The sequence below is a fragment of the Streptomyces ficellus genome (genome assembly GCF_030406405.1).
Taxonomy (GTDB): Bacteria; Actinomycetota; Actinomycetes; order Streptomycetales; family Streptomycetaceae; genus Streptomyces; species Streptomyces ficellus_B.
Window position 1 is genome coordinate 56,652 of the sequence record NZ_JAUEPL010000017.1, and the last position, 51,373, is coordinate 108,024.

General features: G+C 71.1%; 48 protein-coding genes and 1 pseudogene (1 of these 49 running past the window's edge). 13 read left to right on the top strand and 36 right to left on the bottom strand.

Annotated elements, in window-relative coordinates:
* The 5 genes from araD to QWM81_RS13850 form a co-directional block, all read right to left on the bottom strand.
* Positions 1-127, bottom strand: partial view of an L-arabinonate dehydratase gene (gene araD / locus QWM81_RS13830; RefSeq protein WP_290112171.1) — the 5' end (the start) only. Its footprint begins 1,589 nt before the window's first position; only the first 127 of its 1,716 coding nucleotides appear in the window; it begins with the start codon at positions 125-127; the stop codon falls past the left edge of the window.
* Positions 124-1,047: a dihydrodipicolinate synthase family protein gene (locus QWM81_RS13835; protein WP_290112173.1), complete on the bottom strand. Its 924-nt coding sequence runs from the start codon at positions 1,045-1,047 to the stop codon at positions 124-126. The genes araD and QWM81_RS13835 overlap by 4 nt, the downstream gene beginning before the upstream one ends.
* Complete coding sequence (locus QWM81_RS13840) at positions 1,044-1,712, bottom strand: GntR family transcriptional regulator (protein ID WP_435372364.1); 669 nt, start codon at positions 1,710-1,712, stop codon at positions 1,044-1,046. Before QWM81_RS13840 ends, QWM81_RS13835 begins: the two co-directional genes overlap by 4 nt.
* A 161-nt stretch (positions 1,713-1,873) precedes the next feature.
* On the bottom strand, positions 1,874-3,052 hold the full coding sequence (locus QWM81_RS13845; protein WP_290112175.1) for a hypothetical protein: 1,179 nt from the start codon (positions 3,050-3,052) through the stop codon (positions 1,874-1,876).
* The gene (locus tag QWM81_RS13850; protein WP_290112176.1) at positions 3,049-3,978 is read right to left on the bottom strand and encodes a 5-dehydro-4-deoxyglucarate dehydratase; all 930 of its coding nucleotides are present in this window, start codon (positions 3,976-3,978) and stop codon (positions 3,049-3,051) included. The genes QWM81_RS13845 and QWM81_RS13850 overlap by 4 nt, the downstream gene beginning before the upstream one ends.
* 246 nt (positions 3,979-4,224) lie before the next feature.
* Here QWM81_RS13850 and QWM81_RS13855 point away from each other — a divergent pair, with 246 nt between their 5' ends.
* Together QWM81_RS13855 and QWM81_RS13860 are read left to right on the top strand one after the other, a co-directional pair.
* Complete coding sequence (locus tag QWM81_RS13855; RefSeq protein WP_290112177.1) at positions 4,225-5,034, top strand: NAD-dependent epimerase/dehydratase family protein; 810 nt, start codon at positions 4,225-4,227, stop codon at positions 5,032-5,034.
* A 71-nt stretch (positions 5,035-5,105) separates the two neighbouring features.
* Positions 5,106-6,308 (top strand): TerD family protein, encoded by a 1,203-nt coding sequence (locus QWM81_RS13860; protein WP_290112178.1) that lies wholly within the window; start codon positions 5,106-5,108, stop codon positions 6,306-6,308.
* 159 nt (positions 6,309-6,467) lie between these two features.
* On the opposite strand, the gene QWM81_RS13865 is transcribed toward QWM81_RS13860, so the two are convergent.
* The gene (locus QWM81_RS13865) at positions 6,468-8,027 is read right to left on the bottom strand and encodes a hypothetical protein (protein WP_290112179.1); all 1,560 of its coding nucleotides are present in this window, start codon (positions 8,025-8,027) and stop codon (positions 6,468-6,470) included.
* A 218-nt stretch (positions 8,028-8,245) separates the two neighbouring features.
* On the opposite strand from QWM81_RS13865, the gene QWM81_RS13870 reads away from it, so the two are divergent.
* A complete protein-coding gene (locus QWM81_RS13870; protein WP_290112180.1) occupies positions 8,246-10,084 on the top strand; it encodes a DUF8508 domain-containing protein in 1,839 nt (612 codons plus the stop codon).
* Positions 10,085-10,299: 215 nt separating this feature from the next.
* Here the strand turns inward: QWM81_RS13870 and QWM81_RS13875 are convergent, their stop codons facing one another.
* The 3 genes from QWM81_RS13875 to QWM81_RS13885 are packed head-to-tail and all read right to left on the bottom strand — an operon-like array spanning position 10,300 to position 11,244.
* A complete protein-coding gene (locus QWM81_RS13875) occupies positions 10,300-10,596 on the bottom strand; it encodes a DUF4235 domain-containing protein (RefSeq protein WP_290112181.1) in 297 nt (98 codons plus the stop codon).
* A 4-nt stretch (positions 10,597-10,600) separates the two neighbouring features.
* On the bottom strand, positions 10,601-10,858 hold the full coding sequence (locus QWM81_RS13880; RefSeq protein WP_290112182.1) for a DUF3618 domain-containing protein: 258 nt from the start codon (positions 10,856-10,858) through the stop codon (positions 10,601-10,603).
* Entirely contained in the window at positions 10,855-11,244 is a 390-nt protein-coding gene (locus QWM81_RS13885; RefSeq protein WP_290112183.1) for a phage holin family protein, read from the bottom strand. The genes QWM81_RS13880 and QWM81_RS13885 overlap by 4 nt, the downstream gene beginning before the upstream one ends.
* A 162-nt stretch (positions 11,245-11,406) precedes the next feature.
* Between QWM81_RS13885 and QWM81_RS13890 the strand changes: the two are divergent.
* A pseudogene (locus tag QWM81_RS13890) lies at positions 11,407-11,583 on the top strand (4-hydroxy-tetrahydrodipicolinate synthase); the annotation flags it as partial.
* Here the strand turns inward: QWM81_RS13890 and QWM81_RS13895 are convergent.
* Entirely contained in the window at positions 11,559-11,765 is a 207-nt protein-coding gene (locus QWM81_RS13895) for a hypothetical protein (protein ID WP_290112184.1), read from the bottom strand. The pseudogene QWM81_RS13890 and the gene QWM81_RS13895 sit on opposite strands and share 25 nt — an antisense overlap.
* Before the next feature lie 91 nt (positions 11,766-11,856).
* Positions 11,857-12,840, bottom strand: a complete 984-nt coding sequence (gene dapD / locus QWM81_RS13900; protein ID WP_290112185.1) for a 2,3,4,5-tetrahydropyridine-2,6-dicarboxylate N-succinyltransferase — start codon at positions 12,838-12,840, stop codon at positions 11,857-11,859.
* A gap of 189 nt (positions 12,841-13,029) precedes the next feature.
* On the opposite strand from dapD, the gene QWM81_RS13905 reads away from it, so the two are divergent.
* Positions 13,030-14,175, top strand: coding sequence for a DUF7847 domain-containing protein (locus QWM81_RS13905; RefSeq protein ID WP_290112186.1), 1,146 nt, complete (start codon positions 13,030-13,032; stop codon positions 14,173-14,175).
* Between the two features lie 87 nt (positions 14,176-14,262).
* On the opposite strand, the gene QWM81_RS13910 is transcribed toward QWM81_RS13905, so the two are convergent.
* The 8 genes from QWM81_RS13910 to QWM81_RS13945 all read right to left on the bottom strand — a co-directional run bounded on the left by QWM81_RS13910 (position 14,263) and on the right by QWM81_RS13945 (position 20,912).
* A complete protein-coding gene (locus tag QWM81_RS13910; protein ID WP_290112187.1) occupies positions 14,263-14,601 on the bottom strand; it encodes a metal-sulfur cluster assembly factor in 339 nt (112 codons plus the stop codon).
* Positions 14,598-15,062, bottom strand: coding sequence for a Fe-S cluster assembly sulfur transfer protein SufU (gene sufU, locus QWM81_RS13915; protein WP_290112188.1), 465 nt, complete (start codon positions 15,060-15,062; stop codon positions 14,598-14,600). The genes QWM81_RS13910 and sufU overlap by 4 nt, the downstream gene beginning before the upstream one ends.
* A 14-nt stretch (positions 15,063-15,076) precedes the next feature.
* Positions 15,077-16,333, bottom strand: coding sequence for a cysteine desulfurase (locus tag QWM81_RS13920; protein ID WP_290112189.1), 1,257 nt, complete (start codon positions 16,331-16,333; stop codon positions 15,077-15,079).
* On the bottom strand, positions 16,330-17,121 hold the full coding sequence (sufC, locus tag QWM81_RS13925) for a Fe-S cluster assembly ATPase SufC (protein ID WP_290112190.1): 792 nt from the start codon (positions 17,119-17,121) through the stop codon (positions 16,330-16,332). The genes QWM81_RS13920 and sufC overlap by 4 nt, the downstream gene beginning before the upstream one ends.
* 7 nt (positions 17,122-17,128) lie before the next feature.
* A complete protein-coding gene (locus QWM81_RS13930) occupies positions 17,129-17,446 on the bottom strand; it encodes a bifunctional 3-phenylpropionate/cinnamic acid dioxygenase ferredoxin subunit (RefSeq protein WP_290112191.1) in 318 nt (105 codons plus the stop codon).
* The gene (gene sufD / locus QWM81_RS13935) at positions 17,446-18,627 is read right to left on the bottom strand and encodes a Fe-S cluster assembly protein SufD (RefSeq protein WP_290112192.1); all 1,182 of its coding nucleotides are present in this window, start codon (positions 18,625-18,627) and stop codon (positions 17,446-17,448) included. The genes QWM81_RS13930 and sufD overlap by 1 nt, the downstream gene beginning before the upstream one ends.
* Before the next feature lie 138 nt (positions 18,628-18,765).
* The gene (gene sufB / locus QWM81_RS13940; RefSeq protein ID WP_064073101.1) at positions 18,766-20,181 is read right to left on the bottom strand and encodes a Fe-S cluster assembly protein SufB; all 1,416 of its coding nucleotides are present in this window, start codon (positions 20,179-20,181) and stop codon (positions 18,766-18,768) included.
* Positions 20,178-20,912, bottom strand: coding sequence for a helix-turn-helix transcriptional regulator (locus tag QWM81_RS13945; RefSeq protein WP_290112193.1), 735 nt, complete (start codon positions 20,910-20,912; stop codon positions 20,178-20,180). Before QWM81_RS13945 ends, sufB begins: the two co-directional genes overlap by 4 nt.
* Positions 20,913-21,207: 295 nt before the next feature.
* Here QWM81_RS13945 and QWM81_RS13950 point away from each other — a divergent pair, with 295 nt between their 5' ends.
* The 3 genes from QWM81_RS13950 to QWM81_RS13960 all read left to right on the top strand — a co-directional run bounded on the left by QWM81_RS13950 (position 21,208) and on the right by QWM81_RS13960 (position 24,015).
* Positions 21,208-22,134: an ABC transporter ATP-binding protein gene (locus QWM81_RS13950; protein WP_290112194.1), complete on the top strand. Its 927-nt coding sequence runs from the start codon at positions 21,208-21,210 to the stop codon at positions 22,132-22,134.
* 88 nt (positions 22,135-22,222) lie between these two features.
* Positions 22,223-22,990, top strand: coding sequence for an ABC transporter permease (locus QWM81_RS13955; RefSeq protein ID WP_290112195.1), 768 nt, complete (start codon positions 22,223-22,225; stop codon positions 22,988-22,990).
* 23 nt (positions 22,991-23,013) lie between these two features.
* Positions 23,014-24,015, top strand: a complete 1,002-nt coding sequence (locus tag QWM81_RS13960) for a COX15/CtaA family protein (RefSeq protein WP_290112196.1) — start codon at positions 23,014-23,016, stop codon at positions 24,013-24,015.
* On the opposite strand, the gene QWM81_RS13965 is transcribed toward QWM81_RS13960, so the two are convergent.
* The 3 genes from QWM81_RS13965 to QWM81_RS13975 form a co-directional block, all read right to left on the bottom strand.
* A complete protein-coding gene (locus QWM81_RS13965; protein WP_290112197.1) occupies positions 24,012-25,091 on the bottom strand; it encodes an amidohydrolase family protein in 1,080 nt (359 codons plus the stop codon). The genes QWM81_RS13960 and QWM81_RS13965 overlap by 4 nt on opposite strands.
* Positions 25,092-25,172: 81 nt before the next feature.
* Positions 25,173-25,529, bottom strand: coding sequence for a hypothetical protein (locus QWM81_RS13970; RefSeq protein WP_290112198.1), 357 nt, complete (start codon positions 25,527-25,529; stop codon positions 25,173-25,175).
* A gap of 57 nt (positions 25,530-25,586) precedes the next feature.
* Entirely contained in the window at positions 25,587-26,528 is a 942-nt protein-coding gene (locus QWM81_RS13975; RefSeq protein WP_290112199.1) for a heme o synthase, read from the bottom strand.
* Positions 26,529-26,890: 362 nt separating this feature from the next.
* Here QWM81_RS13975 and tkt point away from each other — a divergent pair, with 362 nt between their 5' ends.
* Genes tkt through pgl form a run of 5 tightly spaced genes read left to right on the top strand, consistent with a single transcriptional unit; the run spans position 26,891 to position 33,610 of the window.
* Positions 26,891-28,978, top strand: a complete 2,088-nt coding sequence (gene tkt, locus QWM81_RS13980; protein ID WP_290112200.1) for a transketolase — start codon at positions 26,891-26,893, stop codon at positions 28,976-28,978.
* A 35-nt stretch (positions 28,979-29,013) separates the two neighbouring features.
* Entirely contained in the window at positions 29,014-30,156 is a 1,143-nt protein-coding gene (gene tal / locus QWM81_RS13985; protein WP_290112201.1) for a transaldolase, read from the top strand.
* 3 nt (positions 30,157-30,159) lie between these two features.
* Positions 30,160-31,692: a glucose-6-phosphate dehydrogenase gene (gene zwf / locus QWM81_RS13990; protein ID WP_290112202.1), complete on the top strand. Its 1,533-nt coding sequence runs from the start codon at positions 30,160-30,162 to the stop codon at positions 31,690-31,692.
* The gene (opcA, locus tag QWM81_RS13995; protein WP_290112203.1) at positions 31,689-32,831 is read left to right on the top strand and encodes a glucose-6-phosphate dehydrogenase assembly protein OpcA; all 1,143 of its coding nucleotides are present in this window, start codon (positions 31,689-31,691) and stop codon (positions 32,829-32,831) included. The genes zwf and opcA overlap by 4 nt, the downstream gene beginning before the upstream one ends.
* A complete protein-coding gene (pgl, locus tag QWM81_RS14000) occupies positions 32,828-33,610 on the top strand; it encodes a 6-phosphogluconolactonase (protein ID WP_290112204.1) in 783 nt (260 codons plus the stop codon). Before opcA ends, pgl begins: the two co-directional genes overlap by 4 nt.
* A gap of 33 nt (positions 33,611-33,643) precedes the next feature.
* Here pgl and QWM81_RS14005 read toward each other — a convergent pair whose 3' ends face one another.
* The 14 genes from QWM81_RS14005 to uvrC all read right to left on the bottom strand — a co-directional run bounded on the left by QWM81_RS14005 (position 33,644) and on the right by uvrC (position 51,158).
* Complete coding sequence (locus QWM81_RS14005) at positions 33,644-35,251, bottom strand: PH domain-containing protein (RefSeq protein ID WP_290112205.1); 1,608 nt, start codon at positions 35,249-35,251, stop codon at positions 33,644-33,646.
* The gene (locus QWM81_RS14010) at positions 35,248-35,748 is read right to left on the bottom strand and encodes a PH domain-containing protein (RefSeq protein ID WP_290112207.1); all 501 of its coding nucleotides are present in this window, start codon (positions 35,746-35,748) and stop codon (positions 35,248-35,250) included. The genes QWM81_RS14005 and QWM81_RS14010 overlap by 4 nt, the downstream gene beginning before the upstream one ends.
* Positions 35,749-35,752: 4 nt before the next feature.
* Complete coding sequence (pgi, locus tag QWM81_RS14015; protein WP_290112230.1) at positions 35,753-37,405, bottom strand: glucose-6-phosphate isomerase; 1,653 nt, start codon at positions 37,403-37,405, stop codon at positions 35,753-35,755.
* 58 nt (positions 37,406-37,463) lie between these two features.
* A complete protein-coding gene (locus QWM81_RS14020; protein WP_290112209.1) occupies positions 37,464-38,678 on the bottom strand; it encodes an MFS transporter in 1,215 nt (404 codons plus the stop codon).
* 181 nt (positions 38,679-38,859) lie between these two features.
* On the bottom strand, positions 38,860-39,195 hold the full coding sequence (locus QWM81_RS14025; protein ID WP_003957010.1) for an RNA polymerase-binding protein RbpA: 336 nt from the start codon (positions 39,193-39,195) through the stop codon (positions 38,860-38,862).
* Between the two features lie 120 nt (positions 39,196-39,315).
* Positions 39,316-39,546 carry a preprotein translocase subunit SecG gene (secG, locus tag QWM81_RS14030; protein ID WP_290112232.1) on the bottom strand — a complete coding sequence of 77 codons (231 nt, stop codon included), beginning with the start codon at positions 39,544-39,546 and terminating at the stop codon, positions 39,316-39,318.
* Between the two features lie 208 nt (positions 39,547-39,754).
* Positions 39,755-40,543 (bottom strand): triose-phosphate isomerase, encoded by a 789-nt coding sequence (tpiA, locus tag QWM81_RS14035; protein WP_290112211.1) that lies wholly within the window; start codon positions 40,541-40,543, stop codon positions 39,755-39,757.
* A 6-nt stretch (positions 40,544-40,549) separates the two neighbouring features.
* Positions 40,550-41,761, bottom strand: a complete 1,212-nt coding sequence (locus QWM81_RS14040; protein WP_290112213.1) for a phosphoglycerate kinase — start codon at positions 41,759-41,761, stop codon at positions 40,550-40,552.
* Positions 41,762-41,873: 112 nt separating this feature from the next.
* Positions 41,874-42,878 carry a type I glyceraldehyde-3-phosphate dehydrogenase gene (gap, locus tag QWM81_RS14045; protein WP_290112214.1) on the bottom strand — a complete coding sequence of 335 codons (1,005 nt, stop codon included), beginning with the start codon at positions 42,876-42,878 and terminating at the stop codon, positions 41,874-41,876.
* Between the two features lie 183 nt (positions 42,879-43,061).
* On the bottom strand, positions 43,062-46,022 hold the full coding sequence (locus QWM81_RS14050) for a M14 family metallopeptidase (protein ID WP_290112216.1): 2,961 nt from the start codon (positions 46,020-46,022) through the stop codon (positions 43,062-43,064).
* A 168-nt stretch (positions 46,023-46,190) separates the two neighbouring features.
* Positions 46,191-47,180 (bottom strand): DNA-binding protein WhiA, encoded by a 990-nt coding sequence (gene whiA, locus QWM81_RS14055; protein ID WP_290112217.1) that lies wholly within the window; start codon positions 47,178-47,180, stop codon positions 46,191-46,193.
* Positions 47,171-48,193: a gluconeogenesis factor YvcK family protein gene (locus QWM81_RS14060; protein ID WP_290112219.1), complete on the bottom strand. Its 1,023-nt coding sequence runs from the start codon at positions 48,191-48,193 to the stop codon at positions 47,171-47,173. Before QWM81_RS14060 ends, whiA begins: the two co-directional genes overlap by 10 nt.
* Positions 48,190-49,143: an RNase adapter RapZ gene (gene rapZ / locus QWM81_RS14065; RefSeq protein WP_290112221.1), complete on the bottom strand. Its 954-nt coding sequence runs from the start codon at positions 49,141-49,143 to the stop codon at positions 48,190-48,192. The genes QWM81_RS14060 and rapZ overlap by 4 nt, the downstream gene beginning before the upstream one ends.
* Positions 49,140-51,158 (bottom strand): excinuclease ABC subunit UvrC, encoded by a 2,019-nt coding sequence (gene uvrC / locus QWM81_RS14070; protein ID WP_290112223.1) that lies wholly within the window; start codon positions 51,156-51,158, stop codon positions 49,140-49,142. Before uvrC ends, rapZ begins: the two co-directional genes overlap by 4 nt.
* Positions 51,159-51,373: the final 215 nt, after the last annotated feature.

The window sequence follows — 51,373 nt, forward strand, 5'->3', positions numbered from 1 at the left end:
CGATGACCGGCTTGCCGAGGTGCTCCTCGGGCAGGTAGCCGAGCTGCCGGGTACGGGCCCGGTGGCTGAACGAGCGGAGCCCGTCCGTCCCGTACCACTGGTGGCTGCGGAGCTGTTCGGGGTTCATATGCTCCAGCCCCCGACCATCTCGGCGATCTCCGCGCGGCTCGCTTCGGGCAGCGGGCGGCTCGGCGGGCGCACGTCACGGCGGCACAGGCCGAGGGCCTGGAGGGCCTCCTTGACGACGGTGACGTTGTTGGCGGACTGGTCGGCGGCGCGCAGGTCCTCGAAGGGGCGGATCTGTTCCCAGACCTTGGCGGCGGCCGGGTAGTCGGCGGTGCGCAGCGCCTCCAGCATGGCGAGCGAGACGGCCGGTGCGACGTTGACCAGACCGGAGGTGAAGCCGGTCGCGCCCATGGCCCAGTAGGAGGGCGCGTACAGCTCGGCGAGTCCGGCGACCCACACGAACCGGTCGATGCCGGCGTCCCGGGCGACGGCGCCGAAGCGGGCGGCGTCGGGCACGGCGTACTTCACGCCGATGACGTTGGGGCACAGCTCGCCGAGCCGGGCGATGGTGGCGCCGTCGAGGAGCGGGTTGCGGATGTAGGGCACGACGCCCAGCTCGGGGACGGCGTCGGCGATCTCGCGGTGGTAGTCGATCCAGCCGTCGCGCGAGACGTACGGGTGCACGGGCTGGTGGACCATGACCATGCCGGCGCCCGCCTCGCGCGCGTGGCGGGCGGCGGCCGTCGCGGTGGGCACGTCGTGCCCGACGCCGACGAGGACGGCGGCGCGCTCGCCGGCCTCCTCGATGGTCAGCTCGGTGACCAGGCGGCGCTCCTCGGGGGTGAGGGTGTAGAACTCGCCGGTGTTGCCGTTGGGGGTGAGCGCCCGCACGCCGCCGTCGAGCAGCCTGCGCAGCAGCGCGCGGTAGGTGTCGCGCTCGACGCCGCCCCCGGCGTCGAAGGGCGTCACGGGGATCGCGACGACGTCCGCCAGTGCCGCCCTCGACGACGCGTGGTCCATGCGGCTGTCCCTTTCCCTCATGAGTGGTCCTCGCCGTCGGGGAAGGCCCGCTGGACGAAGGAGGCGATGTGGTCGTGCAGGGCGCTCGCGGCGCCCTCGGCGTCCCCGGCCAGCGCCAGGCCGAGGATCTGCCGGTGCTCGTCGGCCTCGCGCTGCCAGGAGGGGTCGGTGCTCCAGGCGACGGTCGACACGAGCGCGGCCTGCTCGCGCACCTCGTCGAGCATCCTGGCCAGCAGCGGGTTGCCGCACGGCAGGTACAGGGCGCGGTGGAACTCCCGGTTGGCGAGGGAGCGTTCGGCCTGGTCGGCGGCGCTGTCGGCGTCGATGAGCGCCTGCCCGGCGGCCTCCAGGGACGCGCGGCGGGTGATGGTGCGGCGCAGCGCCTCGGGTTCGAGGAGCAGCCGTACGTCGTACACCTCGCGGGCCATGGCCGCGTCGACGGTGCGGACGGTGACGCCCTTGTACTGGCTCATGACGACGAGTCCGGTTCCGGCGAGGGTCTTCAGGGCTTCCCGTACGGGCGTCTTGGACACTCCGTACTGCGCGGCCAGTTCGGCCTCCACCAGCGCTTTGCCGGGGGCGAACTGCCCGGTGAGGATGGCGTGTTTGATCGCTTCCAGCACGTACTGCGTGCGGGAGGGGATCGGGGTGGGGGCGGCGAAGGCCATACGGGCGACTGCTCTCATATCTCACGTATCGCGTCTCATATATGACGTACGAAGTACGACGCGATGAAGTTAGGGCGGTGGCATGGATTCGTCAACGCTTCTGACAAAAAAGGCCCGACCGGATCGGCCGGGCCTCCACAGGGGCGGGGACACGGGATGTTGGGGCGCGCGGCGCCGCGTCAGCGCAGGGCCCGCAGGGCCTTGGTGACCGCCGCGAGGTCCGGGGTGGAGGCCAGGCCCGCGTGGTACAGGCGCAGTTCGGTGGCGCCCAGCTCGCGGGCGCGGGCCGCGTCGGCGGCGAGGGTGGCCGGGGAGCCGCCCATGCCGGTCACCACCGTGAAGTTGGCCGCGAGAACGGTGTCCACGCGCGCGTGCGCGGCGAACGGCGGCAGCACCGTCTCCGCGCCGCCGCCCGTGCAGGGCAGGACGACGCCGTCCGCGACGGACAGGATGTGCGCGGGGTCCACGCCGGGGTTGGCGCCCGTGCGGTACGGGGCGGGGTCGGCGTGCAGCAGGATCCGGAAGCCCGCGGGGGCGGCCGCCCGTACCGCCGCGATGGCCGCCTCCTGGAGGGTGCGGGCGGCCCGGGTGCGCCAGGCGAGGGTGGCCGCGGCGGCACCGGCGCCCAGGAGCTTCTCGACGGCGGGCCACCCGGCTTCTGGTGATCCGCCCGACGCCCACACGGGCTCCAGGGCGCGGCGCACGGTGGCGCCCAGCTCGTCGGGGTCCAGGCCCTCCCCGGCGTACCCGTCACGGCAAGTGGCGCAGAAGCACAGGGACATCAGGTACTGCGCGGCGTCCCCGAGGGCGACGCCGCCGGTCTTGTCGTGGGCGTGCAGGTGCGCCATGCCGTACCAGCCGCACGACTCCAGCTCCGTGCCGCGCGCCGCGGGACGCACCGCCGCCTCGGCGGCCAGATCGGTGAGGTAGTCCCGTACGGCGCTCTGCGCGACGCACGGCGCCCACGGGTAGCGGTCGCCGTACGCGTTGACCACCGACGTGCCGGGGTGCTCGGCACCCAGGCGGGAGCTGTGCGCGAGGACGACCCAGCTGTGTACGTCGAGTCCGGCGGCCTCCAGTGCCTCGGTGGCCTCCCCGTACGCGTCGCCGGGCGCCCACCGGCCCGCCGCGTACGGCCGCGGTTCACGGCCCGCCCAGCGGGCGGGGTCGGGCGGGTAGAGGACGGCCGCGTACTCGGCGGTGACCACGCGGTGGCGCGGGTGACGCGGCGTCAGGGCGCGGGTGGAGTGGTACGCGGCGGCGAGGGTGACCTGCCGCACGCCGAGGTCCGCGATCCGGGCGGGGGCGTCCGGGTCTCCGATGACGTCCCAGGGGTAGACGAAGGTGGCGGTCTTCACGCGCCGCTCCCCACCAGGGCCCGGCCGCGTTCGATGATCTCGGCGAGTTCATCGATGTGGGCGGGCGCGGGTTCGCTGAGCGGCGGGCGGACCTCGCCGACGTCCAGTCCGCCCAGCCGCACGGCCGCCTTGACGAGCGAGACCGCGTATCCCCGGCCCTTGGCGCGCAGTTCGACCAGCGGCCGGTAGAAGCCGTCGATGAGCCGGTTCACGGTCGCCTCGTCGCCGCCGTTCAGCGCCCGGTGGAAGGCGAGGGCGAGGTCGGGGGCGAAGCAGAAGACGGCGGAGGAGTAGAGCGTGACGCCGATGCCCCGGTAGGCGAGGCCGGTCAGTTCGGCGGTGGGCAGTCCGTTGAAGTACAGCAGGTCGAGCCCTTCGGCGCGTACGGCGCTGACGATGCGCTGCATCAGGTCCAGGTCGCCGTACCCGTCCTTGAGCCCGATCACTCCCTCGACGCGGGCGAGCCGCGCGACGGTCCCGGGGGCGAAGACGGCGTTGTCGCGCTGGTAGACGATCACCTCCAGGCCGGTCGCCCCGGCGAGGGCGGTGTAGTGGCGCAGCAGGCCCTCCTGGTCGGCGACGACGAGGTAGGGCGGCATGGCGAGCAGCCCGTCGGCGCCCGCCTCCTCGGCGAGCTTCGCGTACTGGATCGCGAGGGCCGTGCCGTATCCGGCGCCCGCGATCACCGGCACCCGCCCGGCGGTCTCCTCGACGGCGGCGGCGACGCAGGCGCGGAACTCCTCGGGGGTGAGGGCGTGGAACTCACCCGTGCCACAGCAGGCGAAGACCGCCCCGGCACCGGCCTCCACCCCGGCGCGCACATGCGCGCGGAACACCGTGAGGTCGAGCGCGCCGTCCGGTCCGTACGCGGTGACGGGGAAGAAGAGCAGGCCGTCGAGTCGGCCGGCGAGCGGGGCTGGGGTCACGGGCGCTCCCTGGACAGGCAACGTGCACGAATCTGACTATCGTCTACATTTCTGAACGCCGCCACGCTAGGGCAGCCCCCTTGCGCCGGTCAAGGCGACACTTGACGGAAAACCTCAACGCGGGCGCGGAGTTGACCCGCGCCCCGCGACACTTGACGGTGTTCCGGGCGCCTCTTTAGCGTGTCCAGGCTTGTGAATGCTGCTCACGCAGGTGACCGGCCGCGCTTCTACCGAGGAGACCCGCCCATGCCCGCTCCCCGCACCGTCCTGCTCACCGGCGCCGCCGGCGGCCTCGGCACCCTGATGCGGGGACTGCTGCCCGCGTACGGATACGAGCTCCGCCTCTTCGACCTGACTCCCATCGAGGGCGAGCGGGACGCGATCGCCGGCGACCTCGCCGACAAGGAGGCGGTACGGGAGGCCGTACGGGGCGTCGACGCGATCATCCACCTGGCGGGCATCTCCCTGGAAGCCCCCTTCGAGAAGATCCTGCGCGCCAACATCGAAGGGACGTACCACCTGTACGAGGCCGCCCGCGAGGAGGGCGTGCGCCGGATCGTCTTCGCCTCCAGCAACCACGCGGTCGGCTTCACCCCCCGCCCGCGCGAGGGCGACCCCCTCATCCCCATCGACACACCGCACCGCCCCGACACCTTCTACGGCCTGTCCAAGTGCTTCGGCGAGGACCTCGCCCAGCTCTACTGGGACCTGCACGGCCTCGAAACCGTCTCCGTACGCATCGGCTCCTGCTTCATGGAGCCCACCTCCGTACGGATGCTGTCCGTCTGGATGAGCCCCGGCGACGCCGCCCGCCTCTTCCACGCCGCCCTCACGGCCCCGGACGTCAAGCACACCGTGGTCTACGGCTCGTCCGCCAACACCCGCCTGTGGTGGGACCTCTCGACCGCCCGGGCGCTCGGCTACGAGCCGCAGGATGACTCCGAGCAGTACGCCGAGAAGCTCATCGCCGAGCAGGGCGAGCTGGACGACGCCAACCCCGCGCACGCCTGCCTGGGCGGACATTTCACCACCAACCCGCCCCAGTGGCCGCACTGACCGTTCACTACAGTGGCCGCAGTGCCGGCAGGTAAGGGAACGGCAAAGCGGACTCGCTCGTTACCCCTGGCATGACAGCTATGACCCCCGGCTCGAACATCCCTCTCACCGCCACCCGGGTGGCGGTGGACGTCGCCGCGCCCGTGCGGCTCGACGTATCGGGCCTGCTGCTCACCGCCGACGGCAAGGTGCGCTCCGACGACGACTTCATCTTCTACAACCAGCCGGCCGGTCCCGGCGTGACCTACCGGTCCGGAGGCGGGAGCGCGCCGGACGCGATCATCGTGGACACGGCCGCCGTCCCGCCCGGCATCGAGAAGATCGTCGTGACCGCGAGCCCCGACGCCGCGGGACAGACGTTCCAGGGCATCGAACCGACCGCCACCATCCGCGACGCCGGCACCGGCGGCGTACTGGCCACCTTCACCCCGCCCCGGCTCGGGGACGAGACCGCGCTGGTCGTGGTCGAGATCTATCTGCGGGGCGGCGTGTGGAAGGCGCGCGCGGTGGGCCAGGGGTACGCCAACGGGCTGGCCGGCATCGCGACCGACTTCGGCGTCTCGGTGGACGAGGAACCGGCTGCCGCCGCGCCGCAGCCCCCGGCAGCCGCCACCCCCGCCGCCGCGCGGCCGCCCGCCGCCCCGCAGGCCCCGGCCGCGCCCCCGGCCGCTCCGGCCGCGCCGCCCGCCACCAGCGGGAAGATCAACCTGGACAAGGGCCGCGTCAGCCTCCAGAAGAACCAGACCGTCTCCCTCGTCAAGGGCGGCCGCCCCCTGCTGTCCCAGGTCAAGATGGGCCTCGGCTGGGAGCCGGCGTTCCGGGGCAAGGACATCGACCTCGACGCCTCCGTCATCGCCTACGGCCCCCAGCGCAACCACCTGGACAGTTGCTACTTCGGCAAGCTGAGCATCCTCAACGGCGCCATCAAGCACTCCGGCGACAACCTGACGGGCGAGGGCGCGGGTGACGACGAGGTGATCGTGGTCGACCTGGGCCGGCTGCCCGCCGACGTCACCGGCCTGGTCTTCACGGTCAACTCCTTCTCCGGGCAGAAGTTCACCGAGGTCGCCAAGGCGTACTGCCGGCTGATGGACGCCGCGACCGGCGAGGAGCTGGTCCGCTTCGACCTGACCTCCGCCGAGCCGCAGACCGGCGTCATGATGGCCAAACTCATCAAGCAGTTCTCCGGCGAGTGGGACATGACCGCGATGGGCGAGTTCGTGAAGTCGCGCACGGTCCGCGGCATGGTCAAGCCGGCCGCCCAGGCGCTGTAACGCCCCGGGCGGCCGTGACGGCGTCACGCCGCGTGGACGTCCTCGACGCACCGGCCCTCGGCCACGAGGCGGTCCAGCCAGTCCTGGGCCGCCTCGTCGTTGTGCCGAACGGCGGCTTGTACGCGTGGACGGAGCGGGCCGCCCGCGCCTGGCCGCCCGTCAGTCGGCCGTCCGCGAGCGGGCCTTGAACGCGGCCTTGCGGGCTTCCTTGGCCACCCGCTTGTCGCGATGCAGGCGGCCCATCGCCTCCAGGACCTCCGGCGTCGCCGGGTGGTCCACGCGCCACGCCGCGTCGAAGAAGCCGCTGTGCTGGCCCGTCAGCCCCTCCACCAGGTCCTGGAGCTCGTCCAGGCCCCCGCCCCCGGCCGCGTCCAGCTGCGCGGCGATCGTGTCGATGGCCAGCCAGAAGATCATCGGCTCCGGCGGCGCCGGTACGTCCGCGGCGCCGCGCTCCGCGAGCCAGACCCGCGCCAGCCCGCCCAGCTCCGGGTCGTCCAGCACGTCCCGTACCGCCGGTTCCGCCTCCGCGCCGACCAGGGACAGCGCCTGCTGGCAGTGGAGCCGCCGCAGCGGCGAGCCCGCGTCCGTGCCCTTCGCCGCCGCGAGCAGTTCGCGCGCCGCCGGCAGCGGTTCACGGCGGGCCAGCCACGCCAGCGTCTCCGCGCGCGCCGACGCCTCCGGGAAGCGGGCGACCCCGTCGAGCAGCACGTCCGCGCCCTTGTCGGCCAGGTCGCCGACCGCCGGCGCGTCCATGCCGGCCTCCAGCATCCGCGCCCGGACGCCGTACAGACCCAGCGGGGTCAGCCTGACCATCCCGTACCGCGTGACGTCCTCGTCGTCGCCCACGGAGGCGCCGCCCACAGAGGCGCCGCCCGCCGAGTCGTCGCCCGCCGACGCCGGGGACTCGTCGCCCTCCTCCACCATCAGCGCCTCGTCCACCGGCTGGTACTCGACCAGCCCGGTCGGCTCCAGCACCCGGAACTGGTCGTCCAGCCGCATCATCGCCTCCGACACCCGCTCCAGGATGTCGTCGGTCGGTTCCCCCATGTCGTCGGGGACGATCATCGACGCGGCGAGCGCCGGGAGCGGCACCGGCCCGTCGCCCGGGCCGCCGTCCGCGACCGTGAGCAGGTACAGGTTGCCGAGCACGCCGTCGAGGAAGTCGGCCTCGCGCTGCGGGTCCCAGTCCAGCGACTCCAGGTCGAGGTCGCCGTCCTCGCCGAGGAGGTCCGCGAAGTCCTCCAGCAGCGGCGCGGTCGCGTCGGCGAACGCCGTCTCCAGGGCGTCCAGCCACAGCGCCAGGACGTCCTGCGGCGCGCCGCCGGTGACCAGCGCGAGCGGCGCGCCCGCCGTGACGGCACCTGTCCCGGAAGCCCCGCCGTCCCCCGACGCCCCGCCGGCCTCAGCGTCCTCGCCGTCCTCGCCGGCTTCGCCGTCCTGCGGGTCCTCGACCACCACCAGGCCGGTGTCCACGGCGACCCGCCACGCCTCGCTCGCGTACGCCTCGCCGTCGTCGTCCGCGGCGAGCCCCAGCGCCTCGGCGGCGGCCGGCAGCTGCTCCTCGACCAGTTCGCCGCCGGCGCCGACCCGGGTGTCCGGCCCCGCCCAGCGGGCGAGCCGGACGGCCCTGGCCAGCAGCGGGGCGGCGAGCGCGTCGCGCGCCAGCTCCGCGTCCGAGGGCAGCCGTACCGGCGGCAGGGTGGGGCGGTCCGACGACATCAGCGGTCTCTCCTCGGGACGTACGTGGGGTCGGGCGGCCCCCAGCGTAGACGCATTCGGGCGCCTGCCCCGCAGTTCATGTACCGGTCAAAGCACGTACACCCGCGAGCCCTTGACAAGTCCGGTGTCGAACCAAGAGATTGACGCGCGTAGAAGCTGCGGGCACCCGCACGGCAGCGCCCTCACCCTCACCTCCCACCACCCATCGGAGCCCAGTGATGTCTTCCACCCTGCCGAGAACCACGTCGCGAACCGCCGCCGTCTCGGCCGTCATCGCCACCGCTGTGGCCGCCGGCCTGCTCACCGGGGGCCCGGCCACCGCCGCCGAGGCGATAAGCATCCACGACATCCAGGGCACCACCCGGATATCCCCGCTGGCCGGGAAGCAGGTCAGCGGCGTCCCCGGCATCGTCACCGGCGTACGGACGTACGGCTCGCGGGGCTTTTGGATGCAGGAGACGCGGGCCGACGACAACCCGGCCACCAGCGAGGGCGTGTTCATCCACACCGGCTCCGTCCCGACCGTGGCCGCCGGCGACGCGGTGACCGTCTCCGGCACGGTCACCGAGTACATCCCGGGTGGCGCGTCCTCCGGCAACCAGTCGCTCACCCAGATCACCCGCCCCACTGTCACCGTCACCTCCTCCGGCAACCCGATCCCCGAGCCCACCACCATCACCGCCCACGCGGTCCCCTCGGTGTACGCGCCCGAGGGCGACCCGGCGGCCGGCGGCTCCATCAACGGCCTGCCGCTGAAGCCCGCTTCGTACGCCCTGGACTACTACGAGTCCCTGGAGGGCACCAACGTCCGCATCGGCTCCTCGCGCGTCGTCGGCGCCACCGACCCGTACTCCGCGCTGTGGGTGACGGTGAAGCCGTACGAGAACCCCAGCGCGCGCGGCGGCACTGTCTACGGCTCGTACACCTCCCAGAACACCGGCCGCCTCCAGATCCAGTCGCTGACCCCGAAGGCCCAGCAGCCGTTCCCGAAGGCGAACGTGGGCGACTGGCTGACCGGCACGACCGAAGGCCCGCTGGACTTCAACCAGTTCGGCGGCTACACCCTCACCGCCCATGCGCTCGGCACGGTCGCCGACCGGGGCCTGGAGCGGGAGACGACCGACAAGCAGCGTGCCGGCGAGCTGGCGGTGGCCACGTACAACGTCGAGAACCTCGACCCCACCGACCCGCAGCCGAAGTTCGACGCGCTCGCGAAGGCCGTCGTCGAGAACCTGGCCTCGCCCGACATCGTGGCCCTGGAGGAAATCCAGGACGACAACGGCGCGAAGAACGACGGTACGGTCGCCGCCGGCCAGACGATGAAGAGGTTCACGGACGCGATCGTCGCGGCGGGCGGCCCGGCGTACGAGTGGCGCGGCATCGACCCCGTCAACAACGAGGACGGCGGCCAGCCGGGCGGCAACATCCGCCAGGTGTTCCTGTTCAACCCCGAGCGGGTGTCGTTCACGGACCGCGCGGGCGGCGACGCGACGACCGCGACCGGGGTCGTACGGGAGAGGGGCCGGGCCGCCCTGACCCACTCCCCCGGCCGGATCGACCCGGCGAACACCGCCTGGGAGAACAGCCGCAAGCCGCTGGCCGGTGAGTTCACCTTCCGTGGCCGTACGGTCTTCCTGATCGCGAACCACTTCGGCTCCAAGGGCGGCGACGAGTCGCTCCTCTCCCACCGCCAGCCGCCGAACCGTTCCTCCGAGGTGCAGCGCCTCCAGCAGGCGCGGGCGGTGAACACGTTCGTCAAGGAGATCCTGGCCGCGCAGCGCACCGCCGACGTGCTCGTCCTCGGCGACATCAACGACTTCGAGTTCTCGCTGACGACGAAGGCGCTGACGGACGGTGGCGCGCTCTGCCCGGCGGTCATGTCGCTGCCGCGCGCCGAGCGCTACTCGTACGTCTACCAGGGCAACAGCCAGGTCCTGGACCAGATCCTGACCAGCCCCTCCATCCGCCACTTCACCTACGACAGCGTGCACATCAACGCGGAGTTCGCGGAGCAGAACAGCGACCACGACCCGCAGGTGCTGCGCTTCCGCCCGTGAAGCACGCGCTGGGCGCCACCTCGCCGGGCTCCCGCTACGGCTCTCGCTACGCGCCCGCGCCGATCCTCAGCGCGGGCGCGTAGCGCTTGACGCCGCCACCATTGCTGCCGGGGTGCGGGTGGGGGCCGGGTCGTCTGAAGCGCCTCGAAGACCCGGCCCACCCAGGCCCGCTGCCGGCCGGCGTCCGGCTCGGCGGACTTTCGTCGTCCGGCCGTTCAGCCCGGCCAGGTGCCCGTCAGGCGGCGGATGCCCACGGCGCCGCCGCGGTCCACCGCGGCCTTGACCACGGCGAAGATCGCGCCCTGTATGGCCGCCGCGAGCAGGATCTCCTTCCACTCGCGCTCCTCGTCCATGGCGTCCGGCGCGTCACCGCTGCCGATCGCCGCCCACGCGCGCGAGAACGCGGCGCTCGCCACTGCGCCACTGAGCATGCCGAGGGCCAGGCCGACCGGCCGGTACAGCAGTTTCTGCTTCTTCCGCTTCTTCTTGCTCGTGTTCTTCGGAGCCGTCACTCCGTCACCCCCACTTTCCGGTACGCCGCAGCTGCCAGAGCACCACGCCCGCGACGATCACCGCGGCGGCGGCCGCGAGCACCGGGCCCGGGTGGCGGCGTACGGGCTCCGGGGTCTTGTCGTGTACGAGGTGGACGGCGCGTGACTTCACGTCGGCCTTCGCCATGAGCTGCTCGATCGTGTCGCCGAGCTCCTGCCGTTTCCGGGCCGCCTCGCGGCGGAGCTCATCAGGTCCCGGTGTCTGCGGCGTCTCCCGTGTCATCGGTGGACCCTCTCCTTGATCTCGTGGACGTCCGATCGCACGCCGTCGATCGCCCGCTCGGGCTTCGCCGGCACCGCGCGTTTCAGCTGCGCGCGGCCCAGGAGGGCCAGTACCCCGGCCACCACCAGGAACAGCGCGGTCGCGATCAGAACCGCGGCCCAGACGTCGAGCGCCAGGTCCAGCAGCGCCGCCACGGTCGCCCACACCCCGATCAGCCCTACATAACCGACAGCGGCGGCGGCTCCCAGCATCCCGCCACCCTTGCCCGCGCGTTTGCCCTTCTGCACCATCTCGGCCTGCGCGGTGCGCATCTCGGTCTTCACCAGGTCGGAGAGCTGTTCCGACGCCTGCTTCACCAGCTCGCCGACCGACGGTTCTCCGGCCACAGCACATCGCCTCCCATCTCGTACGGGAAGCTCCGGGTACCCGCCCGTAGCGCTCCGGAACCCTCTTATTGTTCAGCAACGCTCACTCAGCGCCACAAGCAGAACTAAGTAGACCTACGCCCGCGGCGCACCACACTGCACGCGCATCGAGCCGGAGACGGTGCTGCGGCTGGCCGGGCACCCGCGAGTACGGTCGCCAATGTGGCGCCCCGCCGGCTGCGGGCGGTGCTGGACGCGGGCCCGGTCCGGGAACCGCTGCAGCCCGCCGACCGGGATGCGGTCGACGGGCTGCGAGCGGCGTACGAGGAACTGGTTCAGGAGCCGACGACCTCGTTGTGACCGAGGAGGGCGACGTGCTCCAGCACGTCCTCCATGGGGTCGTCGATCTGGCCGATCGACACCAGCGTCACCTGGTGCCCGCTGTCCGAGCGGGCGTGGGCCTCGTCGGCGTGGGCCACGCCGGACGAGAACGTGGCCGCCAGCGCCAGTACACCTGGAACGATGAGCCTGCGGGTGTTCATATGAGCCGTCCCTCGCCTTGCCGATTGATGTGATCTACGCCGACCTGCTTATCCACCCGACTGGCGGAAAGGTTACGCACGATCACACGAATCAGTTGTGGCTGTGGAGGATGTCGTTGAGGCCGCCCCACACCGCGTTGTTCGGGCGCGCCTCGACGGTGCCGGTGACCGAGTTGCGGCGGAAGAGAATGTTCGACGCGCCGGACAGCTCACGGGCCTTGACGATCTGGCCGTCGGGCATCGTGACGCGCGTACCGGCGGTGATGTAGAGGCCGGCCTCGACGACGCACTCGTCGCCGAGCGCGATGCCGACGCCCGCCTCGGCGCCGATCAGGCAGCGCTCGCCGACGGAGATGATGACGTTGCCGCCGCCGGAGAGGGTGCCCATCGTGGAGGCGCCGCCGCCGATGTCGGACCCGTCACCGATGACGACACCCGCGGAGATGCGGCCCTCGACCATCGAGGTGCCGAGCGTGCCGGCGTTGAAGTTCACGAAGCCCTCGTGCATGACGGTGGTGCCGGCGGCGAGGTGCGCGCCGAGCCGCACGCGGTCGGCGTCCGCGATCCGTACGCCCTTGGGCGCGACGTAGTCCGTCATGCGCGGGAACTTGTCGATCGAGGTCACCTGGAGGTGCAGGCCCTCGGCGCGGGCGTTCAGCCGGACCTTCTCGATGTCGTCGACGGCCACGGGCCCGAGGCTCGTCCACGCGACGTTGGCGAGCAGCCCGAAGATCCCGTCGAGGTTCTGCCCGTGCGGCTTGACCAGCCGGTGGCTGAGCAGGTGCAGGCGCAGGTAGGCGTCGTGCGCGTCGAGCGGCTTGTCGTCGAGGGAGGCGATGACCGTGCGTACGGCGACGACCTCGACGCCCCGGCGGGCATCGACGCCGATGGCCTTGGCGGCGCCTTCGCCGACCAGGTTCGCGGCCTGGTCGGCGGTGAGGCGCTCGGTCCCGGCGGGGCCCGGCTCGGCGGTGAGCTCGGGGGCCGGGAACCAGGTGTCGAGAACGGTGCCGTCGCCGGCGATGGTGGCAAGGCCGGCGGCGACGGCGCCGGTGGTACGAGGTGCAGAAGTCATGCCTGAAACCTAACCGCCCGCCCCCACGCCGGGCGAACCGGTCTCAGGTGCCGGGCGCCGGAGGCCGGCGAGGTACGGCGTCGGCGTGGGTACGGCGTCGGTGTGGGTACGGGCGTACACCTCCCGGCCGATAGCGTGTGCACGTCAGGGGGAACATCCACACCGAGGTACACGGAAGTACGAGGACGCATGACGCAACACATGGGGTGGGAACAGCCGGCGCCGCCACCGCCGGGCATGTACGGCTGGTCGCCGTCCCCGCCGCCGCCCAAACCGGGGGTGATCCCGCTGGCGCCGCTGAGCGTCGGTGACATCATCGGCGGCGCCGTCGCCACCATCGGCCGCTACGGGAAGCAGCTCCTCGGCATCGCGGCCGCCGTCTACGCGGTGGCGGCGCTCTTCTTCGGCGGGGTACTCGCCCTGGCGTACGTGTCCTTCAAGGACAGCGTCCACGGCATGCTCGACCGGCCCGGCGAGGACTGGTCCGGCGAAGCCTTGTCCGGGGACGACTGGAGCCGCGGCGTCGACTGGCTGATGCCCCTGATCCTGGCCTTCGTCGGCGTCTACCTCTTCGGCACCCTCGTCCTCCAGATCGCCAACGCCGTGGTCTACGCGAGCTGCCCGGCCGTCCTCCAGGACGCTGTCCTGGGGCGTCCCACGACCATGGGAACCGTCTGGCGCCGCGCGTGGGCGCGCGTCGGCTCGGTCATCGGCAGTCTGCTGCTCCTCACACTGATCGCGGCGGTCCCCACCCTGTTGATGGTGATGTCCTTCATCGCCCTGTTCGCCTGGATCATGACGCTGGCGCTCGACGGTCCCGGCGGGCCGGGATGGCTGCTGCTGCTCGCCGTCCTTGGCCTGTTGGCCACCGGTCCGGTGGCCATCTGGCTCTGGGTGCGGTTCACCTTCGCACCGGCCGTCGCCGTGTTCGAGGGCAAGGGCACCTTCGCCGCCCTGGCACGCTCGGCCGAGCTGGTGCGCGGCAGCTGGTGGCGGATCTTCGGCATCTCGCTGCTCGCCGCTCTGATCGTCGGGATGGCGAACTACCTGCTTCAGCTGCCGTTCTCGTTCGTGGGCCCGTTCGTCTCAGGAGGATCGGGCGATGGCGAGCCGAACAGCGAGACCATCGCGGTGATCGTCACCATCGCGGCGTTCGCCGTGGTGGCCCAGATGATCGGGCAGATCATCGCGGCCGTGTTCTCCCAGCTCGTCACGGGCCTGCTGTACGTGGACCAGCGCATCCGCAAGGAGAACCTGGCCGTGTCACTCGCCGAGGCGGCGGCGGTGACGCCGACGGACCCGCCCGTCACCCCGTACACCCCGCAGACCCCGTAAAGGGCTCCGCATGAGAAACGGCCATGCCCTCCCCCTGCTCGAAAGCTTGGGGAGGGCATGGCCGTCGCCGCCGATCGCCGAGCGACCTCAGACGTTGAAGCCGAGCGCGCGCAGTTGCTCGCGGCCGTCGTCGGTGATCTTGTCCGGGCCCCACGGCGGCATCCAGACCCAGTTGATCTTCAGCTCGCTGACGATGCCGTCCGTCGCGGCCTTCGCCTGGTCCTCGATCACATCGGTCAGCGGGCATGCCGCCGACGTCAGCGTCATGTCCAGGGTCGCGACGTTCGAGTCGTCGATGTGGATGCCGTAGATGAGGCCGAGGTTGACGACGTCGATACCGAGCTCGGGGTCCACGACGTCATACAGCGCCTCGCGGACCTCCTCCTCGGACGCCGGCTTCATCTGGGCCGTCTCGTTCTCGCTCATGCCGTCTTCCTCTCCGCGCCCTCACCCATCGCCTGGGCCGTCGCGTCCTTCCAGGCCATCCAGCTCAGCAGGGCGCACTTCACCCGGGCCGGGTACTTCGAGACACCAGCGAACGCGACCGCGTCCTCCAGCACCTCCTCCATCGCGTCGTCGGGCTCGATCCTGCCCTTGGACTGCATCAGTTCCAGGAAGGTGCCCTGGATCTTCTGCGCCTCGGCGAGTTCCTTGCCGACCAGGAGTTCATTCAGCACGGAGGCGGATGCCTGGCTGATCGAGCAGCCCTGGCCCTCGTACGACACGTCCGCGATCCGCGTTCCGTCGTACTTCACGCGCAGGGTGATCTCGTCGCCGCACGTCGGGTTGACGTGGTGCACCTCGGCGTCACCGTCCCGCAAGCCCCGCCCGTGCGGGTGCTTGTAGTGGTCCAGGATGACGTCCTGGTACATCGAATCCAGCTTCACGCGTCGTCAGCCCCTCATCCGAAGAAGTTACGGACGTGCTCCAGCCCCTCGACCAGGGCGTCGACCTCGGCGGGCGTGGAGTACAGATAGAACGACGCCCGCGTGGTCGCAGGAATTCCGTACCGGAGGCAGACCGGCCGCGCGCAGTGGTGGCCGACCCGGACCGCGATGCCCTGCTCGTCGAGGACCTGGCCCACGTCGTGCGGGTGGATGTCGCCGAGTACGAAGGAGATCGCCGCCCCGCGGTCCTCGGCCGTCACCGGGCCGATGATCCGCAGGTCCGGAACCTCCTGGAGGCGGCGGACCGCGTACTCGGTGATCGCGTGCTCGTGGCGCGCGATGTTCTCCATGCCGATCGAGGACAGGTAGTCCACGGCCGCGCCGAGGCCGACGGCCTGCGCGATCGGGGGCGTGCCCGCCTCGAACTTGTGCGGGGCCGGGGCGTACGTCGAGGAGTTCATCGACACGGTCTCGATCATCTCGCCGCCGCCGAGGAACGGCGGGAGGTCCTCCAGCAGCTCCTGGCGGCCCCACAGCACGCCGATGCCGGTCGGGCCGCACATCTTGTGGCCGGTGAAGGCCACGAAGTCGGCCTGGAGGGCCTGCACGTCCAGCACCATGTGCGGGGCGGCCTGCGACGCGTCGATCAGCACCAGCGCGCCGACCTCCTGGGCGCGGCGCACTATCGCCTCGACCGGGTTGAGCGTGCCGAGGATGTTGGAGACCAGCACAAAGGAGACGATCTTCGTCTTCTCGGTGATGACCTCCTCGATGTTCGACAGGTCGAGACGGCCGTCGTCGGTCAGGCCGAACCACTTCAGCTTCGCGCCGGTGCGCTGCGACAGCAGCTGCCACGGAACGATGTTGGAGTGGTGCTCCATCTCGGTGATGACGATCTCGGTGTCGCGGTCGACCCGGTAGGGCTCGTCGGCCCAGCCCAGCATGTTGGCGACGAGGTTGAGCGACTCCGAGGCGTTCTTGGTGAAGATCACCTCGTCGCGGCTCGGCGCGTTGATGAAGGCCGCGACCTTGTCGCGGGCGCCCTCGTACAGCGCCGTGGCCTCCTCGGCCAGCACATGCACGCCGCGGTGCACATTGGCGTTGTGCTGTTCGTAGTACTCACTGAGCACGTCGATGACCTGGCGCGGCGTCTGCGAGGTCGCCGCGTTGTCCAGGTACACGAGCCTCTTGCCGTCGTGGAGTACGCGGTCGAGGATCGGGAAGTCCTTGCGGATCGCCTCGGTGTCGAGGAGGCCCGGCAGCTGCGTCACGCGACGTCCTCCTCTGAGTTCGCTCCGCTCACGGGGCCGCCCTTGGTGTAGGACTCGTAGCCCTCGTTCTCCAGCTTGTCGGCGAGCTCGGGGCCGCCCGACTCGACAATGCGGCCGGCGGAGAAGACGTGGACGTGGTCCGGCTTGATGTAGCGCAGGATGCGCGTGTAGTGCGTGATCAGCATGGTGCCGACCTCGCCGGACTCGCGGACGCGGTTGACGCCCTCGGAGACGATGCGCAGCGCGTCGACGTCCAGGCCGGAGTCGGTCTCGTCCAGGATCGCGATCTTCGGCTTGAGGAGCTCCAGCTGGAGGATCTCGTGGCGCTTCTTCTCACCGCCGGAGAAGCCCTCGTTGACGTTGCGCTCGGCGAAGGACGGGTCCATGTTGAGGCGCTCCATGGCCTCCTTGACCTCCTTCACCCAGGTACGCAGCTTGGGGGCCTCGCCGCGGATGGCGGTGGCGGAGGTGCGCAGGAAGTTGCTCACCGAGACACCGGGGACCTCGACCGGGTACTGCATGGCGAGGAACAGGCCGGCGCGGGCGCGCTCGTCGACGGACATCGCGAGGACGTCCTCGCCGTCGAGGGTGACGGTGCCGCTGGTGATCGTGTACTTGGGGTGACCGGCCAGCGAGTACGCGAGGGTCGACTTGCCGGAGCCGTTGGGGCCCATGATGGCGTGGGTCTCGCCCTGCTTCACGGTCAGGTCGACGCCCTTGAGGATCTCCTTCGTGGCGTTGTCGGCCTCGACGGAGACGTGCAGGTCGCGGATTTCAAGCGTTGCCATGGGTGACTCAGGACTCCTGGGTGACGGAGACGAGCACATCGTCCCCTTCGATCTTGACGGGGTATACGGGGACGGGGCGCGTCGCGGGAAGGCCGGACGGCTTGCCGGTACGGAGGTCGAAGGCCGACCCGTGCAGCCAGCACTCGATCTGGCAGTCCTCCACCTCGCCCTCCGAGAGTGAGACGTTCGCGTGCGAGCAGATGTCGTGGATCGCGAACACCTCGCCCTCGGTGTGGACGATGGAGATGGGCGTGCCGTCGATGTCCACCCGCTTCGGGGTGTCCTCCTCCAGCTCGCTCAGCCCACAGGCTCGGACGAAGGGCATCAGAGCGACGCCTCCAGCTCGGCCTCGATCTTGGTGATGAGGCGCTCCTCGACGTCCGGCAGACCGATCTGCTGGACGAGCTCGGCGAAGAAGCCACGGACGACCAGGCGGCGGGCCTCGATCTCCGGGATACCGCGAGCCATCAGGTAGAAGAGCTGCTCGTCGTCGAAGCGGCCGGTGGCGGAGGCGTGACCGGCGCCGGCGATCTCGCCGGTCTCGATCTCCAGGTTGGGTACGGAGTCGACGCGGGCGCCGTCCGTGAGCACCAGGTTGCGGTTCATCTCGTACGTGTCGGTGCCCTCGGCCGCGGCGCGGATGAGGACGTCACCGATCCACACGGCGTGCGCGCCGTCGCCCTGGAGCGCGCCCTTGTAGGCGACGTTCGACTTGCAGTGCGGGGCGTTGTGGTCGACGAAGAGCCGGTGCTCCTGGTGCTGGCCCTGCTCGGTGAAGTACAGGCCGAACAGCTCGGCCTCGCCGCCGGTGGCGGCGTACGTCACGCGCGGGTGCAGGCGGACCAGGTCACCGCCGAAGGTGACGACGACCGACTTGAAGTGGGCGTCCCGGCCGATCAGCGCGTTGTGCTGGCCCACGTGGACCGCGCTGTCGTCCCAGTCCTGGATGGACACGACGGTGAGCTTGGCGCCGTCGCCGAGGAGGTAGTCGACGTTGGCGGCGAGCACCGCGTCACCGGTGTGGTCGATGACCACGACCGCCTCGGCGAACGCGCCGAGCTCGATCACCTGGTGGCCGAAGGCGGTGCCGCCCTGGCCGTGCACGGAGATGCGGACCGGCTCGGTGAGCACGGTCTCCTTGGGCACGGTGACGACCGAGGCCTTCTCGAACGCGGAGTACGCCTGGGCGGCGATCCGGTCCACCGGGGTGCCGGCCTTGCCGAGCCGCTCGTCGTCGCGGCCGACGGTCTCGACGGTGACGCCCTCGGGCGCCTCCACCTCGACGCGTACACCGTCGCCGGTGGCGACCGCGGTGCCGTCGTGCAGCCCACGCAAGCGCTCCAGCGGCGTGAACCGCCACTCCTCCTCACGGCCGTGCGGGACGGGGAAGTCCGCGACGTCGAAGGACGGAGGGGCGCTCATGCGCGTGGCGACGGTGGACTCGGCGGCCACCGCGATGGAGCCGGCGGTGGTGGAGCCCGCCGGGAGATTCTGGGCCTCAGCCATGGCTGTCGGTCTGCTCGCTTTCTGCGTTCGGTGCGTTCGCTGCCCGCGGGGCGGCCCCGGCCGTGGCCGGGACGCCTGCGGGCGGCTCACTGGGCTCACCGGGTGAGCCCGGGGACGTGATCGATTCGGCGGGGCGCGCTAGCCGACCGCGCCTTCCATCTGCAGCTCGATCAGCCGGTTGAGCTCCAGCGCGTACTCCATCGGCAGCTCCTTGGCGATCGGCTCGACGAAGCCGCGCACGATCATCGCCATCGCCTCGTCCTCGGAGAGGCCGCGGCTCATCAGGTAGAAGAGCTGGTCCTCGGAGACCTTGGAGACCGTCGCCTCGTGACCCATGGACACGTCGTCCTCGCGGACGTCCACGTACGGGTAGGTGTCCGACCGCGAGATGGTGTCCACCAGCAGCGCGTCGCACAGCACGTTGGACTTGGAGCCCGGGGCGCCCTCGCCGATCTCGATGAGACCGCGGTAGGAGGTGCGGCCGCCGCCTCGCGCCACCGACTTGGAGACGATGTTCGAGGAGGTGTTCGGGGCCATGTGGACCATCTTGGCGCCGGCGTCCTGGTGCTGGCCCTCGCCCGCGAAGGCGATGGACAGGGTCTCGCCCTTGGCGTGCTCGCCCATCAGGTAGACGGCCGGGTACTTCATCGTCACCTTGGAGCCGATGTTGCCGTCGACCCACTCCATGGTCGCGCCCTCGTAGGCCACGGCGCGCTTGGTGACCAGGTTGTAGACGTTGTTCGACCAGTTCTGGATCGTCGTGTAGCGGCAGCGGGCGCCCTTCTTCACGATGATCTCGACCACCGCGGAGTGGAGGGAGTCCGACGAGTAGATCGGGGCGGTGCAGCCCTCGACGTAGTGGACGTAGGCGTCCTCGTCGACGATGATCAGCGTCCGCTCGAACTGGCCCATGTTCTCCGTGTTGATCCGGAAGTAGGCCTGGAGCGGGATCTCGACGTGCACGCCCTTCGGGACGTAGATGAACGAGCCGCCGGACCACACCGCGGTGTTCAGCGACGCGAACTTGTTGTCGCCGACCGGGATGACCGTGCCGAAGTACTCCTGGAAGAGCTCCGGGTGCTCCTTGAGCGCGGTGTCGGTGTCCAGGAAGATGACGCCCTGCTCCTCCAGGTCCTCGCGGATCTGGTGGTAGACGACCTCGGACTCGTACTGCGCGGCGACACCGGCGACGAGGCGCTGCTTCTCCGCCTCGGGGATGCCGAGCTTGTCGTACGTGTTCTTGATGTCCTCGGGCAGGTCCTCCCAGGAGGCGGCCTGCTTCTCCGTGGAGCGGACGAAGTACTTGATGTTGTCGAAGTCGATGCCCGACAGGTCGGAGCCCCAGTTCGGCATGGGCTTCTTGTCGAAGAGGCGCAGACCCTTGAGGCGGAGCTTCAGCATCCACTCGGGCTCGTTCTTCTTCGCGGAGATGTCGCGGACGACGTCCTCGGAGAGACCGCGCTTGGCGGCGGCACCGGCGGCGTCCGGGTCGGCCCAGCCGTACTCGTACCGACCCAGGCCCTCGAGCTCGGGGTGGCTGATCTCGGTGGTCATGCGGGGTTCCTCCCGGCCGTGCTTGCGGATGCTGATGATGTGGTGTGCGGGATGTACGTCGTGCAGACACCGTCGCCATGGGCGATGGTCGCCAGTCTTTGCACGTGGGTGCCGAGCAGGCGGCCGAAGATCTCCGTCTCCGCCTCGCACAGCTGCGGGTACCGCTCGGCGACGTGGGCGACCGGGCAGTGGTGCTGGCACAACTGCTGTCCGACCGGCGCGTTGCGCGCCGTCGCAGCGTACCCGTCCGCGCTCAGCGCCTTGGCGAGCGCCTCGGCGCGGTCCTCCGGCGCCGCCGCCTCGACCGCCTCGCGGTACGCCTCCGCCTGGGTCTCGATCCGGTCGCGGGCGAAGGCCGCGACGGCGGCTTCCCCCGCGGCACCGCCGCCGGCGGTCCGCTCGATCCAGCGCAAAGCGTCGACGGCGAGCGAGTCGTACGACTGGTCGAAGGCGTCCCGGCCGCAGTCCGTCAGGGCGAACACCTTGGCCGGGCGGCCACGGGTGCGCGCGCCGTAGACACGCTGCTCGCGCGGGGCGACGACGTCATCGGCGACCAGCGCGTCGAGGTGCCGGCGAACGGCGGCCTGAGTGAGGCCGAGCCGCTTGGCGAGCTCGGCCACGGTGGACGGGCCGTGATCCAGGATGGACCGCGCGACCCGGTTGCGCGTGGAGCGCTCCCCGGTCGCGAGTTCCTCCGCTGGAGCCGCGGGAGCCTCACCGACGTTTTTCACAACGCCATTGTTGCGTAATTCCTCAGACCCTGACAAGCGAGGTCCGCGCGGGCGGACGGTGCCGTACATCACTAAGGGAAACCTAACCTGACCTGCGGAAACGATCAGGGTCACGGTCGGGTGCGACCCGCCGCTCCCCCGCCTGACCTGCCCGTTTTGCCCGATCACCGCCTTGGGTGCCGTCCCACCGGGCGCCTCCCGAGGAGCCCCGCCGCGGCCCGTTCCGCCCCTTCCACGAACCTCGGGTGCCACCCGCCGAACGGGGTGCCCCGCGCCGCTCTCTAGACTTCCGACCATGCGATACGAGTCCGTCGTGCAGGTCCGGGGCCTGGTCAAGCGGTACGGGACCAAGACCGCCGTGGACGGCCTCGACCTCGACGTCCGGGCAGGCACCGTCACCGCCGTCCTGGGGCCCAACGGGGCCGGCAAGACCACCACCATCGAGACGTGCGAGGGCTACCGCCGCCCCGACGCCGGCACCGTCCGCGTCCTCGGCCTCGACCCGGCCGCCGACGCCGCCGCCCTGCGGCCCCGCATCGGCGTGATGCTCCAGTCCGGCGGCGTCTACTCCGGCGCCCGCGCCGACGAGATGCTCCGCCACATGGCGAAACTGCACGCCCACCCACTGGACGTGGACGAGCTGATCGAGCGCCTCGGTCTCGGGTCCTGCGGCCGGACGACCTACCGGCGCCTCTCGGGCGGCCAGCAGCAGCGCCTCGCCCTCGCCATGGCCGTCGTGGGCCGCCCCGAGCTGGTCTTCCTGGACGAGCCGACCGCCGGCCTCGACCCGCAGGCCCGCCGCTCCACCTGGCAGCTGATCCGCGAGCTGCGCGCCGACGGCGTCACGGCCGTGCTGACCACCCACTTCATGGACGAGGCCGAGCAGCTCGCCGACGACGTCGCGATCATCGACGCGGGCCGGGTCGTCGCCCAGGGCAGCCCCGAGCAACTGTGCCGGGGCGGCGCGGAGAACACCCTGCGCTTCACCGGCCGCCCGGGGCTCGACCTCGGCTCGCTGCTGAAGGCCCTCCCGGACGGCACGGCGGCCGCCGAGCTCACGCCGGGCGCGTACCGCATCAGCGGCACGGTCGACCCGCAGCTTCTCGCCACGGTCACCACGTGGTGCGCGCAGCACGGGGTGATGCCCGAGAGCATCGCGGTCGAGCGGCACACCCTCGAAGACGTCTTTCTCGAGCTCACGGGCAAGGAGCTGCGTTCATGACACGGCGTCACACCGGGAATCGCCGGGGGCCCGGGGGCCGTCCCCCGGGCAAGCACCGCCTGGAGCTCACGGGCGAGGAGCCGCGCTCATGAGCGCCGGTACGTACACCCCGAAGCCGGGCGCGGCGCCGGTCGGGCGCATGATCGTCGCGCAGGCCGCGTTCGAGACCAGGATGCTGCTGCGCAACGGCGAGCAGCTGCTGCTCACGGTCGTCATCCCGTCGCTCCTGCTCGTCCTGTTCTCGACGGTCGGCATCGTCGACACCGGCAGTCGCAAGGCCGTCGACTTCCTGGCCCCCGGCGTCCTCGCCCTCGCCGTGATGTCCACGGCGTTCACCGGGCAGGCCATCGCGACCGGCTTCGAGCGGCGGTACGGGGTCCTCAAGCGCCTCGGCGCCTCCCCGCTGCCGCGCTGGGCGCTGATGACGGCCAAGACCGCCTCGGTCCTGGTCACCGAGGTTCTCCAGATCACGCTCCTTACGGTGATCGCCCTGGCGCTCGGCTGGTCCCCGCAGGGCAATCCCCTCTCCGTACTCCTGCTCCTCCTTCTCGGGACGGCGGCCTTCTCCGGGCTCGGTCTGCTGATGGCCGGCACGCTGCGGGCTGAGGCGACGCTGGCCGCCGCGAACCTGATGTTCCTGCTGCTGCTGGTGGGCGGCGGGGTGGTCGTGCCGCTGGAGAAGTTCCCGGGCGCGGCGCGCGCGGTGCTGGAGCTGCTGCCGATCTCGGCGCTGTCGGACGGGCTGCGGGACGTGCTCCAGGGCGGGGCGTCGATGCCGTGGGGCGCGGCCGGGATCCTGGCGGTGTGGGCGGTGCTCGGGCTGGGCGCGGCGGCACGTTTCTTCCGCTGGGAGTGACGGGGAGGGGCCCTCGTGAACGGATGCACAAGCGGGCGCCTACGATAGTGGCCGTGTTGACCCCCCTCGCCTCTATCGCCCAGCGCTGGACACCCTCCCCCACGACGGTCCGGCGCGCCGCGCTCTCCGCCGTCGTGATGAGCGTCGTCATCATCGTCACGGGCGGCGCCGTCCGGCTCACCGGTTCCGGGCTCGGCTGCGACACCTGGCCCAAGTGCACGGACGACAGTCTCTTCGCCACGCCCGAGCAGGGCATCCACGGTGCGATCGAGTTCGGCAACCGCATGCTGACATACGTCCTGTCGGCGGCGGTCGGCTGGGCGATCATCGCGGCCCGCTCCACCAAGCCGTGGCGGCGCGGGCTGACCCGGCTCGGCTGGGCGCAGTTCTGGGTCGTGATGAGCAACGCGGTCATCGGCGGCATCACGGTGTGGACGGGCCTCAACCCCTGGACCGTCGCCGGGCATTTCCTCGCCGCGAACGCCTTGCTCACGGTCACCGTGATCACCTGGGTGCGCGCCGGCGAGGGCGACGGCCCGGCGCGCCCGCGCGTGCCGGGGCCGGTGCGCAGGCTGGGCTGGACGCTGGTGGTCGTCGCCGGGCTGCTGGTGGCGGCCGGTACAACGGTGACCGGTTCGGGCAAGCACGCCGGCGACAGCAGCGACGTACCGCGCATGCCGTTCGACTACACCTCGGTCGCCCAGATCCACGCGCTGTTCGCCTGGGCGGTGTGCGCCCTGGCGCTGGCCATGTTCTTCGTGCTGCGCGTGGTGGACGCCCCGGACGACACCCGGGCGCGCGCCCGTGACCTGCTGCTGGTGCTGCTGGCACAGGGCGGGATCGGGTACGTGCAGTACTTCACCGGTGTGCCGGAGATCCTGGTCGGCCTGCACATGCTCGGCTCGTCCCTGATGTGGATCGCGGTGCTGCGCCTGGCGCTGAGCCTGCGCGAGCGGCCCCACGCGGCGCCGAGCGCCGGGATTCCCGCGCAAGCGCCGGACGCGGCACTGAGCCCGACCGCCTAACCCAGCCCGTACACCCGCCGGGCGTTGCCCGCCGCGATCATGTCGGCGACGCGCTGCGCGTCCGTACGGGACCAGGCGCCGTCGCAGACCCAGTCGGCCAGCACCCGGGTCAGCGCCTCGCGGAACACCCGCGCCCCCACGACGTGCAGCTCGGGCAGCCCCCGCCCGCCGCTGGAGAACAGCAGCTTGCCGAACGGCGCCAGTTCAAGCGTCTCGGCCAGCACCGCGGCCGCCCTCGCGCCCGTCTGCGCGAGCGCGGGTCCCAGATCGGCGTACACGTGCGGGAACACGCTCGTCAGGTGCGCGGCATGCCGGTGGTACGGGTAGCCGTGCAGCAGCACCAGATCCGTACCGAGCCCGGCCGTGGCCGCCGCGAAGTCGGCGAGTATCGCGGGGTCGTCCATGCCCACGTGCAGTTGGAGCGGCCGCCCGGACGACACCGCGATCCACAGCAGGTGCCGCAGCAGTACGGGGTCGGTGAGCGCCCCGCCGACCTGCCGCCCGGCCAGCCAGCGCCCGGCCGCGCCCCGCACCTCACCCGGCCCGGGCGGCTCGGGCGCCAGGGTGAGCCCATGGCGTACCGCGGCGACGGACGTGAAGGCGACGGCGGAGACGGCCGCTCCGTGGACGGCCTCGGCGAGGTTGGCGAGGAGCGCGTCGACGGTGCCGGAGGTGTCCGCGACCTGCTCGGCCAGCAGTTCGAGGCGGACGATCTCGTGGGCCTCGGCACCGCCCGCCGCGGCGATCTCGACCGGGCCCGTGACGTCGCCGGGCAGCCCGGTGTCCACCAGGTAGGTGGCGATCCCGGTGGCCCGCAGCAGCCGGCGGCCCGATTCCAGGACGCCCAGTTCGCGGCGGCGGGCCAGGTAGCGGGCGGGCGGGCAGTGAGGTTCCAGGCCCAGGATCGGCGGGCACCAGCGCCGTACCGCGAAGCCGGTCTGGGTGTCGAAGAAGGTGGTGCCGGGCGCGGGTGGCCCGGCGGCCCGGCCGAGCAGGGCCTCGAAGGTGCCCAGGCCCAGCTCCGTGCGGAGCACCCCGTGACAGTACTGGTCCACCAGCGTCGGGGTGTCGATCATTGCGGGGGCTCCCTGCGATGGATGAACCTTCACAGGTCCTAACGGGTGAGCCCCACCCAAGGTGTTGCCTCCGGCGTCGTCTCAGTCGTTGGACGGGCCGCCGAGCTGGATGCCGGCCATGCGGCTCCACTCGTACGGTCCGGTGCGCACCTTCGCCGCGAACTCGCCGTCGAAGGCGTCGTGGAGCGTCAGACCCGCCTTCTCGGCGGCGCGCTCGGCCACCTCGTGCGTCGGCGCGACGAGGTCGCCCCAGAAGCCGTCCTGGCCGACGAGCACGATACGGGTGCCCATCTGGCCGAGGTGGGCGAGGTGCCCCTCGGCGCCGCCGTGCTCCTGGGAGAACGCCTGGATCTGCTTGGCGAGCTTGGAGGCCTTGTTCTCGGCCTTCCGCCCGGCCTTGTCCTCCGTGTGCTGGTCGCCCTGCTTGGTGTCTGCCATGAACGGGATGCTACCCACCGGTAGGAAAACCCGCCAGAGCTGTCCGCGCGGCGGGCGTCACCGCAGGAAGGGGTCCACCGCGACCGCCACGAAGAGCAGTGAGACATAGGTGATGGACCAGTGGAACAGCCGCATCTCCTTGAGCTTGCCGCCCGTCTCGCCCGCCTTGGCGCGGTTCTGGAGCCCGTGCGCCTCCCACAGCCACCAGCCGCCGGTCGCCAGCGCGACCGCCGTGTAGAACCAGCCGGTGTACCCCAGCGGCGTCAGCAGCAGGGAGACGGCGACCATCACCCAGCTGTAGAGGACGATCTGCCGGGCCACCACCTTGTTGGAGGCGACCACGGGGAGCATGGGCACGCCCACGCGCGCGTAGTCCTCCTTCACCTTCATCGACAGCGGCCAGTAGTGCGGCGGCGTCCAGAAGAAGATGACGAGGAAGAGGATGACGGCGGCCCAGGACATGGAGTTCGTGACGGCGGACCAGCCGATGAGGACGGGCATGCAGCCCGCGATGCCGCCCCACACGATGTTCTGCGCGGTGCGCCGCTTGAGGATCATCGTGTAGACCACGACGTAGAACAGCAGCGCGCCGAGCGAGAGCCAGGCGGAGAGCCAGTTGACGAGCAGTCCGAACCAGAGCGTGGAGACGACGGCGAGGGTGAGGCCGAAGACCAGGCCCTCGCGGGGCGACACCATGCCGGTGACCAGCGGCCGCTGCGACGTACGGTCCATCAGGGCGTCGATGTCGCGGTCGATGTACATGTTCAGCGCGTTGGCGCCGCCCGCCGAGAGGTAGCCGCCGAGGCAGGTGTTGATCACGAGCCACAGGTCGGGTACGCCCTGTTCGGCGAGGAACATCACCGGCACCGTGGTGATCAGCAGCAGTTCGATGATCCGCGGCTTCGTCAGCGCGACGAACGCCTTGACGCGGGCCCCGAATGGCCGCTTGCCCGTGCTCCTGTCGAGCACACCCGCCGGACGGGATTCGACGGCCGTCACGCACACCCCTGACAGAGACATCCCAGCGAGCAGCACCGGACGGGAGAGGTGAAGGCCCGGTAAAGGCTCGCGCGTACCACGCCACTCTAGACGTTGCCCATACCTCGCCCTCCGCCGGGGTGGGGTCGTGTTGATGAGGGCCCCGCAAAGGGTCGATCGAACGCTCGGATGAGCGATCGGATGAGCGGCTCCGTATTCACTTGCCGAATGCCGTCCTGCCCAGTCAGGAGGCGGATCGCGGCCGATCCCCTCACTCTGGAATGACTCGAAAAAATGGACGTTCTCGCGGGGGTAGGCTCGACAGCGGCCGGTGGTATTCACGTCACCGGCATTCGACATGTGGAGAGGAGCCCTGACCCAGGGTGAGCACCAAGCCGACCACCACAGACCTCGAGTGGACCGAGTTGGACCAGCGGGCCGTCGACACCGCCCGCATCCTGGCCGCCGATGCCGTACAGAAGGTCGGCAACGGCCATCCCGGTACGGCCATGAGCCTGGCCCCGGCCGCCTACACCCTCTTCCAGAAGGTGATGCGGCACGACCCGGCGGACGCCGACTGGACCGGGCGCGACCGTTTCGTGCTGTCCGCCGGACACTCGTCCCTGACGCTGTACATCCAGCTGTACCTGGCCGGGTTCGGCCTGGAGCTGGACGACCTGAAGGCCTTCCGCACCTGGGGCTCCAAGACCCCGGGCCACCCGGAGTACGGCCACACGGTCGGCGTCGAGACGACGACCGGGCCGCTGGGCCAGGGTGTCGCCAACGCCGTGGGCATGGCCATGGCCGCCCGCTACGAGCGCGGCCTGTTCGACCCCGAGGCGGCGCCCGGCACCTCGCCGTTCGACCACTTCATCTACTGCGTCGCCGGTGACGGCTGCCTCCAGGAGGGCATCTCCGCGGAGGCGTCCTCGATGGCCGGGCACCAGAAGCTCGGCAACCTGATCATGCTGTGGGACGACAACCACATCTCGATCGAGGGCGACACCGAGACCGCCGTCTCCGAGGACACGGTGAAGCGGTACGAGGCGTACGGCTGGCACGTGCAGCGCGTGGAGCCCAAGGAGAACGGCGACCTGGACCCGCGGGCGCTGTTCGACGCCATCCAGGCCGCCAAGGCCGAGACCTCGCGCCCGTCGTTCATCGCGATGCGCTCGATCATCGCCTGGCCGGCGCCCAACGCGCAGAACACCGAGGCGGCGCACGGCTCGGCGCTCGGCGACGAGGAAGTGGCGGCCACCAAGCGCGTCCTGGGCTTCGACCCCGAGAAGTCCTTCGAGGTGGCGGACGAGGTCATCGGCCACACCCGTCAGGCCCTGGACCGCGGCCGTGAGGCCCGCGCCGAGTGGGAGAAGCGGTTCCAGGAGTGGCGCAGCGCCAACCCGGAGCGCGCCGCCGAGTTCGACCGCATCGCCTCGGGCGAGCTGCCGACCGGCTGGGAGGAGAAGCTCCCCGTCTTCGAGACCGGCAAGTCCGTCGCCACCCGTGCCGCGTCCGGCAAGGTCCTCCAGGCGCTCGGCGCGGTCATCCCCGAGCTGTGGGGCGGCTCCGCCGACCTGGCGGGCTCCAACAACACCACGATCGACAAGACGTCGTCGTTCCTCCCCGAGGGCAACCCGCTGCCCGAGGCGGACCCGTACGGCCGCACCATCCACTTCGGCATCCGTGAGCACGCCATGGCCGCGGAGATGAACGGCATCGCGCTGCACGGCAACACCCGTATCTTCGGCGGCACCTTCCTGGTGTTCTCCGACTACATGCGCAACGCCGTCCGCCTCTCCGCGCTGATGCACCTGCCGGTGACGTACGTGTGGACGCATGACTCCATCGGTCTGGGCGAAGACGGCCCGACGCACCAGCCGGTCGAGCACCTGGCCTCGCTGCGCGCCATCCCGGGCCTGAACATCGTGCGCCCGGCCGACGCCAATGAGACGGCGGTCGCCTGGCGCGAGATCCTGCGCCGCTGGACCAAGGAGTTCGGCAAGGGCGCCCCGCACGGTCTGGCGCTCACCCGCCAGGGTGTGCCGACGTACGAGTGGAACGACGACGCCGCGCGCGGTGGCTATGTGCTGTTCGACGCCGAGGGTGGTGACGCCCAGGTCGTGCTGATCGCCACCGGCTCCGAGGTGCACCTGGCCGTGGAGGCCCGTGAGCAGCTCCAGGCGGAGGGCGTCCCGACCCGGGTGGTGTCGATGCCGTCCGTCGAGTGGTTCGAGGAGCAGGACCAGGGGTACCGGGATGCGGTGCTGCCGCCGTCGGTGAAGGCGCGCGTCGCGGTCGAGGCCGGCGTCGGTCTGACCTGGCACCGGTACGTCGGTGACGCGGGTCGCATCGTTTCGCTGGAGCACTTCGGGGCTTCGGCGGACGGCAAGGTGCTCTTCCGCGAGTTCGGCTTCACTGCGGAGAATGTGGCCGCCGCCGCCCGGGAATCGCTGGCCGCCGTAGCGCGCTGACGCCGGTATACGAACGACTAGGAGATGCAATTCTCATGACAGACGCACTCAAGCGCCTCTCCGACGAAGGCGTCGCGATCTGGCTGGACGACCTGTCGCGCAAGCGGATCACGTCCGGCAACCTCGCCGAGCTGATCGACCAGCAGCACGTGGTCGGTGTCACCACCAACCCGTCGATCTTCCAGAAGGCGATCTCGCAGGGTGACGGCTACGACGTCCAGCTGTCGGACCTGGCGGCCCGTGAGGTGACCGTCGAGGAAGCCATCCGCATGATCACGACGGCGGACGTGCGGGACGCGGCCGACATCCTGCGCCCGGTCTTCGACGCGACCCAGGGCCAGGACGGCCGGGTCTCCATCGAGGTGGACCCGCGCCTGGCGCACAACACCAAGGCGACGGTCGCCGAGGCCAAGCAGCTGGCGTGGCTGGTGGACCGGCCGAACACGCTGATCAAGATCCCGGCCACCGAGGCGGGTCTGCCGGCGATCACCGAGACGATCGGTCTCGGCATCAGCGTCAACGTCACGCTGATCTTCTCGCTGGAGCGCTACCGCAAGGTCATGGACGCCTACCTGGCCGGTCTGGAGAAGGCCAAGGAGCGCGGGCTGGACCTGTCGAAGATCCACTCGGTGGCGTCCTTCTTCGTCTCCCGCGTGGACACCGAGATCGACAAGCGGCTGGACTCCATCGGCACCGACGAGGCCAAGGCGCTGCGCGGCAAGGCCGCCCTCGCCAACGCCCGCCTGGCGTACGAGGCGTACGAAGAGGTGTTCGGCTCTGTCGACGAATCGACACCGTCCGGTGAGCGCTGGGCGGCCCTGGACCGGGCGCAGGCCAACAAGCAGCGTCCGCTGTGGGCCTCGACGGGCGTGAAGGACCCGGCGTACAAGGACACGATGTACGTCGACGAGCTCGTCGCCCCGGGCACGGTGAACACCATGCCGGAGGCCACCTTGGAGGCGGTCGCCGACCACGGTTCGATCACCGGCAACACGATCGCGGGCACGTACGACCAGGCGCGCGCCGATCTGGCGGCCCTGGAGAAGCTCGGCATCAGCTACGACGACGTGGTCCGGCTGCTGGAGGACGAGGGCGTCGACAAGTTCGAGGCGTCCTGGAACGACCTGCTCAAGTCGACCGAGGCGGAGCTCAAGCGCCTCGCCCCTTCGGAGGCGTAGACCTTGACCGGTTCCCACGGAGCTAACCCGCTCCGTGACGCCGCAGACCGACGGCTCCCGCGTATCGCGGGGCCGTCGGGCCTGGTGATCTTCGGCGTCACGGGCGATTTGTCCCGCAAAAAGCTGATGCCTGCCGTGTACGACCTCGCCAACCGAGGTCTGCTCCCGCCGGGTTTCTCGCTGATCGGGTTCGCCCGTCGCGAGTGGGCGGACGAGGACTTCGCGGACGAGGTGTACCAGGCGGTCAAGCAGCACGCGCGTACGCCCTTCCGTGAGGAGGTCTGGCAGCAGCTCAGCCAGGGCATGCGCTTCGTCCAGGGCAACTTCGACGACAACGAGGCGTTCGAGACCCTGAAGAAGACGATGGAGGAGCTCGACCAGGCCCAGGGCACCGGCGGCAACTTCGCGTTCTACCTCTCCGTACCGCCCAAGTTCTTCCCCGTCGTCGTCCAGCAGCTGAAGAAGCACGGACTGGCCGACCAGAAGGACGGCTCCTGGCGGCGCGCGGTCATCGAGAAGCCCTTCGGGCACGACCTGACCTCCGCGAAGGAGCTCAACTCGATCGTCCACGAGGTGTTCGCCCCGGACCAGGTCTTCCGGATCGACCACTACCTGGGCAAGGAGACCGTCCAGAACATCCTGGCCCTGCGGTTCGCCAACACCCTCTTCGAGCCGATCTGGAACCGGTCGTACGTCGACCACGTACAGATCACCATGGCCGAGGACATCGGCATCGGCGGCCGCGCCGGGTACTACGACGGCATCGGCGCCGCGCGGGACGTCATCCAGAACCACCTCCTCCAGCTGCTCGCGCTGACCGCGATGGAGGAGCCCGCCTCCTTCGACGCGGACGCGCTCGCCGCCGAGAAGACCAAGGTGCTGGGCGCGGTGAAGCTGCCCAAGGACCTGGGCAAGTCCACGGTGCGCGCCCAGTACGCGGCCGGGTGGCAGGGCGGCGCGAAGGCCGTCGGCTACCTGGAGGAAGAGGGCATCGACCCGCAGTCCAAGACCGACACCTACGCCGCGATCAAGCTGGAGATCGACAACCGCCGCTGGGCGGGCGTCCCCTTCTACCTGCGCACCGGCAAGCGGCTCGGCCGCCGGGTCACCGAGATCGCGGTGATCTTCCAGCGCGCCCCGCACTCCCCGTTCGACCACACGGCCACGGAGGAGCTGGGCCAGAACGCCCTGGTCATCCGGGTCCAGCCGGACGAGGGCGTGACCATGCGGTTCGGCTCCAAGGTGCCGGGCACGTCGATGGAGGTCCGGGACGTCTCGATGGACTTCGCGTACGGCGAGTCCTTCACCGAGTCCAGCCCCGAGGCGTACGAGCGGCTGATCCTCGACGTCCTGCTCGGCGACGCCAACCTCTTCCCGCGCACCGAGGAGGTCGAGCTGTCCTGGAAGATCCTCGACCCGATCGAGCAGTTCTGGGACCGGCACGGCAAGCCCGCGCAGTACGAGGCCGGGACCTGGGGTCCGGTCGAGGCGGACGAAATGCTCGCACGAGACGGACGGAGCTGGCGCCGGCCATGAAGATCGACCTTACGGACACCACGTCCAGCAAGATCAACAAGGCGCTGGTGCAGGGGCGGCGGGCCATCGGTACGCCGGCCGTCGGCATGGTGCTCACCCTGGTCATCGTCACGGACGAGGAGAACGCCTACGACGCGCTCAAGGCCGCCAACGAGGCGTCCCGCGAGCACCCGTCGCGCAAGCTCGTGGTCATCAAGCGGGTCTCGCGCTCGCCGCGTGACCGTGCGAAGGCGCGCCTGGACGCCGAGGTGCGGGTGGGCGCGGACGCGGGCACCGGCGAGACGGTGGTGCTGCGGCTGTACGGCGAGGTGCTCAACCACGCCCAGTCCGTGGTCCTGCCGCTGCTGCTGCCGGACGCCCCGGTGGTGGTCTGGTGGCCGGTGGCCGCTCCGACCGACCCGGCGCACGACCCGCTGGGTGCCCTCGGGCAGCGGCGCGTCACCGACACCTACGCCTCCGAGGACCCGGTGCGCGAGCTGGCCGCCCGGGCCGAGGCGTACACGCCGGGCGACACGGATCTGTCCTGGACGCGGATCACGCCGTGGCGTTCGATGCTGGCGGCGGCGCTGGACCAGGTCACCTGCGAGGTGACGGCGGCCGAGGTGGAGGGCGAGGAGTTCAACCCGAGCGTCGAACTGCTGGCCATGTGGCTGGCGGACCGGCTGAAGATCCCGGTGAAGCGCTCCACGTCGCACGGGCCCGGCCTGACCGCCGTACGCATGGAGACCAACTGCGGCCCGATCGTGCTGGACCGGCCGGACGGCTCGCTGGCCACGCTGTGCATCCAGGGGCAGCCGGACCGTGCCGTGGCGCTGAAGCGGCGCGAGACCTCCGAGCTGATCGCGGAGGAGCTGCGGCGCCTGGACCCCGACGACACCTACGCGTCGGCGCTGCGGTACGGCGTGGACCGGCTCGGCGAGCTGGCGCGGTCGGGCGGCCGGGCACAGCCCAAGGCGAAGGGGTCCGGGGCGGCGGAGTCCGGGGCCGAGCAGTCCGGGGCGACGGGGTCCGGGGCCGAGGACTCCCGGGCGACGGAGTCCGGGGCGCAGGGGTCGCAGGCGCAGGCCTCGGGTGCCGGGGCCCCCGCCGGGAAGAAGGCCGCGGCCAAGTCGCCGGCCAAGAAGGCGGCCGCCAAGTGAGTGCTCCGCAGCTCGTCGTCCACCACGACAAGGAGCTGATGGCCCAGGCCGCGGCGGCCCGGCTGATCACGAAGATCGTGGACGCCCAGGCCGCCCGCGGCTTTGCCTCGGTGGTCCTGACGGGCGGCCGCAACGGCAACGGCCTGCTCGCCGCGCTCAGTTCGGCTCCCGCCCGGGACGCGATCGACTGGGCGCGCCTGGACCTATGGTGGGGCGACGAGCGGTTCCTGCCGGAGGGCCACCCCGACCGGAACGACACCCAGGCCCGCGAGGCGCTGCTCGACCGCGTCCCGTTGGACCCGGCGCGGGTGCACACCATGCCGGTGGCGGGCGGCGCGTACGGCGCGGACGCGGATGCCGCCGCCGCCGCGTACGCGGAGGAACTGGCCGCCGCCGCGGGGCCCGAGGACCATGGGCCGGTGCCGAGGTTCGACGTCCTGATGCTGGGCGTCGGCCCGGACACGCATGTCGCCTCGCTCTTCCCGGAGTACCCGGCGGTGCGGGAGACGGAGCGTACGGTGGTGGGCGTCCACGGCGCCCCGAAGCCGCCGCCGACCCGTATCTCGCTGACGCTCCCGGCGATCCGGGCGGCACGTGAGGTGTGGCTGCTGGCGGCGGGCGAGGACAAGGCGAAGGCGGCGGCGATCGCGCTGTCGGGCGCGGGCGAGGTCCAGGCCCCGGCCGCGGGCGCGTACGGACGCTCGCGGACGCTGTGGCTGCTGGACGCGGCGGCGGCCTCGCTGCTGCCGCGCGACCTGTACCCGCCGGCGACCTCCTGACCTTCCGCCACCTGCGCGGGGTCCAGGCCCGGTTCACCCCTTCGGTGGACCGGGCCTTTCGCTGCCCCGTTCTCCGCTGCCCCGCTCCAGGAACGGTTCCAGCAGTCCGGGGACGGCTGCCGCGGCGAAGGCGGTCCCCTCCTCCTGGTCGGCGTCGTGAATGTCGTACGCGCCCGCGCCCGCCGCCGTTGTCGCGGTCAGCGTGATGAGGCCCGCCCGGCGCTGGACGTACGACTGCTTGACCGTCCAGCCGATCACCCCGCCGCGCTGGAGGGCGACGGTGGCACGGCGTACCGTGCCGGAGCGGGCGACCAGGTAGTCGCCGCTCAGGCCATGGCCCAGGCTCCGGTAGGCGTCGAGGGCGAGCAGCACGGCGAGCGGCAGCCCCACCACCGCGCACGCCGCCGCGACATACAGCAGTACGTCGGCGACGGCGGCGCCCAGGACCGCGAGGACCAGGACCGGGAGCAGGGCGGCGCCCAGCGACCAGCGCAGCCGCCGGGTGCGGGCGGCGCGCGGGTGACCGGTGAGCGGCGCGCCCGTGGGGGACACCGTTTCCCTGAGCACCCGTGCGGCGACGTCGTCCGCCAGGGCGCGCGGGACGGCGGGCAGCAGCGTCTTGTGGTCGGCGTGCTTGTCGTCCTCAGCCTTGGCCAGGCCGGTAGCGACCGCGTCGATCCTGGCCGCCCGGCACAGCCGGACGCCGAGCGGCTCGACGAGCTCCACACCGCGCAGGCGCCGCTCCTCGATGGAGATCGAGCGGGCGGTCAGCAGACCGCGCCGGACCCTGAGCGTGCCGCCGGGCTCACGCTCCAGCCGGTAGTTCCACCACATCTCGACCCACAGGCCGAGCGCGCCGACGGCACCCGCGACAAGCGCCGCCACGGCGAGGACCAGGACGATCCAGATGGCCGGTGTGTCCCGGAACCGGTCACCCACCCAGTCGATGACCCGGTGCTGGGCGCCGAACCAGTCGCTGACCTGCATCACGCCGCCCGCCGCCGCGCCGCCGAGCAGCGGGGCGACGAACGATAGGGGGGCGTACCGGATCCAGCGGGGGTCCAGCCGGGCGAGCTCGCCGTCGCGGTGCGCCTCGGCGGCCGGCGACGGGGCCCTGTCGAGCAGTTCGCGGCGCAGCCGCTCGCCCTCGGCCCTGCTGACGGGGTGCAGTTCCAGCGTGGACTCGCCGCCGCCGGTGTGCTCCCCCGTACCGATACGGACCTTCACCAGGCCGAGGAGGCGCAGCAGCGGATTGGCCGTCAGGTCGACGCTGCGGATCCGTTCCCGTGCCAGGGAGCGGCGTTTGACCAGCAGCAGCCCGGTGTGGAGCTCGGCGCGCTCGGGGCCGATGCGGTAGCGGGTGCGCGTCCAGCGCACGTACTCCACCGCCGCCCCGCCCGCCACCAGCAGCACGGCCCCGGCCGGCAGCAGGAGCAGGCCCGTGCCGCGCCGCGCCCCGCTGCCGAACCACACGCCCCCGGACAGCCCCAGCAGCACCGGGACGCAGGCACCGGCCGCGACCCCGGCCATGACGAGGGCGGTGACGAGCACTGCCCGCTTGTCCAGCCGCGCCCACCCGTCGCCGTCCCCGCCGGGTGCCGGGCCGGTCGTGCCGTGGTCGGCGCCGCCGGGCTCGGTCATGTCGCGTCCCCGGGGGTGGCCTGGGTGATCCGGGTCAGCCGCTGGGCGAGTTCCGCCGCCAGTTCGTGGTCGAGGCCCTCGATCCGGATGGCGCCCTTCGCGGAGGCGGTGGTCACGGTGACCGTGGCGAGCCCGAACGCCTGCTCCAGCGGCCCGCGTATGGTGTCCACGGTCTGGATGCGGGACATCGGCGCGATCCGCCACTCCTGCCAGAAGGCCCCGGTCCGGACGTAGACGGCCTCGTCCGTGACCTCCCAGCGGTGCACCGTGAACCACCAGCGGGGGAAGAACGCGGTGCAGGCGAGCCCGGCCACGGCGAGGGCGGCCGCAAGCGCCGACAGCCCTGGCCGAGCGGGCTCGATGAGCACGGCCGGCACGGCCGCTACCACCACGGGCACCACCGTCAGCAGCAGCAACCGCGTGCGCCACCAGCCGACGGCCCGCTCGTTCAGCGTGTTGTTCGGCGGCCGCAGCCGCACCGCGTCCTCCCCCGTCATCGGTTCAGCGCCCTCGGAGCGTCCGGTACGTGGCGGCCAGCGTGGCCGTCGAGCTGTCCAGCTGCTCGCCGCCCTCGCCCCGGGTCAGCACGGGCTCAATCTTCTTGGCCAGCACCTTGCCGAGCTCGACGCCCCACTGGTCGAACGAGTCGATGTTCCAGATGGCGCCCTGCACGAAGACCTTGTGCTCGTACAGCGCGACCAGCTGGCCCAGCACGGACGGTGTCAGCTCGTCCGCGAGGATCGTCGTGGTGGGGTGGTTGCCGCGGAAGGTCTTGTGCGGCACCAGCTCCTCCGGTACGCCTTCGGCCCGTACCTCCTCGGGTGTCTTGCCGAAGGCCAGCGCCTGGGTCTGGGCGAAGAAGTTGGCCATCAGCAGGTCGTGCTGGGCCACCAGACGGGGCTCCAGGTCGGCGACCGGCTTGGCGAAGCCGATGAAGTCGGCCGGGATGACCTTGGTGCCCTGGTGGATCAACTGGTAATAGGCGTGCTGCCCGTTGGTGCCGGGCGTGCCCCAGACGACCGGGCCGGTCTGCCAGTCGACCGGGTTGCCCTCGCGGTCCACGGACTTGCCGTTGGACTCCATGTCGAGCTGCTGGAGGTACGCCGTGAACTTCGACAGGTAGTGGCTGTAGGGCAGGACGGCGTGCGACTGGGCGCCGAAGAACTCCCCGTACCAGACGCCGAGCAGGCCGAGCAGCAGCGGCGCGTTCTCCTCGGGCGGAGCGGTACGGAAGTGCTCGTCGACGAGGTGGAAGCCGTCGAGCATCTCGCGGAAGCGGTCCGGGCCGATGGCGATCATCAGCGAGAGACCGATCGCGGAGTCGTAGGAGTACCGGCCGCCGACCCAGTCCCAGAACTCGAACATGTTGGCCGTGTCGATGCCGAAGTCATCGACCTTCTCGGCATTGGTCGACAGGGCCACGAAGTGCTTGGCGACGGCCTCCGGGCCGGCCCCGAGCCCGGTGAGCAGCCAGTCCCGGGCGGAGGTGGCGTTGGTGATGGTCTCGATGGTGGTGAACGTCTTGGAGGCGATGATGAAGAGCGTCTCGGCGGGGTCCAGGTCACGGACCGCCTCGTGCAGGTCGGCGCCGTCGACGTTCGAGACGAAACGCACCGTCAAGTCCCGCTTGGTGTAGGACCGCAGCGCCTCGTACGCCATCGCCGGGCCCAGGTCGGAGCCGCCGATACCGATGTTGACGACGTTCTTGATGGGCTTCCCGGTGTGCCCGGTCCACTCACCCGACCGGATCCGCTCCGAGAACGCGGCCATCTTGTCCAGCACCGCGTGCACGCCCGGCACCACGTTCTCGCCGTCGACCTCGATCACGGCGTCACGCGGGGCGCGCAGCGCCGTGTGCAGGACCGCGCGGTTCTCCGTCGTGTTGATCTTCTCTCCGCGGAACATCGCGTCCCGCAGCTCCGCCACCCCGCTCGCCGCGGCCAACTCGCGCAGCAGCGCCAGCGTCTCGTCGGTCACGAGGTGCTTGGAGTAGTCCAGATACAGATCGCCGACGCGCAGGGTGTACCCGGTGCCTCGCGCCGGGTCGGCGGCGAACAACTCGCGCAGACGCGTCTGCCCCAGCTGCTCCCGGTGCTTGCCGAGAGCGGTCCACTCGGGCATCTGGTTCAGCCTGGTACGGCCTTCTGCGTTCATCTCCGACATCAGCCCACTTCTTCTCGTACCTGCCTGCTTGCCCCGCTGCACTCCCAACCTAATTGATCTGCCGCGCCAACGAGGCGACGGCCACCGTGAACAGTCCGGCCGCCAGCAGCGCGGGCGTGTTCGCTCCCCAGGCCGCCGCCACCGCGCCGCCCAGCAGGGCGCCGAGCGGGGCGCCGCCGATCGCCAGCGTGCGGAACGCGGCGCTGATCCGGCCGAGCATCCCCTCGGGGGCGCGCTCCTGCATGAGCGTGGCCTGGTTGACGTTCCACACCATCCCCATCAGCCCGAACAGCGCCAGCGCCACCGTCGTCACCCACAGCTCGCGCACCGAGCCCATGACCGCGAGGGCCCCGGCCTGGACCGCTCCGGCCACGAAGACCGCCCGTATACGGCCGGTCCGCTCGGCGATCCGCCGGGCGAGCAGCCCGCCCAGGACGCTGCCCGCGCCGTACGCGGTGATGGCCGCGGCATAACCGCCCTCGCCCGCCCCCAGCCAGCCGGTGACGTGCAGCACCAGCGTCGCGATGAGCGCGCCCACGCCTACGTTCGTCAGGGTCGTGGCCACGCACAGCCCGCGCTGCGCCCGGTCCCGCCATAAGAAGCGCAGCCCTTCGGCGATCTCCACCCGCAGGGTGGAACCGGCCGCGCGGGCCGCCCGCTCGGGCGCCGCCACCCGCAGCGAGGCCACCAGCAGCGCCGCGAGGACATATGTGGCCGCGTCCGCCGCGTACGGCACGGCGGCCCCCGCCAGCAGCAGCGCCGGCACCAGCGGGGCCGCCAGGAAGCCGCCCGCCACCTGCTGGCCGGTCATGAGCCGGGCATTGGCGCTCGCCAGCGCCTCGGCCGGCACCAGCGACGGCAGCAGGGAGGTCGCCGCGTTGTCGAACAGGGTCTGGAGGGTGGTGAGCGCGAAGGCGAGCACGATCAGCAGGGCGATGGACGCGTGCCCCAGGGCGACCGCCACCGCGAACGCCGCCATGAGCGCGCCTCGCACCAGGTCCACGGCCCACATGGCGCGCCGCTGGTCCACCCGGTCGGCGACGGCCCCGCCGAGCAGGCCGAACAGCAGCCACGGCAGAAAACCGCACGCCGTGACGGCCGCGATCAGCAACGGGTCGCGCGTCAGTGAGACCGCCAGCAGCGGCATCGCCGCCGTACGCAGCGAGTCACCGAACTTGGAGACGACCGCGGCCGCCCACAGCCTCCCGAACCCGCCCCGCCACGCCGGCACCCGCAGGATGCCCACCGACTCCGCTGTCGTCACGGTCCCCCCTCACCGCCCGGATGATGACTCACCCACGACGGTAGAGGTCACCACTGACAACGCGGGGGCCCACGGCGGCCGCCGTGGGCCACACCAAGCCGAGCGCAGGCCACAAAGGGCACGAAAACGGCCCTGCCGGTGGGATCCGCCCGGATCCACCCGCAGGGCCCTGCTCAACTCTTCAGATCTCGCCGCGCAGTTTGGCGAGCGCCTCGGCCAGGATCGCCTCGCCGTCCGCGTCGCTGCGCCGCTCCCGTACGTACGCGAGGTGCGTCTTGTAGGGCTCGGTGCGCGGCGGGTCCGGCGGGTTGTCCCGGTCCTGGCCGGCCGGGAACCCGCAGCGCGGGCAGTCCCAGGTGTCGGGGACCTGTGCGTCACTGGCGAAGCTCGGCTGCGTCTCGTGCCCGTTCGAGCACCAGAAGGAGATGCGGAGTCGCGGCGCGGACTCGCCCCGCTCGGCCTCCCCCATCGGCCCCGCTCCGACCCGGCTTCCCCGGATCGCGTTGCCACTTGCCACGGTTGTAACTCCCTGCGTGATGGTGCCCGAAGATGCCCCAGTCTACGTAAGGCCCAACGCGCGTCCAGTGATAGGAGTTACCCCCCTGCCCGGAACGCGGAACCGGCGATCACCGATGACTCAGTTGTCCAGTTTCATCAGAAGTGCAAGTACGACAATGCACGCGAACCACAGCAGACCGACGACCACGGTGATGCGGTCCAGGTTGCGCTCGGCGACCGAGGAGCCACCGACGGAGGACTGCATACCGCCACCGAACATGTCGGAGAGGCCGCCGCCCTTCCCCTTGTGCATCAGCACGAGCAGCATCAGCAGCGCGCTGAAGACCATCAGGGCGATCGAGAACCCCATAACCACGGCTGGACCCTACTTCCTGGCAATTCTCGGACTTCTACGGACGACGGGGGCCCAGGCCCGCCCACGCGGCGCTGCCGCATCTGGACTGTGAGCCTCGGCCCCCGCAAGGGTACGACGGATCCGCCCTACCGCATACTCGCACCTATCGGTTCGCCTCCGGGGCGCCCGCCCCCTGTGCCGGCAGTGGCCGGGCCCCATCGGCTCACTGGTCGCGGAACCGGACGATCTTGACGAACTCGTCGGCGTCCAGCGACGCGCCACCGACCAGGGCGCCGTCCACATCGGGCTGCGCCATGATCGCGGCGACGTTCGAGCCCTTGACGGAGCCGCCGTACTGGATGCGGACCTTGTCGGCCAGCTCCTGCGAGTACAGCTCGGCGAGCCGTCCGCGGATCGCGCCGCAGACCTCCTGCGCGTCCTCGGGGGTGGCGACCTCGCCGGTGCCGATGGCCCACACCGGCTCGTAGGCGATCACGATGGTCTCGGCCTGCTCGGCCGGGATGTCCTTCAGGCCGCCGTCGAGCTGCGCGAGCGTGTAGGAGACCTGGTCACCGGCCTTGCGGACGTCCAGGCCCTCACCGACGCAGAGGATCGGGGTCAGGCCGTGCCGGAAGGCGGCCTTCACCTTGGCGTTGCAGAGCTCGTCGGTCTCGGCGTGGTACTGCCGGCGCTCGGAGTGGCCGACGACCACGTACGAGCACTTCAGCTTGGCCAGCATCGCGCCGGAGATCTCACCGGTGTACGCGCCGGAGTCGTGCGCCGAGAGGTCCTGGGCACCGTACTTGATCTTGAGCTTGTCGCCGTCGACCAGGGTCTGTACGGACCGGAGGTCGGTGAAGGGCGCGAGGACGGAGACCTCGACGGCCTCGTAGTCCTTGTCGCTGAGGGCGAAGGCGAGCTTCTGGACGTGGGCGATGGCCTCGAGGTGGTTGAGGTTCATCTTCCAGTTGCCCGCCATCAGCGGGGTGCGGCCCTGTTCCAAGGCAGTCATTAAGGGTCAGTCCTCCAGTGCGGCGAGGCCGGGGAGCGTCTTGCCTTCGAGGTATTCGAGGCTCGCACCGCCGCCGGTCGAAATGTGGCCAAAAGCGTTCTCGTCGAAGCCCAGCGTGCGGACCGCGGCGGCCGAGTCGCCACCGCCGACGACGGTGAAGGCGTCACTGTCGACAAGCGCCTGGGCGATGGCACGGGTGCCACCGGCGTAGTCGGGGTGCTCGAAGACACCGAGCGGACCGTTCCAGAAGATCGTCGCCGCGTCGGCGAGCTTGGACGCGTACAGCTCGCGGGTCCTCGGGCCGATGTCCAGGCCCTCCTTGTCGGAGGGGATCTTGTCGGCGTCGACGGTGACGTGGTCGGCGGGGGCCTTGGTCTTCAGGTCCGGGAACTCCGCGGCGGCCAGGATGTCGACCGGGAGGACCAGCTCGACGCCGTTCTTCTCGGCGCGCTGCATGTACTCGGTCACGATCGGGACCTGGTCCTCCTGCAGGAGGGAGATGCCGACCTCGTACCCCTTGGCCTTGAGGAAGGTGTACGCCATGCCGCCGCCGATCAGCAGGCGGTCGGCCTTGTCGAGCAGCTGGTCGATCACGGCGAGCTTGTCGGAGACCTTCGCGCCGCCGAGCACGACGACGTAAGGGCGCCGGACGTCCTCGGTGAGCTTCCTCAGGACGCCGACCTCGGTGGCGATCAGGTAACCGGCGTACTTGGGCATCAGGCGCGGCAGCTCCGCCACGGAGGCGTGCTGACGGTGCACGGCGCCGAAGCCGTCGCCGACGTACACGTCCGCGAAGGCGGCGAGGCGGGCGGCCAGTTCCGCGCGCTCGGCGGGGTCCTTGGAGGTCTCACCGGGGTGGAAGCGGAGGTTCTCCAGGACGGCGACCTGGCCGTTGTCCAGCCCTGCCACGGCCGCGTGGGCCTCGGAGCCGATGGTGTCCCCGGCGAAGGCGACCGGCCGGCCGAGGAGCTCGCCGAGCCGGGAGGCGGCGAAGCGCAGCGTGAACGCCGGGTCCGGGGCGCCCTTGGGGCGGCCGAGGTGCGAGGCCACGACGACCTTGGCACCGGCGGCGGTCAGCGCCTTGATGGTCGGCAGGACGGCGCGGATGCGGCCGTCGTCGGTGATGGTGGTGCCGTCCTGCGGCACGTTGAGGTCGGCGCGGACGAATACCCGCTTGCCTTCGACCCCTTGGCGGAGAAGATCGTCGATCGTCTTCATCTGTCCTGTTTCTCCTTGAAGATCAACACAAGCGACAGGGCTCGTACAGCGCGGCGTTGCGCTGCCCGAGCCCTGTGCTCACATCGAGGTGCCTGCCCTGTCGCTCAGTCGCTCAGAGCCGGCCGCCGACGAAGACGGTGAGGTCGACGAGGCGGTTGGAGTAGCCCCACTCGTTGTCGTACCAGCCGACGACCTTGACCTGCTTGCCCTGGACCATGGTGAGCTGCGAGTCGAAGGTGCAGGAAGCCGGCCAGTTGACGATGTCCGAGGAGACGATCGGGTCCTCGGTGTACTCGAGGATGCCCTTGAGCTGACCCTCGGCGGCCTTCTGGAACGCCGTGTTGATCTCGTCCCTGGTGACCTCGCGGTCCAGCTCCAGGACCAGGTCGGTGACCGAACCGGTCGGGACGGGGACGCGCATGGCGATGCCGTCGAGCTTGCCCTTGAGCTGCGGAAGGACCAGGGCGGTGGCCTTGGCGGCACCCGTCGAGGTCGGGATGATGTTCTCCGCGGCGGCGCGGGCGCGGCGCAGGTCCTTGTGCGGGAAGTCCAGGATGCGCTGGTCGTTGGTGTACGCGTGGACCGTCGTCATCATGCCCTTGACGATGCCGAAGTTCTCGTCGAGGACCTTGGCCATCGGCGCCACGCAGTTGGTGGTGCAGGAGGCGTTGGAGATGACGTGGTGGTTGGCCGCGTCGTACGTGTCCTGGTTGACACCCATGACAATGGTGATGTCCTCATCGCTGGCCGGAGCCGAGATGAGGACCTTCTTGGCGCCGCCGGCGATGTGCTTCTCGGCGTCGGCCTTCTTGGTGAAGATGCCGGTCGACTCGATGACGATGTCGACGCCCAGCTCGCCCCACGGGATGTCGGCCGGGTTGCGCTCGGACAGCACCTTGATGGTGTGGCCGTCGACCGTGATGGTGTCGGCGGTGTGGCTGACCTCGGCCTTGAGACGACCCAGAATGGTGTCGTACTTCAGCAGGTGAGCGGTGGTCGCGGTGTCACCCAGGTCGTTGACAGCCACGATCTCGATGTCTGCACCCTGCTCCAGCAGCGCGCGGAAGTAGTTACGACCGATGCGGCCAAAGCCGTTGATGCCTACGCGGATCGTCACGAAACCGATCTCCTCGTTGGTACGCCGGTTTTCGACGCCGGCGAGTTGTATGGGATGTCCCCGACCGCTTACGACCCTACCTCCCTCCAGGGGGTGGAGTGACATCGAGCGCACCCGTACGACTCCGGAGCCCGTACCTACCGATGGGTACGGGCTCCGGCCCCCTGGTCCGACTACCGAGTGTCAGCGGCGGAGGGCGGCGAGCGCCTTCCCGACCAGCCGCTTGCGCTCGGCGGCGCTGGGTACGTGCTCCAGTCCGAAGCCGAGCAGCACGGTGTCGCGGGTGGTCACGGCCGCCCGGGAGTGGTAGAGGGCGGGCGACCTGACCCAGTCGGCGGCGTTGCCGGGGCTGCCGGCCGGCGGGCCGGGGACGGACCAGGCGCCGAGGGAGGTCTCGAAGCCCTCGCTCTCCCGGACGGTGCCGCCGGTGACCAGCTTGGTGTCGTCGGCGAAGACGCCCGTCCCGCCGGTTCCGGGGTCGGAGATGTACGAGACGGACAGCTCGACCCGCTTGCCCGCGTAGGCGCTCAGGTCGACGGCGACGGGCTGCCAGCCGCCCGATACGCCGGTGAAGGCGTGCCAGGCGCCGGTGGTGCCGGTGGCGGTGCAGCCACCGGAGCCGAGGGTCAGGTAGTGCGCGAGGAAGGGGTGCCCGGCGATGTAGTAGCCCTCGGCGCAGTCCGCCGGAACCTCGGTGGACGTGTGGCCGTTGGCATCCGGCAGGGTGGTCCAGTCGTCGTCGCCCACGGTGTGCGCCTCGACGACCACGTTGTCGTAGCCGGGCTCGGTGTCGTGGCTGAGCCGGAAGTGGAGCGTGGGCTTGGCCGCGGCGTCCGTGCCGGTCAGGTCGACGGTCCGGGTGAGCCGCATCCAGGCGTTGTCGACGTGGCGGGCGGCGGCGAAGGACGAGCCCTCGTACGGCTCGAAGGGGGTGCGTACACCGGGGTAGTCACCGGCGGGCGCGCTGCGGAACTGCGGGAACCGCTTCGGGTCGAGGGTGTCGGAGGTGACGGTGTAGGCGCCGGCGCCGTCGAGCGGGTTGCCCGGCGCGTCACCGAGGGCCGCGTTCGTACCGGCGAAGGGGCCGACGCCCCGGAAGGAGCCGGGCGAGCGCATTCCGGCGCGCTGGTAGGCGCCGAGGTAGTACTGGGCGAAGTCGTTGGAGTCGGCGCGTCCGATGTCCACCGGGCCGCCGGAGTTCTCGCCCGCGTTGATCAGCTTGCCGCCCTCGTTGAGGTAGTCGCGCACCGCGAGCATGGTGGCGCCGGCGGGCCGGTCGGCGCCGGTGTACCAGACGACGCTTTCGAAGTGGCCGAGCACGCCCAGTGGGTGCGGGGCGCCCTTGACGGCGACGTCCCAGACCGCTGCCTTGCGTCCGTTGTCGGCGAGCGCCCTGGTGTACGCGGCCGTATGGCGGGCCGGCGTGGTGCCGCCCTCGTCGGCGAGGACGAGTGTGTCGCCGCGCGGCCGTTCCGCGATGGTGTACGTGAACGGGGTGGACGCCACGCGCTTGCCGTCGCGGGTGCGGGCGGTGAACCAGACCTCGACCGTGTCGCCCGGCTCGCCGTCCTGGACCTCGGCCCGGTACTCGTCGTAGTAGAGGTTGTCCTCGCCTCCGTAGGTCTCGCCGCCCTCCCAGGCTTCGAGGCGCTGGTCGTGCGTACGTCCGCCGTTGACGCGGTACTTGAGCTCCTTGTCCCGCAGGGACTTGCGGGCGGTGACGGCGACTTCCTGGTCGTCGCCGTCGTACGCGTAAGAGGTGGTGAAGGTGTCGGGGACGAAGGGGGGCGCGTCGGCGCCGACCGGGGAGACCGGGTTGTCGGGGCGGGCGGCGGACTCGGCGACGGCGAGCGCGAACGGGATGTTCTTGGCGAACTCCTGCTGGATCAGCTTCTCGTCGTCGGGGAAGGTGAAGATGGAGGCGCAGTCGGCCGGTTCCCAGGCGTCATTGGGGTCGACGCGGGAGGCGGTGGCGCAGGTGGACATCTCCGGGGTGAACATCTGCATGCCGTTGACGTTGGCCGCGTGCCCGTCGGATTCGCCGTTGGTGGTGTAGAGCTCGGAGGAGACCTGTGGGCGGTAGCCGGGGACGGCGGGTTCGGCCGGGGTGCCGGCCAGGGCCTTGAGGGCGACGTCGTCCGGGGTGTCGGTGGCGACCTGCCAGCCGACGCCGTACAGGATGAGCTGGGCGGCGGAGTGGTAGTTGATGCCGTACTGGAAGCCGATGCGCTTCTGGAAGGCGTCGAGCGCCCTGGTCTCCGGCTCGGACATCGGGCCGGTGCCGCGGTAGGTCTCGTCGGCGGGGTCGGGTGACGAACCCTCGTTGTCGTAGCCCCACTTGTACGAGAAGTTGCGGTTGAGGTCGACGCCGTCGCCCGGGGCGATCTTCCCGTCGCCGTTGTTGTCGCGCAGGTTCTTGCGCCACTGGCGGTTGGCGGGGTCGGCGTGGGTGAAGTCGTAGCCGTCCGGGTTGGCCGAGAGCACGAACCACAGTTCGGTGGTGTCGACGATCCTCGTGAGGCGCGGGTCCTTGCCGTAGCCGGCGAGGTAGTGGTGGAGCAGGCGCCGGGTCATTTCCGGGGTGATCCACTCGCGGGCGTGCTGGTTGGAGAGGTACAGGGTGGCGGGTTTGGCGCCGTCCTTGTACTTCTTGGCGCCCTTGCTCAGTTTGAGGGCGAGGATGTCCTGGCCCTTGAGGGTCTTGCCGATGCTGATGACCTTGGTGAGGCCCGGGTGGGCCCGCGCGGTCGCCAGGATCTCCCGCTTGAGCCCGTTGTCGCCGCCGTACGGGCGGAAGACGCCGTCTCCCGCGGCCGTGACGCGCTTGTCGGCGGTGGCCGTGAGGGTGTGCTCTCTGATGCCCACACCCTTGGCGCGCAGCGCCTCCGCCTGCCGCTCGGTGAGGTACAACTCGATGGTGGCGGTGCCCTTTTCGGGCACCTGTTCGCTCAGCTCATGACCGTCGGTGCCGGCTTCGAGGAGCAGGGGTACCTGTTCCTTGCTCACCTGGGCGTGCCATACGGAGAGGCTGTCGCCGTCTCCGGTGCTCGCACCGGGCCGCTCCGCCCCGGCGACGGGTGCCGCCGCCAGTCCGGCCACCAGCAGTGAAGCCGCGGCGAGGATCGATCTCGCGCTGCGTCTCATAAGCCCCCCTGACTGTTGTCTGCCACGAAAGTGGACAGGCGCCAGGCTCATGACTCTCCATGATCATGTCAATACCGCGGGCAGGGAACCCGGCCGGTTGCCGCGACCGGTGCTGCCGGCGCCCTTCGGGGACGCCGGCAGCGGTGGACAGGGGGCGGGGGCTTGGCGTCAGCCGACGAGGCCGTCGGCCATCTCCTCCGTCAGGTTGCACTCCGTGCCCGGGATGCCCAGGTCCTGGGCCCGCTTGTCGGCCATCGCCAGAAGCCGGCGGATGCGGCCGGCGACCGCGTCCTTGGTGAGCGGCGGGTCGGCCAGCGCGCCCAGCTCCTCCAGCGACGCCTGCTTGTGCTCCATGCGCAGCCGCCCGGCCGCCGCCAGGTGCTCGGGCACCTCCTCGCCGAGGATCTCCAGCGCGCGCTGCACCCGGGCGCCGGCCGCGACCGCGGCGCGGGCCGAGCGGCGCAGGTTGGCGTCGTCGAAGTTGGCCAGGCGGTTGGCGGTGGCGCGGACCTCGCGGCGCATCCGCCGCTCCTCCCAGGCCAGCACCGAGTCGTGTGCGCCGAGCCGGGTCAGCAGGGCGCCGATCGCGTCGCCGTCCCGTACCACCACGCGGTCCACGCCCCGTACCTCACGGGCCTTCGCGGGGATCGACAGCCGCCGGGCCGCGCCGACCAGCGCGAGCGCGGCCTCCGGGCCCGGGCAGGTGACCTCCAGCGACGAGGAGCGGCCGGGCTCGGTCAGCGAGCCGTGCGCCAGGAAGGCGCCGCGCCAGGCCGCCTCCGCGTCACAGGTGGCACCGGAGACGACCTGCGGCGGCAGGCCCCGGATAGGGCGGCCGCGGCCGTCGACCAGACCGGTCTGGCGGGCCAGCTGGTCGCCGCCGGCCACCACACGTACGACGAAGCGGGAGCCGCGCCGCAGCCCGCCCGGGGCCATCACGATCAGCTCGGAGTTGTGGCCGAAGATCTCCGCGATGTCCCGCTTGAGGCGGCGGGCCGCCATCGCGGTGTCCAGCTCCGCCTCGATCACGATCCGCCCGCTGACCAGGTGCAGTCCGCCCGCGAACCGCAGGATCGACGAGACCTCCGCCTTTCTGCAGCAGGTCCGGGTGACGGGGAGCCGGGAGATTTCGTCCTTCACCGCTGCCGTCATCGCCATGGGCCGATCCTTCCATGCATCCGAAAAATACGGTCGTACGCGGCGGCCAGCAGCTCCGGGTCGTGCTTCGGAGAGCCGTCCTTCCTGGCCACCGGGGCAAACTCGACCGCGGCACCGAGACGCTTGGCGGCGTCCGCGAGTGATTCACGGTCCGGCACCGCGGCTTCGTCGGCCAGCACCACGTCCAGGGCGAGTTTAGGGGCGTGTCGTCCCAAAACCTCCAAATGACGCTGCGGAGAGAAGCCTTCCGTTTCTCCCGGCTGCGGCGCGAGGTTCAGCGACAGGACGCGGCGGGCCTTCGTCTCGACGAGGGCCTCCAGCAGCTCGGGCACCAGCAGATGCGGGATCACCGAGGAGAACCAGGAGCCGGGGCCGAGCACCACCCAGTCCGCGTCGAGCACGGCGGCGACCGCCTCGGGCACGGCGGGCGGGTCGTTCGGCACGAGGTGCACCGACTGCACCTCGCCCGGGGTCAGCGCCACGGTCGCCTGGCCGCGGACGGTGTCCACCTCGTCCGGGCGCTCGGGGTCATGGCCCTTGACCAGCGCCTGGAGCTCCAGCGGCACGGCCGACATGGGCAGCACCCGGCCGTGCGCGCCCAGCAGCTTGCCGACCAGGTCCAGGGCCTGGACGTGGTCGCCGAGCTGCTCCCACAGGGCGACGATCAGCAGGTTGCCGACCGCGTGCTCGTGCAGGTCGCCCCTGGACTGGAAACGGTGCTGGATGACGCGGGACCAGGTCTGGCCCCAGTCGTCATCGCCGCACAGCGCCGCCAGGGCCTTGCGCAGGTCCCCGGGCGGCAGCACGCCCAGCTCCTCCCGGAGCCGGCCGCTGGATCCGCCGTCGTCGGCGACCGTGACCACGGCGGTCAGGTCGCCGGTGATGCGGCGCAGCGCGGTGAGGGACGCGGACAGGCCCATGCCGCCGCCGAGGGCGACGACCTTGGGCTGGGCTCCGCGTCTGCGGAGCGTACGAACGGAAAGGGACCTCGTACGCCGGCGGTACTGCTTCACTCGCGCCCCATGTCCCGGTGCACGACGACGGTCTCGACCCCTTCGGACGCGAGCCGGGCGGCGAGCTTCTCGGACATGGCGACGGAACGGTGCTTGCCGCCCGTGCAGCCGACCGCGACCGTGACGTACCGCTTGCCCTCGCGGCGGTAGCCGGCGGAGATCAGCTGGAGCAGCTCGGTGTACCGGTCGAGGAACTCCTTGGCGCCGGGCTGGTTGAAGACGTAGCCCGACACCTCCTCGTTGAGCCCGGTGAACGGGCGCAGCTCCGGCACCCAGTGCGGGTTGGGCAGGAAGCGGCAGTCCACGACCAGGTCGGCGTCGACCGGCAGGCCGTACTTGTAGCCGAAGGACATGACCGTGGCGCGCAGCTCCGGCTCCTCGTCGCCGGCGAACTGGGCGTCCATCTTGGCGCGCAGCTCGTGGACGTTGAGGCTGGAGGTGTCGATCACCAGGTCCGCGTCGCCGCGCAGCTCGCGCAGCAGGTCGCGCTCGGCCGCGATACCGTCCACGATCCGGCCGTCGCCCTGGAGCGGGTGCGGACGGCGCACCGACTCGAAACGGCGGACCAGGGCGTCGTCGGACGACTCCAGGAAGACGATCCGGCGGGTGACCTGCTTGGCGTCGAGGTCCGCGAGGGACTCCCGCAGGCTCTCGAAGAACTGGCGGCCACGTACGTCGACCACGACGGCGATGCGCGCCACATTGCCCTGCGAGCGGGCGCCGAGCTCCACCATGGTGGGGATCAGCGCGGGCGGCAGGTTGTCCACGACGAACCAGCCGAGGTCCTCCAGGCACTTGGCGGCGGTGCTGCGGCCGGCGCCGGACATGCCGGAGATGATCACCAGCTCGGGGATGGCCGCTTCGGCGGCCTCGCCAGGCTCGATCGTCGTGCCCGTACTCACGTCTGCTGCTCCGTCTTCTCGGTCCGCTGCCGGGTCGTGCTCAGTCATGACTGTTCGCCCGTCCATCGCTGTGTTCCCCCGTCGTCCTCTTCAATGATCTCTCCTGTCGCCGTGTTCACGGCGGGAGCGGTGGCCGGGACCGCCTGGGCCAGGGCCACGGCCACGGCTTCGGCGGTCTTCCGGCCGAGGCCCGGCACCTCGCAGATCTGCTCGATGGTGGCCTGCCGCAGCCGCTTCACCGAGCCGAAATGCTTGATCAGGGCCTGTTTGCGGGTGTCCCCGAGGCCGGGGACCGCGTCCAGCGGGCTGGTGCGTATCCGCTTGTGGCGCTTGGTGCGCTGGTACCGGATCGCGAAATCGTGAGCCGTGTCACGGACCCGCTGGAGGAGGTACAGGCCCTCGCTGGAGCGGGGCAGCACGACGGGGTCGTCGTCGCCGGGCAGCCAGACCTCTTCCAGGCGCTTGGCGAGACCGCAGACCGCGACGTCGTCGATGCCCAGCTCGTCCAGGGCCCGCTGAGCGGCGGCGACCTGCGGGCGGCCGCCGTCGACCACGACGAGCTGCGGCGGATAGGCGAACTTCTTCGGCCTGCCGTCGTCCTCCGGCAGGTCCGCCGGGACCTCACCGCCCTCGCCGTCCTCGGCCACCCATTCGCCGGTCTTCTCCTTCTCCGCGAGGTACCGCCTGAAGCGGCGGGTGATCACCTCGTGCATGGAGCGGACGTCGTCCTGGCCCTCGAAGCCCTTGATCTGGAAGCGGCGGTACTCGCTCTTGCGGGGCAGGCCGTCCTCGAAGACGACCATGGAGGCGACGACGTCCTCGCCCTGGAGGTGGGAGATGTCGAAGCACTCGATGCGCAGGGGAGCCGTGTCCAGGCCGAGGGCCTCGGCGATCTCCTCCAGCGCCCGGGAGCGGGTGGTCAGGTCGCTGGCGCGCTTGGTCTTGTGCAGGACGAGGGCCTGCTGGGCGTTGCGCCCGACCGTCTCCATCAGCGCCTTCTTGTCGCCGCGCTGCGGGATGCGCAGCGAGACGTTCGACCCGCGGCGGTCGCTGAGCCACTGCGTGATGGCGTCCAGGTCCTCGGGGAGGGCGGGGACGAGCACCTCCTTGGGGACGGCGTCGCCGCTCTCCTCGCCGTACAGCTGCTGGAGCGCGTGCTCGACGAGCCCGGCCGTGTCCACGGCCTCGACCTTGTCGGTGACCCAGCCGCGCTGGCCGCGCACCCGGCCGCCGCGGACGTGGAAGATCTGCACGGCGGCTTCCAGCTCGTCCTCGGCCACGGCGATCAGGTCGGCGTCGGTGGCGTCGGCGAGGACGACGGCGCTCTTCTCCATGGCCCGCTTCAGGGCCTCTATGTCGTCGCGGAGCCGGGCGGCCTTCTCGTACTCCATGTCCTCGGCCGCCACCATCATGTCCTTCTCCAGGCGGCGGATGTACGTGCCGGTGCGGCCGGCCATGAAGTCGCAGAACTCCTCCGCCAGTTCGCGGTGCTCCTCGGGGCTGACCCGGCCCACGCACGGCGCCGCGCACTTGTCGATGTACCCCAGGAGGCAGGGGCGGCCGGTGCGCTCGGCGTTCTTGAACACCCCGGCCGAGCACGTACGTACGGGAAAGACGCGCAGCAGCAGGTCGACCGTGTCGCGGATGGCCCAGGCGTGGCTGTACGGACCGAAGTACCGCACGCCCTTCTTCTTCTGGCCCCGCATGACCTGCACCCGCGGGAATTCCTCATTGAGGGTGACGGCCAGATACGGATAGCTCTTGTCGTCGCGGTACTTGACGTTGAACCGGGGGTCGAACTCCTTGATCCACGAGTACTCCAGCTGGAGCGCCTCGACCTCGGTGGAGACGACGGTCCACTCGACGGAGGCGGCGGTCGTGACCATCGTGCGCGTGCGCGGGTGCAGGCCCGCCAGGTCCTGGAAGTAGCTGGCGAGCCGCTGGCGCAGGGACTTCGCCTTCCCGACGTAGATCACCCGGCGGTGCTCGTCACGGAATTTGTAGACCCCCGGCGAGTCGGGGATCTGTCCCGGCTTGGGGCGGTAGCTGGAGGGGTCTGCCATGCCTCACACCCTACTTGCGCCCGCTGACATCGCGGGCGTCCGCAGGACGTCCGCGGACGGCCCGTGGAACGTCCGCGGAGGGCCTCCGGTGGGGGCGGAGGCCCTCCGCGGGGTGGAGCGCCGGCGTCCCGTGCCGCCCGGCGCGAGGTGCGGCGGCGGAGGCGGGCGGCACGGGGTCCGGCGGCACGGGGTCCGGCGGCTCGGGGCCCGGCGGG

Excerpts from the sequence above, each read along its gene's own strand:
- QWM81_RS13835 (WP_290112173.1), bottom strand. The coding sequence starts at position 1,047 with ATGAGGGAAAGGGACAGCCGCATGGACCACGCGTCGTCGAGGGCGGCA.
- QWM81_RS13840 (WP_435372364.1), bottom strand. The coding sequence starts at position 1,712 with ATGAGAGCAGTCGCCCGTATGGCCTTCGCCGCCCCCACCCCGATCCCC.
- QWM81_RS13855 (WP_290112177.1), top strand. The coding sequence starts at position 4,225 with ATGCCCGCTCCCCGCACCGTCCTGCTCACCGGCGCCGCCGGCGGCCTC.
- QWM81_RS13860 (WP_290112178.1), top strand. The coding sequence starts at position 5,106 with ATGACAGCTATGACCCCCGGCTCGAACATCCCTCTCACCGCCACCCGG.
- QWM81_RS13865 (WP_290112179.1), bottom strand. The coding sequence starts at position 8,027 with ATGTCGTCGGACCGCCCCACCCTGCCGCCGGTACGGCTGCCCTCGGAC.
- QWM81_RS13870 (WP_290112180.1), top strand. The coding sequence starts at position 8,246 with ATGTCTTCCACCCTGCCGAGAACCACGTCGCGAACCGCCGCCGTCTCG.
- QWM81_RS13880 (WP_290112182.1), bottom strand. The coding sequence starts at position 10,858 with ATGACACGGGAGACGCCGCAGACACCGGGACCTGATGAGCTCCGCCGC.
- QWM81_RS13895 (WP_290112184.1), bottom strand. The coding sequence starts at position 11,765 with ATGAACACCCGCAGGCTCATCGTTCCAGGTGTACTGGCGCTGGCGGCC.
- dapD (WP_290112185.1), bottom strand. The coding sequence starts at position 12,840 with ATGACTTCTGCACCTCGTACCACCGGCGCCGTCGCCGCCGGCCTTGCC.
- QWM81_RS13905 (WP_290112186.1), top strand. The coding sequence starts at position 13,030 with ATGACGCAACACATGGGGTGGGAACAGCCGGCGCCGCCACCGCCGGGC.
- QWM81_RS13910 (WP_290112187.1), bottom strand. The coding sequence starts at position 14,601 with ATGAGCGAGAACGAGACGGCCCAGATGAAGCCGGCGTCCGAGGAGGAG.
- sufC (WP_290112190.1), bottom strand. The coding sequence starts at position 17,121 with ATGGCAACGCTTGAAATCCGCGACCTGCACGTCTCCGTCGAGGCCGAC.
- QWM81_RS13930 (WP_290112191.1), bottom strand. The coding sequence starts at position 17,446 with ATGCCCTTCGTCCGAGCCTGTGGGCTGAGCGAGCTGGAGGAGGACACC.
- sufD (WP_290112192.1), bottom strand. The coding sequence starts at position 18,627 with ATGGCTGAGGCCCAGAATCTCCCGGCGGGCTCCACCACCGCCGGCTCC.
- sufB (WP_064073101.1), bottom strand. The coding sequence starts at position 20,181 with ATGACCACCGAGATCAGCCACCCCGAGCTCGAGGGCCTGGGTCGGTAC.
- QWM81_RS13950 (WP_290112194.1), top strand. The coding sequence starts at position 21,208 with ATGCGATACGAGTCCGTCGTGCAGGTCCGGGGCCTGGTCAAGCGGTAC.
- QWM81_RS13955 (WP_290112195.1), top strand. The coding sequence starts at position 22,223 with ATGAGCGCCGGTACGTACACCCCGAAGCCGGGCGCGGCGCCGGTCGGG.
- QWM81_RS13960 (WP_290112196.1), top strand. The coding sequence starts at position 23,014 with ATGCACAAGCGGGCGCCTACGATAGTGGCCGTGTTGACCCCCCTCGCC.
- QWM81_RS13965 (WP_290112197.1), bottom strand. The coding sequence starts at position 25,091 with ATGATCGACACCCCGACGCTGGTGGACCAGTACTGTCACGGGGTGCTC.
- QWM81_RS13970 (WP_290112198.1), bottom strand. The coding sequence starts at position 25,529 with ATGGCAGACACCAAGCAGGGCGACCAGCACACGGAGGACAAGGCCGGG.
- tal (WP_290112201.1), top strand. The coding sequence starts at position 29,014 with ATGACAGACGCACTCAAGCGCCTCTCCGACGAAGGCGTCGCGATCTGG.
- opcA (WP_290112203.1), top strand. The coding sequence starts at position 31,689 with ATGAAGATCGACCTTACGGACACCACGTCCAGCAAGATCAACAAGGCG.
- QWM81_RS14005 (WP_290112205.1), bottom strand. The coding sequence starts at position 35,251 with ATGACCGAGCCCGGCGGCGCCGACCACGGCACGACCGGCCCGGCACCC.
- QWM81_RS14010 (WP_290112207.1), bottom strand. The coding sequence starts at position 35,748 with ATGACGGGGGAGGACGCGGTGCGGCTGCGGCCGCCGAACAACACGCTG.
- pgi (WP_290112230.1), bottom strand. The coding sequence starts at position 37,405 with ATGAACGCAGAAGGCCGTACCAGGCTGAACCAGATGCCCGAGTGGACC.
- secG (WP_290112232.1), bottom strand. The coding sequence starts at position 39,546 with ATGGGGTTCTCGATCGCCCTGATGGTCTTCAGCGCGCTGCTGATGCTG.
- tpiA (WP_290112211.1), bottom strand. The coding sequence starts at position 40,543 with ATGACTGCCTTGGAACAGGGCCGCACCCCGCTGATGGCGGGCAACTGG.
- QWM81_RS14040 (WP_290112213.1), bottom strand. The coding sequence starts at position 41,761 with ATGAAGACGATCGACGATCTTCTCCGCCAAGGGGTCGAAGGCAAGCGG.
- QWM81_RS14050 (WP_290112216.1), bottom strand. The coding sequence starts at position 46,022 with ATGAGACGCAGCGCGAGATCGATCCTCGCCGCGGCTTCACTGCTGGTG.
- whiA (WP_290112217.1), bottom strand. The coding sequence starts at position 47,180 with ATGGCGATGACGGCAGCGGTGAAGGACGAAATCTCCCGGCTCCCCGTC.
- rapZ (WP_290112221.1), bottom strand. The coding sequence starts at position 49,143 with ATGACTGAGCACGACCCGGCAGCGGACCGAGAAGACGGAGCAGCAGAC.
- uvrC (WP_290112223.1), bottom strand. The coding sequence starts at position 51,158 with ATGGCAGACCCCTCCAGCTACCGCCCCAAGCCGGGACAGATCCCCGAC.